This is a genomic window from Arachidicoccus rhizosphaerae, from assembly GCF_900107765.1.
GTDB lineage: Bacteria > Bacteroidota > Bacteroidia > Chitinophagales > Chitinophagaceae > Arachidicoccus > Arachidicoccus rhizosphaerae.
This window is the reverse complement of record NZ_FNQY01000010.1, coordinates 115,344-171,082: the sequence shown is the minus strand read 5'-3', so window position 1 is coordinate 171,082 and position 55,739 is coordinate 115,344. Positions and strand designations below refer to the sequence as shown.

Annotated in this window: 36 protein-coding genes, 1 tRNA gene and 2 pseudogenes; 14 read left to right on the top strand and 25 right to left on the bottom strand. The window is 43.3% G+C overall.

Annotated features, from left to right (window positions below):
* A partial coding sequence (locus BLU80_RS10465) for a transposase (RefSeq protein WP_211481810.1) occupies positions 1–322 on the top strand: 322 nt, incomplete at its 5' end.
* A gap of 59 nt (positions 323–381) precedes the next feature.
* On the opposite strand, the gene BLU80_RS10460 is transcribed toward BLU80_RS10465, so the two are convergent.
* Positions 382–1,008, bottom strand: coding sequence for a DUF488 domain-containing protein (locus BLU80_RS10460; protein ID WP_091397729.1), 627 nt, complete (start codon positions 1,006–1,008; stop codon positions 382–384).
* 332 nt (positions 1,009–1,340) lie between these two features.
* Between BLU80_RS10460 and BLU80_RS10455 the strand changes: the two genes are divergently transcribed.
* On the top strand, positions 1,341–3,596 hold the full coding sequence (locus BLU80_RS10455) for an alpha-L-arabinofuranosidase C-terminal domain-containing protein (protein ID WP_244518871.1): 2,256 nt from the start codon (positions 1,341–1,343) through the stop codon (positions 3,594–3,596).
* 102 nt (positions 3,597–3,698) lie between these two features.
* Here BLU80_RS10455 and BLU80_RS10450 read toward each other — a convergent pair whose 3' ends face one another.
* Positions 3,699–4,229 (bottom strand): GNAT family N-acetyltransferase, encoded by a 531-nt coding sequence (locus BLU80_RS10450; RefSeq protein WP_091397726.1) that lies wholly within the window; start codon positions 4,227–4,229, stop codon positions 3,699–3,701.
* Between the two features lie 187 nt (positions 4,230–4,416).
* Here BLU80_RS10450 and BLU80_RS10445 point away from each other — a divergent pair, with 187 nt between their 5' ends.
* From BLU80_RS10445 to tamL, 4 genes are all read left to right on the top strand, one after another.
* Complete coding sequence (locus BLU80_RS10445; protein WP_091397723.1) at positions 4,417–4,776, top strand: hypothetical protein; 360 nt, start codon at positions 4,417–4,419, stop codon at positions 4,774–4,776.
* Positions 4,777–5,028: 252 nt separating this feature from the next.
* Entirely contained in the window at positions 5,029–6,222 is a 1,194-nt protein-coding gene (locus BLU80_RS10440; RefSeq protein WP_091397713.1) for a glycoside hydrolase family 43 protein, read from the top strand.
* Between the two features lie 291 nt (positions 6,223–6,513).
* The gene (locus BLU80_RS10435; RefSeq protein WP_139188129.1) at positions 6,514–11,985 is read left to right on the top strand and encodes a translocation/assembly module TamB domain-containing protein; all 5,472 of its coding nucleotides are present in this window, start codon (positions 6,514–6,516) and stop codon (positions 11,983–11,985) included.
* Positions 11,986–12,043: 58 nt separating this feature from the next.
* Positions 12,044–14,476 (top strand): translocation and assembly module lipoprotein TamL, encoded by a 2,433-nt coding sequence (tamL, locus tag BLU80_RS10430; protein WP_091397709.1) that lies wholly within the window; start codon positions 12,044–12,046, stop codon positions 14,474–14,476.
* A 293-nt stretch (positions 14,477–14,769) separates the two neighbouring features.
* Here tamL and BLU80_RS10425 read toward each other — a convergent pair whose 3' ends face one another.
* The 12 genes from BLU80_RS10425 to argS form a co-directional block, all read right to left on the bottom strand.
* Complete coding sequence (locus BLU80_RS10425) at positions 14,770–16,629, bottom strand: RagB/SusD family nutrient uptake outer membrane protein (protein WP_091397704.1); 1,860 nt, start codon at positions 16,627–16,629, stop codon at positions 14,770–14,772.
* Positions 16,630–16,693: 64 nt separating this feature from the next.
* Positions 16,694–19,957 (bottom strand): SusC/RagA family TonB-linked outer membrane protein, encoded by a 3,264-nt coding sequence (locus BLU80_RS10420; protein ID WP_211481809.1) that lies wholly within the window; start codon positions 19,955–19,957, stop codon positions 16,694–16,696.
* Between the two features lie 1,122 nt (positions 19,958–21,079).
* Entirely contained in the window at positions 21,080–21,748 is a 669-nt protein-coding gene (locus tag BLU80_RS10415) for an alpha/beta fold hydrolase (RefSeq protein WP_091397701.1), read from the bottom strand.
* An 823-nt stretch (positions 21,749–22,571) separates the two neighbouring features.
* Complete coding sequence (locus tag BLU80_RS10405; RefSeq protein WP_091397694.1) at positions 22,572–23,393, bottom strand: queuosine precursor transporter; 822 nt, start codon at positions 23,391–23,393, stop codon at positions 22,572–22,574.
* Positions 23,386–23,667 carry a hypothetical protein gene (locus BLU80_RS10400; RefSeq protein ID WP_091397689.1) on the bottom strand — a complete coding sequence of 94 codons (282 nt, stop codon included), beginning with the start codon at positions 23,665–23,667 and terminating at the stop codon, positions 23,386–23,388. The genes BLU80_RS10405 and BLU80_RS10400 overlap by 8 nt, the downstream gene beginning before the upstream one ends.
* 186 nt (positions 23,668–23,853) lie before the next feature.
* Complete coding sequence (locus BLU80_RS10395; protein ID WP_170831205.1) at positions 23,854–26,301, bottom strand: sodium-translocating pyrophosphatase; 2,448 nt, start codon at positions 26,299–26,301, stop codon at positions 23,854–23,856.
* A gap of 348 nt (positions 26,302–26,649) precedes the next feature.
* On the bottom strand, positions 26,650–27,699 hold the full coding sequence (locus BLU80_RS10390) for a hypothetical protein (protein WP_091397686.1): 1,050 nt from the start codon (positions 27,697–27,699) through the stop codon (positions 26,650–26,652).
* 364 nt (positions 27,700–28,063) lie between these two features.
* The gene (gene def, locus BLU80_RS10385) at positions 28,064–28,642 is read right to left on the bottom strand and encodes a peptide deformylase (RefSeq protein ID WP_091397683.1); all 579 of its coding nucleotides are present in this window, start codon (positions 28,640–28,642) and stop codon (positions 28,064–28,066) included.
* Between the two features lie 137 nt (positions 28,643–28,779).
* Complete coding sequence (gene ruvX, locus BLU80_RS10380) at positions 28,780–29,193, bottom strand: Holliday junction resolvase RuvX (protein WP_091397679.1); 414 nt, start codon at positions 29,191–29,193, stop codon at positions 28,780–28,782.
* Positions 29,194–29,237: 44 nt separating this feature from the next.
* The gene (locus tag BLU80_RS10375; protein ID WP_170831204.1) at positions 29,238–30,116 is read right to left on the bottom strand and encodes a UbiA-like polyprenyltransferase; all 879 of its coding nucleotides are present in this window, start codon (positions 30,114–30,116) and stop codon (positions 29,238–29,240) included.
* A 403-nt stretch (positions 30,117–30,519) separates the two neighbouring features.
* On the bottom strand, positions 30,520–31,797 hold the full coding sequence (locus BLU80_RS10370; protein WP_091397675.1) for an aminotransferase class I/II-fold pyridoxal phosphate-dependent enzyme: 1,278 nt from the start codon (positions 31,795–31,797) through the stop codon (positions 30,520–30,522).
* Between the two features lie 654 nt (positions 31,798–32,451).
* Positions 32,452–34,239 (bottom strand): arginine--tRNA ligase, encoded by a 1,788-nt coding sequence (gene argS, locus BLU80_RS10365; protein WP_091397671.1) that lies wholly within the window; start codon positions 34,237–34,239, stop codon positions 32,452–32,454.
* 440 nt (positions 34,240–34,679) lie between these two features.
* Between argS and BLU80_RS10360 the strand changes: the two genes are divergently transcribed.
* Positions 34,680–35,219 carry a GtrA family protein gene (locus BLU80_RS10360; protein WP_091397667.1) on the top strand — a complete coding sequence of 180 codons (540 nt, stop codon included), beginning with the start codon at positions 34,680–34,682 and terminating at the stop codon, positions 35,217–35,219.
* Between the two features lie 113 nt (positions 35,220–35,332).
* Here BLU80_RS10360 and BLU80_RS19550 read toward each other — a convergent pair whose 3' ends face one another.
* The 8 genes and pseudogenes from BLU80_RS19550 to BLU80_RS20110 all read right to left on the bottom strand — a co-directional run.
* Positions 35,333–35,503, bottom strand: coding sequence for a DUF6728 family protein (locus BLU80_RS19550; RefSeq protein ID WP_170831203.1), 171 nt, complete (start codon positions 35,501–35,503; stop codon positions 35,333–35,335).
* 125 nt (positions 35,504–35,628) lie between these two features.
* The gene (locus BLU80_RS10355) at positions 35,629–36,084 is read right to left on the bottom strand and encodes an iron chaperone (protein WP_091397664.1); all 456 of its coding nucleotides are present in this window, start codon (positions 36,082–36,084) and stop codon (positions 35,629–35,631) included.
* Positions 36,085–36,465: 381 nt separating this feature from the next.
* The gene (locus BLU80_RS10350; RefSeq protein WP_091397661.1) at positions 36,466–36,705 is read right to left on the bottom strand and encodes a hypothetical protein; all 240 of its coding nucleotides are present in this window, start codon (positions 36,703–36,705) and stop codon (positions 36,466–36,468) included.
* Between the two features lie 86 nt (positions 36,706–36,791).
* Complete coding sequence (locus BLU80_RS10345; RefSeq protein ID WP_091397658.1) at positions 36,792–37,985, bottom strand: TlpA family protein disulfide reductase; 1,194 nt, start codon at positions 37,983–37,985, stop codon at positions 36,792–36,794.
* 242 nt (positions 37,986–38,227) lie between these two features.
* On the bottom strand, positions 38,228–38,743 hold the full coding sequence (locus BLU80_RS10340) for a hypothetical protein (RefSeq protein ID WP_091397655.1): 516 nt from the start codon (positions 38,741–38,743) through the stop codon (positions 38,228–38,230).
* A gap of 413 nt (positions 38,744–39,156) precedes the next feature.
* Positions 39,157–39,230: transfer RNA gene (locus tag BLU80_RS10335), tRNA-Ala, on the bottom strand.
* Positions 39,231–39,884: 654 nt separating this feature from the next.
* Positions 39,885–40,088, bottom strand: coding sequence for an SOS response-associated peptidase family protein (locus BLU80_RS10330; RefSeq protein WP_091397652.1), 204 nt, complete (start codon positions 40,086–40,088; stop codon positions 39,885–39,887).
* A 79-nt stretch (positions 40,089–40,167) separates the two neighbouring features.
* Positions 40,168–40,395 (bottom strand): annotated as a pseudogene (locus BLU80_RS20110) (hypothetical protein); the annotation flags it as partial.
* Between the two features lie 461 nt (positions 40,396–40,856).
* On the opposite strand from BLU80_RS20110, the gene BLU80_RS10315 reads away from it, so the two are divergent.
* From BLU80_RS10315 to BLU80_RS10295, 5 genes are all read left to right on the top strand, one after another.
* On the top strand, positions 40,857–41,930 hold the full coding sequence (locus tag BLU80_RS10315; protein WP_091397643.1) for a DNA polymerase Y family protein: 1,074 nt from the start codon (positions 40,857–40,859) through the stop codon (positions 41,928–41,930).
* 108 nt (positions 41,931–42,038) lie between these two features.
* A complete protein-coding gene (locus BLU80_RS10310) occupies positions 42,039–42,302 on the top strand; it encodes a hypothetical protein (protein WP_091397640.1) in 264 nt (87 codons plus the stop codon).
* Positions 42,303–42,412: 110 nt separating this feature from the next.
* Positions 42,413–43,804 carry an exonuclease domain-containing protein gene (locus BLU80_RS10305; protein WP_091397637.1) on the top strand — a complete coding sequence of 464 codons (1,392 nt, stop codon included), beginning with the start codon at positions 42,413–42,415 and terminating at the stop codon, positions 43,802–43,804.
* A 243-nt stretch (positions 43,805–44,047) separates the two neighbouring features.
* Positions 44,048–45,217: a glycoside hydrolase family 43 protein gene (locus BLU80_RS10300; RefSeq protein WP_211481808.1), complete on the top strand. Its 1,170-nt coding sequence runs from the start codon at positions 44,048–44,050 to the stop codon at positions 45,215–45,217.
* A gap of 93 nt (positions 45,218–45,310) precedes the next feature.
* Positions 45,311–47,335, top strand: a complete 2,025-nt coding sequence (locus tag BLU80_RS10295; RefSeq protein WP_244518870.1) for a glycoside hydrolase family 2 protein — start codon at positions 45,311–45,313, stop codon at positions 47,333–47,335.
* Positions 47,336–47,475: 140 nt separating this feature from the next.
* Here the strand turns inward: BLU80_RS10295 and BLU80_RS10290 are convergent, their stop codons facing one another.
* The 3 genes from BLU80_RS10290 to BLU80_RS10280 all read right to left on the bottom strand — a co-directional run bounded on the left by BLU80_RS10290 (position 47,476) and on the right by BLU80_RS10280 (position 51,070).
* Positions 47,476–48,672, bottom strand: coding sequence for a class I SAM-dependent methyltransferase (locus tag BLU80_RS10290; RefSeq protein WP_091397634.1), 1,197 nt, complete (start codon positions 48,670–48,672; stop codon positions 47,476–47,478).
* A gap of 418 nt (positions 48,673–49,090) precedes the next feature.
* Complete coding sequence (locus tag BLU80_RS10285; protein ID WP_091397632.1) at positions 49,091–49,525, bottom strand: cold shock domain-containing protein; 435 nt, start codon at positions 49,523–49,525, stop codon at positions 49,091–49,093.
* 54 nt (positions 49,526–49,579) lie between these two features.
* Entirely contained in the window at positions 49,580–51,070 is a 1,491-nt protein-coding gene (locus BLU80_RS10280) for a DEAD/DEAH box helicase (RefSeq protein ID WP_091397629.1), read from the bottom strand.
* A gap of 462 nt (positions 51,071–51,532) precedes the next feature.
* Here BLU80_RS10280 and BLU80_RS20105 point away from each other — a divergent pair.
* Together BLU80_RS20105 and BLU80_RS10265 are read left to right on the top strand one after the other, a co-directional pair.
* Positions 51,533–52,833, top strand: a pseudogene (locus tag BLU80_RS20105) (DUF6051 family protein).
* Between the two features lie 250 nt (positions 52,834–53,083).
* Positions 53,084–55,633 carry a GH92 family glycosyl hydrolase gene (locus BLU80_RS10265; RefSeq protein ID WP_244518868.1) on the top strand — a complete coding sequence of 850 codons (2,550 nt, stop codon included), beginning with the start codon at positions 53,084–53,086 and terminating at the stop codon, positions 55,631–55,633.
* Positions 55,634–55,739 lie beyond the last annotated feature (106 nt).

Below are 55,739 nucleotides of genomic sequence, written 5' to 3'. Positions count from 1 at the left end.
AAAACTTGTTGCGAAACCGCTAGGTCGTCCATCCGCAACGGCAGTGAAAAATCACATAAGACCGGGCGAAAGAAATCCAATAGAGGGAAAATTTGGCCAAGCAAAGACCAGATATGGCATGGACAATATAAAAGCCAAGCTGGCCAATACAAGTACTTCATGGATATCTACTATAGCCCTGGTGCTAAACCTGGTCCGGATGACCAGGCAGGCACCTGTATCCCTACTATTAAGGATACAAAATTGGCTAGCCTATCATGTAGTCAGGCTAGCCGGAAATTTCAGAATTAAAAATTATTATAATGTGTTAATGACCACCTAGCGGTGAGTTATTGAGCAGACTCTAATTATGAATAAGTAAACTTTATACCATGAAGACACTTATTGATAGCTGAGGTGGCCATTTACTATTTTTGCCACTGATGTATAAGGATGTAAAATCATTTTATTGGGCCCCATAATATGATAAACTATCCAGTCCTTTGACTTCAGAAAATCTGATACCAGTGCACGATGGCAACGCCACCAAAGGACTTCTGAACACATAATAACCGTTATTTGCTTTATTGCCAGTGCTTCTAACTCATGGATTGCTGCTAAAAATGGGGTGGTTTGCATATAATCTGCATAAGCCCGGAAAGATGGATGACGCCAGTTAATGTTTTTAGAATCCTTTGACAGCTTTCTTCTGCCTCCTAAGGCTTCCATGTGCATATATTGGATCCCGACCTTTTTTAACTCGTCTATGAGCTGTTTTTGAGAAAATTGTGGCCATTTTTTTGAACCCGCAAATCTTCTTATATCCACCAGCAGCTCTATGTGAAATTCGGAAAGTAAGGTCAAAAATTGATTGGCCGGATAATTTGAATGTCCAATTGTATAAATTTCACCGGGCGAACGCCGGTCGGCATCTGATTTTGTGGAGATTGCAGTTTGATTACTGCCAAGCTCCCCATGTTTGTGTGGACTTTCCCTGTGTAACTTTTCAAACGGCTCTTCTACTTTCATTTTTGTGCCATGATTTTATCTAAAATTTACCGCAAATTGTACACCAAATAAGGTTTTAAAAGTTAATACGTTCTGATTGCGGGCGGGCGGGTATACTCCACAGATGTTGCTGTCAAGATGCGATTAGACCATTTTAATATCTTTCATTATTAAAACAGCCTCAAAATGCCGTTTTCCAATTTTCAAGTGTTATATTTACAGTTGATAAGTCGGCATGATTAAGTCGGTTTTTTTGACGTCCCCTTAATTTTGCTCAAATTATTTTGAATACAAGTTTAAAACGATTTACCAGGACTAAAATAATAGTAAATAAAATATAAATCAGTGCATTTATGATGGAACAAAATACCGTAATAAGCCATTCATGTGACAAGAGGGCCCATTCAAATAAAGGAGCGGGGCTGCATTTTACTGAGCCTCTTGTTCTAAGGCTCAAAGGCCATAGGGTAAATGTAATGTCTGTCGCAGTTAATTGTATTGCTTTAATCGCATTTTTAGCATCTACCGGCTTTTTAAACAATAAAAATACGCTCAAGGCGCAATCTTCGGCACGGTCCGGCAATCATAAGCAAGTGCAGCCTGCCTCCATCTTAATAGACGGTGTCAAAGACCGGATTTCGGTTTCGCCCACCATGTGGGGGATATTTTTCGAGGATATTAATTTTGCGGCCGACGGAGGAATTTATGCAGAACTGATTAAAAACCGTTCTTTTGAATTTGATAACCCACTGATGGGCTGGCGTATCCTGGATGAAAAGAATAGTACACTAAAGCTGGATTTTGACGGTAAATTATTGATCACAAACAGGGGGCAATCAACACAACCGCATAAAGGTAATCACCGCTATGCACATATTGAATTAGGGCACTTCTTTGGGGTAGAAAATGAAGGATTCAGAGGGATGGGTTTTAAAGCAGGAGAACCTTATCGATTTACAGCCGATATTCGGGTAAAGAAAGGCAGCAAGGTAGAATTGCAATTAGTGGTGCTGGATTCGACCGGTCGTATCCAGTTCCGATCACCTTTTAAGGATTTACCAGAGATATCTGATAATTGGTCGACCGTGGAAACGGTTTTTTCTGCAGATAAAACCCTGGCAAATGGTAGATTGGTCGTATTGTTAAAAGGGGCAGGCTCTCTGGACATGGATATGCTTTCATTATTCCCTGTCCATACCTGGAAAGACAGACCTGGGGGCCTCAGAGCCGATCTGGTTCAGAAGCTCTATGACCTTCATCCGGGCTTTATACGGTTCCCAGGAGGTTGTATCGTGGAAGGGCGAACCTTGGTGAACCGATATCAGTGGAAAAATACAGTGGGCCCAGTGGCTGAAAGAACAACCATTACCAATAGATGGCAGACGGAGTTTAAAGCGCCCCGCAATGCGCCGGATTACTTTCAGAGTTATGGACTTGGTTTTTATGAGTATTTTCAATTGGCGGAAGATCTGCACGCAGAACCTCTTCCCATTTTGAACTGCGGTATGGCCTGCCAGTATAATTCTGGAGAAGTCGCCGCTGATCTGGAGCCTTATATTCAGGATGCCCTGGATTTAATAGAATTTGCCAACGGTGATAGTTCAACACCCTATGGCCACCTTCGGACACAGATGGGACATCCTGAGCCGTTTCATCTTAAATATCTAGGCGTAGGCAACGAACAATGGGAAAGCCAGTATTTTGACCGATATAAAATTTTTGAGAGCCGCCTCAAATTAGCACATCCGGAAATTCAGCTGGTTTCTGGTAGCGGCCCTTATAATAGTGGTAAATGGTTTGATGATGCCTGGAGTGTTCTGCGTACGCTACATCCGAGCCTGGTGGATGAACATTATTATGCCCCCCCTGAATGGTTTTTAAACAATGCCGGACGTTATGATCAATATGACAGACAAGGTCCAAAAGTCTTTGCCGGGGAATATGCAGCGCATGGCAAATCCACGACCGTACCCGAATCGGCCAATAGCTTTTACAGTGCGCTGACGGAAGCTGCTTTTATGACCGGGCTGGAGCGGAATGCGGACGTTGTTCGTATGGCTTCCTATGCGCCGTTATTAGCCAATATTAATGCCTGGCAATGGCGACCGGATCTTATTTGGTTTGACAACCTGCATTCCGTTGCAACACCTAATTATTATGTGCAGCAGCTCTTTTCATTGGCCAAAGGAACAGAAGTACTTCAGACAAGTGCTAATCATCAGCCTGTAAAAGGGCAGGATAGTTTATATGCCAGTACAACGATGGATGCCGCCGGCCATAAATTGTATATTAAATTGGTTAATGTATCGAGTGATAATAAGCCGGTAGATATCGTGTTGCAGGGATTAGGCCAAGGCCTCTCCAGGGCCATGAAAGGTCGTTGGACGATGCTAAAGGCTGACTCGGCTTACGCCTATAATAGTCTTAATCAGCCCGATCAGGTTCAGCCTAAGCACATGGATTTTGGAACTAGCCCTAATCCGAAGGGCGCAGTAAATGGGTATGAACTTCCCTTTATAAAAAATGAGCGGAAGGGCAGTGAGGGTATGAAAATCAAATTCACGGCTCCGTCCGGCTCCGTTAATTTATTGGAGTTAGACTTAAAATAGCGCAGGTGTTTGTTGAAAATTAAACCCGGCCCGCGATTGCTCAAGAGACAATCAAGGCCGGGTTTAATTATTTGTCAGGTTGCTGTATTTTTAAAAATGGGATTAATGATTCCATTTTTCTTTACGGATGAGATAAATAAAATTCAGTTTTGGAGCTTCTCCAAAATAGGTGACTTCTTGTTCATCTACTTTTTCTGCTCCAAGTCGGCCGACGGCGACCTGGCTTCTGAAATTAGTCGCCCCTACATGTAAATAAACTTTGTCTACATATTGAAAAATATAGTCCAGCATCATTGCTTTTACCGCCGGATTAAAACCCTGACCCCAACAATCAACGCTATAATAAGTGTAGCCAATCAGTATACTTTTGGTATCAGGGGAATAATCATAAAACCGGGTACTTCCGATTGTTCTGTTTGTGGACTTCTCTATAATTTTAAAGGCGCCACCACTCTCAAGTGCTCCCTTAAAAAAGTTTTGAAAAACTTCCTTTTTCCAGCGGTCCTTATTAGGGTGTTGGGCCCAAACTGCCGGATCTGAGGCCACCTGGTATAGGTCCTCAAAATCTTCAGTTTTTAGGGGGTAAAGGATGAGACTTTCGTTTTCTAATATTTGGGGAAGTTCAAAGGACATGATTTTCTGATGATTGGTGTATCGTTCACGAAGTTAGTGTTTTGTTATATGTATAAAAATTTATCTTTCCTTTCACCGGTTTTTAAGCAAGGAAGTAGGGATTTGCCATCTGCTCGTTTTACATCCTTTTAGGCTCTGAATCTTATTTTTACCTTATTTTGTTGCTGAATATTTAAATAATTAAAGGATGGAAGAAACATTTAGTTTAGCTATACCTTACCGGGGCAGGATAATAAATCAGGATTTTGTGTTTCGCAAACTTGGTTATACGTATAAGATCTTTACGACCATTGCGTCGCAGGCGGTCGTTTTCGAACCGGATGAAGAGGGAAGTTTTCGGGGTGCCCTGTATGAACCCTTTCATCCCGGCAATAATAATTCTGGTAATGATCTGCCCGTAATTCAGGTGCGTTCAGATCAAGACAGGTATAAATCCGGCGTTAAAGATGAAGCGCCTGAAGGTCAGGCGCCAAAAGGCAGCGTGAAACCATTGGACCTGGGGTTTATTCAGGCTATTATCGGTGTACTGACCAGTGAATTTAAGTAAGGCACCGCTCATACGCCCCACGTCCAAGTGTGCGCTTAGGGTGGCCCTTTTCCCAGCAGCGTCATCAAGGTGTTTATAGTCCTAAACCTTCCGTAGACCCATTTGAAGCGGAAGAATGTTAATGGTACTTGTTAATGATAAACGGGTACATTCTTATGCGCATTTGCTGAACTATATTTGAAGGCATGGATCTGGGACAAAAAAAGATAATTTGTAGCTTAAGTTATTTTATTTACTAAATCAGGTGGCCGTATGCGTGTTTTGAACTCATTTTTAAACAATATCAGCCGAAGGCAAAAGGTAAAATCGGTAGTTTTACTGGCTTTAACCCTTGTCTGTTCGGGCTGTTTACTTTTCAATGTAAAGGGGCAGCGTGTAAAGAGTCTTTCTGGTAATAGTACAACGCCCGTAACCCCTGATACTTTAAAAATTGCTGATCCCACCATCTTTTATGCAAATGGTAGCTATTTTCTAATCGGGACTTCAGGCGATAAAACAGTGACGGAAGGCTTTAAATTATACCATTCTACAGATCTGATAAACTGGCATAGAGTTGAAAAAGGCGCAAATACTGATTATCTGGCCCTGGACAGCAGTCATAGCTTTGGAAATAAGGGTTTTTGGGCCCCTCAGTTACTTTGCCTTGATACTCAGGGCAGAGATGAGCAAAAGAGCTCCGCGCAAATGCCGGCATTTCTTTTAGCGTATACGGCAAATGAGCAGATAGCCGTGGCTCATTCATCGGCAATAAGCGGACCCTTTATTCAAAAAGACGGTAATGATGGATTTCTACCTTTATTTAATGACGGATTTAAACATATTGATCCATTTATTTTTACGGATCCGGTTTCTAGAAAGACTTTTATTTATTATGTAAAACTGGACCATGGCAACAATATTTATGTAAGTGAATTGAAACTAAATCTTAAAAATTCTTTCGCTGGGCAGGCTAATGCACCTTTTAGTGTGGTACTGAACACCGAAAAGCCTTGCATAAAGGCTACGGAAGCCTGGGAGAATACCGCTCATGCCGAATGGCCAGTAACGGAAGGGCCAACGGTTATTTATCACAAAGGATTTTACTATCTTTTTTATAGTGCTAATGATTTTAGGAATCCGGACTATGCGGTGGGGTATGCAACTGCCAGTTCGCCGACCGGCCCCTGGGTTAAGGCTTCATCCGGACCGGTGATTTCCAAAAAGAATACCGGTCTTCCAGGATCCGGACATGGGGATATTTTCCAGGATAGAAGCGGCGCATATTATTATGTGTTTCATGCACATAGCGGCTCAGCAAAAGTGTCTCCTAGAAAAACTTATTTAATTCCCTTTAAATTCATGGATAAGGCTGTTTCTACAAAGTCCTCCTCGTCAGATCCCTTAACGCAACCAGCCAGGGTGCAAATGGATTATCAGCATGTCAGACCCCTTTTGCTGACGCATTAGTTAAGAGCAGAATAAGGGATAAACAAGGGATAAACGCTCCGTTCCTATGATTTTTATGAAATTGAATGGCTCTTTTGCCCTTATTTTATTATAGTGCCTGGTAAATTCGCGTTTATTTTGCCATCAGATACCAGTGTTGCATAAATCATTGTAGAGAAAATTGCCCGATTTGTCGGGAAAAATTGCCCAGTTATTCCTTTCCGGCGGCTAAGAGGCTTTTCTTCGCTTAATTGTCTTATAAATCCTTGCTAACCCGCGGCCTATAATTTACCTTTACCGGAAAATTAGGTATTGACAAAGACCCTTAAAATAGCACTCAAGGCCATATTGTGGGTACTGGGATCCATTATTGTAATCCTGGTACTTGTTATCTTGCTTTTGCAAGTGCCTTCCGTACAGAATTTTATTCGTAAAAAGGCCGTTAGTTACCTGGAAAACAAGCTGGGAACCAGGGTAGAAATTGCCTCCGTTTATTTAAAATTCCCGACTTCCCTGTCCGTTAAAGGGGTTTATTTGGAAGACCAGCATAAGGATACCCTTTTGTATAGCGAGGACCTGGAAGCCAGAATGAACCTCTGGAAACTTTTTGAAAAAAGACTGGTTATCGATCAGATTGACTGGCAGGGAGTGACTGCTCATATTTCAAAAAGCAAAGACAGCGTTTATAATTTTGATTATATTGTTCAGGCATTTGCGGATACGACTGCTACAACACCGGAAGCGGCGGATACCTCGAAGAGCAGTTTTGCCATTGATCTAGGTAAAATTAACCTGGACCGGATACAACTTCGTTATAATGATTCTGTGGATCAGAATTATATTCATGTATTTTTAGGGCATTTTGATACGAAAATCGGGGAATTTGACCTTAATAAAATGGCCTTTGCCGTCCCTGAAACCCACTTAAGTAATGTCAGGGCTAATATCGAACAGCTAGCCTTGTCTGAATCGGCTCCGGTTGCTGATACTGCTACAGAGCCCCTGAATATGACCTTAAGTATTGGCAGGGTGGATATGCAAAAAATACTGATGAACTACCGGTCCCTGGAAATGGACGCAGGTCTGGACCTGGGCAGGTTGTTAGTTCGTTTTGATAAGATAGACCTGCCCCGACAAAATATTGCCTTGGATGAGGTGTTATTGGATACGACCAGTGCTAAGGTGGTGATGCGTAGCCCTAAAACGGTAGGTAAGGTTGTCTCAGAAACGGTAAAACATATTGATACCTTAATCACCCCAACGACCGCCATGGCTACGGCGCTGCCCTGGCAGTTCAGTGTTAAAAAATTGACACTGACTGATAACCGGATAGCTTTTGATAATGAGGATATGCCTAAGGAACCTAAGGGACTGGATTATTATCACATGGATATGCAGGGCATTTACGCCCGGGTAGAGGACTTTTGGTTTGTGGCAGACAGTATGCAGGGTAAGCTCAGACAATTAAGTCTTAAGGACAAAAGTGGATTTGCGGTAGATAGTTTAAGCGGTTTGTTCTTTTACGGCCCTAAGGCCGCCTATCTTAAAAAATTCTATTTAGGTCTTCCGCATAGTAAACTGGGTGATGAAATCCAGATAAATTATCCTTCCCTGGACGCTGTGGCAGCTAATCCTGCCTTATTAGGCATTCAGGCTAATATCGATAACAGTGAAATCGGTATGCAGGACATCTTACTGGCGGCGCCATTTTTAAAAGCCTACCCGGCCATCACTAATTTTGCCGGGTCTGTCGTGAAACTTAAGGCTAAGCTGGAGGGTAAAGTGGGTGATTTGCATGTTCCGACACTTGTAGTAAGTGGATTAGGGAATACCAGCCTGAAAGCCTCCGGCCATCTGATGGGCTTGCCTGATCCTGATAAAACCTATATGGATCTGGTACTCGGAGATTTTGTATCCACCGGATCTGATATTATGAAAATGATGCCGCCGGGCGTAATGCCCGCCGGCTACGCACTGCCTGCAAGTTTAAGGGCATCCGGTAATTTTAAAGGAACAATCAGCCAGTTCAATACATCGCTGGCCTTACAATCCAGCGATGGAGACGCTTCCTTCAAAGGACGCCTCGATATGCGCCACCCGGATTTTGAGACCTATCAGGGAAGTCTCAGTACCCATAATCTCAATATTGGAAAATTGGCGGGCATGCAGGATATGGTAGGCAGGCTAAGTCTAACCACGGATTTAAAAGGAGAAAGTTTTAATCCCAAAAAAGCGAGCCTGGCATTGAATGGCGTGATCCGCCAAATGGAACTCAAAGGGTATAATTACAAGGATCTGACATTTGAGGCCGATGCAGATCGGGGAAAATATAAATTAGATGCAAAGCTAGCCGACCCCAACTTAAGTTTTAAACTGGTGGGTGATGCGGATATGACTGGTCCGTCACCGGCATTAAATATAGATCTTCAACTGGATAGTGCGGATTTCCAAGCCTTGCATCTGACTACCGACACGCTTAAGATGCATACGGATATGAGGGCCAGCTTTACCAGCGCGGATCCTGACTCTTTGAACGGGCAAGTCAATATTAATAATCTGGTTTTAATCAGTGGAAATAGAAGGTTACAATCAGATTCAATTCGTTTTATCTCCACTGCAACCGCGGATTCCAGTAGTCTGGTATTAGATGCAGCCAGTCTGGGAATGGTGGCCAGTATGCAGGGTAAATATCAGCTGACTAAATTAGCTCCGGCTCTCCAACAGATGTTCAACAGGTATCTGGCGGTTGACAGTCTGCCTGGCCTGCCTGCGGATAGCAGTCAGATTAACAAAGGCGCCACTATGGCTAAGGCCAGTTCAGCGCCTGGCATCCTGGATCAGGCCAGGGCCTTTTCCAATTCAGGTGCAGTGCTCAACGCAGATAGCCTTAAAGGGGCAGATACGGCTACAGGTCACCAAAGGGTAGATTTTCATGCCCGCATCTTCAGAACTCCGATGATTGCAGGTTTTGTACCGGATTTAAAAAGGCTGGATACTATACAGATTACCGGTCATTTTGATAACCTGACTCCTGCATTGGATCTGGACGCTTCTTTGCCCAATACGGTCTATGACACCGATACGTTGACTGAAGGACTGCTTAAGATTCACGGTGATCAAAAGGTGCTCAGTTATCAGGCGGGATTTAAACATGTGGCAATAGGTGACATGGTGCAGTTAGACGGACCTTCCTTAGCCGGGATGGCTAAAAATAATCAGTTGACCGCTGTATTGAATGTTCATGATCAGACTGGTAAGGATTATTATAAACTAGGGGCAGTGGCCTCCGTTAATGGCCCCCAACTACAGTTAAAACTGATGGCTGACAGCCTCTTGTTGGATTATATCCCGTGGCAGGTAGCCCAGGATAACATGATTCAGTATGACTCGCTTGGACTTATGATACATAATTTCAAGCTGATGAATCAAGGGCAGGAGTTGCAGGTGCAGTCAGTGCCCGAGCAGAGCGGAGCGCCGGTCAATATTGATTTTAAGAACTTTAAAATAGAGACCCTGACTAAGATTGTTAATCAGGATTCTATACAGGTGGGAGGGATGCTCAGCGGTACTGCGACCATTGATTCCATGATGACCAATCCGCTGGTGACAGCAAATGTCCGTATTCAGGATCTGAATTTTAAAACTGACACAATTGGTAATGTGGCGGTTAATATTGATAATAAAATACCAGGAGCTTATCAGACGAAGATTGACATTACAGGCCAGGGAAATCAGGTAAATCTTTCCGGGGCCTATTATACAGCTCCGGAAAGCAAAATGGACTTTTTGCTGGATTTGCAAAAGCTGAATCTAAAATCAATCGAAGGGCTGACCCTGGGCTATTTAAAAGATATGCAAGGTAGCCTGGATGGTAAGCTGAACATTCAGGGCAATATGGATCAACCAAAGATTAACGGAAGCCTGCATTTTAATCAGGCAGGGTTTAATGTAGCCATGCTCAATGCGCCTTTTACAATGCCTGATGAGAAAGTGCGATTTGATCAGGAGGGCATCCATTTAGATCAGGTGCATGTACTGGATCAGCAAAAGAGGAGACTGACGGTAGATGGTGTAATCAAAACACAGAATTATACGGATTATGGTTTTGGTTTGAAGGTTAATGCCCGTGATTTTCAGGTGATCAATAGTACTAAAGCGGATAACCCTCTTTATTATGGTAAACTTTATATGGATGCCCGTATGAATATTGCCGGTGATATGAATACGCCTATAGTGGATGGCACCATAGGTGTTAGGGATAAAACAGATCTGACCATCGTAATTCCTTCAGCCGACCCTTCCGTAGAGGAAAGAGACGGGGTTGTTGAATTTGTAAAGAAAAATCAAAAGCCGAACCTGGACTCTATTATGATAGAGCAACAGTTGGATTCTTTGCGTAATACAGGTGTTCAGGGTATGGACATCTCTGCTACAATTAATGTAGATAAAAATGCGCTCTTTTCTATTGTGCTCGATGAACGCAACGGAGATATGGTCAAACTAAAAGGGGAGGCACATTTAAACGGCGGTATTGATCCCAGTGGAAAGACCAGTCTGACCGGAACGTATGAAGTCAACGACGGTTCCTATAACCTGTCTTACGCCACCGTTAAACGGAATTTTAAATTTAAAAAAGGAAGTACCATCATCTGGACCGGAGATCCAACGAGTGCCAATGTGGACTTAACGGCCGTGTATACAGCCAATGTGCCGCCACTGGATCTTGTGGAAAATCAGTTGACGGGCAGTGAAAATACAACGCAGTTTAAACAAAAACTGCCATTTGAAGTCGCTCTGATGATGAAGGGTGAATTGCTGAAACCGGAACTTAGTTTTGATATCACCCTGCCAGATGATAACAGCAAGGTAAATGTGTCAAGTGAGGTTACCAATGCTGTCAGTACCAGGCTGGCACAGATCAGAACGGATCCGAATGAAATGAATAAACAAGTACTTGGGGTGCTTGTACTGGGTCATTTTATCGGAGATAACCCATTACAAAGTATGGTAGAAGGTCAGACAGTGGAAGGTGCACTGCGCAGCAGCGTCTCCAGCCTATTATCTGATCAGCTGAACAGATTAGCCGATAATCTGATTAGTGGGGTGGATCTTGACTTTGGCCTGACTTCTGGAGAGGATTATTCCAGCGGTACGGCCACCAACCGGACGGATCTGAATGTAGGGGTTTCAAAAAACTTCCTTAATGACCGTCTGACTGTCAGCGTAGGCAATAACTTTAACCTGGAAGGAGCTCAGGCGGGAGAGAAGGCCACCAGTATTGCAGGAAATGTCTCGGTGGGGTATAAGCTTAGCCGCGATGGCCGTTATTTATTACGTGCCTACCGTAATGATCACTTTATTGTAATTCAGGGACAGGTGATTGAAACGGGTGTGGGCTTCTCCATGACGCTTGATTACGATAAATTCAAAGAGATATTAAGGGGGCGTAGTCAGGAGCAAAAAGAATGGCTGCGACGATATAGAGAAAGACAGCGGGCAGAAAAAGACAGTGTCAGACAGCAGCAGGAGCAACAGGAAGAACAAATAAAGGACAGCAGTAAAACAGACAGTGCCGCAAATGGCACGGGTGCAACATCTTCAGTCAGGCCTGCTTCAAAAAACACCCTGAATGGCGCCACAACTGTCGCACCAGCGTCCGGCAATAAGAGCGCCGGTGAAAATACCGATACGGTAACATCCTTTGTTAATTCAGCTCCTCTAAAAAAAGCAAAAGGGGATAGCAGTGTGGAGGATGGTAATAAGGAGGCTGCCACTGCCCATTAGATGGGACTTTGGTAACAAACCGATATAAACAATTATTTGCGCAACGACTAAATAGAATATGCAAATTCATACAGGCAGACATATCATATTGAAAAAGAGTTCGGTTAAAAGATTACCGGAAGGGCATGGCAGCAGAGTTGGTAGCCGCCATGGTCGCGGTTTTTGTGCAGGCAGGACAGTTCATATATTGTCGGTATTGGCCCTACTTTACGTGATTGGGACTACGCTTAGCGGATGCAGCAATACAAAATATCTGGCAGAGGGGCAGAAACTTTATACAGGCAGTACACTGGATATCAGTAAGCAGGCGGTTGATTCTGCTGAAATTACCAGTGATGAGCGTAAGGATCTGGAAGAACAGATGGAGGAATTATTAAGGCCGGTTCCCAATAGTTCTTTTTTAGGACTTAGATTTAAGCTATGGGTATATAATAAAACAAAAACGCAGAAAACCAAGGGGATAAAACACTGGTTGAACCAGAAATTCGGGGAACCGCCGGTACTAGTCAGTGATGTGAATTTGGCTAAAAACAGTGAAGTCTTACAGGGGTATCTGCAAAACAATAGTTATTTTCAGGCTGCGGTTGATGGCAGTCTGGATACTACGGCAAAAAAAGGCCGCGCTGTCTATCAGATCCAGCCAGGGCCTTCCTATCATATTGCCAGCGTTAGTTTTCCCAAAGCAAAAGATTCCTTAAGTCAGGCCATCAAAAGGGCTACCGGCAGGTCTATTTTAAGGGAGGGTAGGAAATATAACCTGGATGATATTAAAGATGAAAGAGTTCGGATTGATAACCGATTGAAAAATAAAGGGTTTTACTTCTTTGCCCCTGAAGATTTATTGGTTAAAGTTGACAGTACGGTTGGCAATCATCAGGTAGATATGAATGTAGTCGTGAAGCCGGAAACTTCTGATAAAGCCAGGCGGATTTATAAAATTGACAGCATCTTTTTATACCCGGACTATTCCTTAAGGGATACGGCCCGTCACAAAAGTAAAATGAAGCAGTATGGATGGTATAATGTGGTAGATCCTCATCAAACCATTAAGCCCTATGCTTTTAAAAATACAGTGTTGATGCATCCGGGAGATATTTATAGCCGTAGTCTTCACAATAACAGTATCAATAGAATGATTAACCTTGGGCCGTATAAATTTGTCAAGAATAAATTTGTGCAGCACAAGGAAGACTCGGCAAAGCTGGATGTTTATTATTACCTGACTCCTTATCAGGGCAAATCCCTGCAGCTGGAACTGCAAGGCAGAACCACATCTGCTAATTTTATGGGTTCACAGATTAATATTAACTGGAAAAACAGAAATGCTTTCAAGGGAGCGGAGGCTTTTACCGTTAGTTTATTCGGAAGTACCGATTTACAGATGGGGGGTAGCAATAAAGGTAATAATGTTTATCAGGGGGGGATTAAAACAGGTATTACCTGGCCCAGATTTATCAGTCCTTTTGACTTTAAATCAGACAATGCATACATCCCGCATACCAACCTGAGTCTGGGCTATTCCATAAACCGCAGGGTGGGACTATATACATTGAATTCTTTTACGGGCTCATTTGGGTATGAGTGGCGCGAAAATGAAAAAAGATCACATAATCTCAATGTGATTAATATAAGCTATGTAAATCCGACAGGCGTTTCTCCAGCCTATGCAGACAGTGTGGCTCATAGTCAGAATCCAACCCTGGCGCATGTAATTGACAAGCAGTTTACCTTTGGTCCGAGTTATAGCTATACAGTTACCAATACGGCTCAGGCTTTTAAAAGAAATACTTATTATTATAACGCCGCCATCGACCTGTCAGCGAATCTATATGGGATTATCACGGGTGCAAATGCCCGGGAGGGGAAGATTAAAGAACTGTTTGGTCAGCCTTTTAATCAATACGTAAAAATAGAAAACGAGTTCAGGTATTTTAGAAGAATTTCCAGAAAAAGTAAACTGGCAGCCCGGCTTATGGCCGGCGTAGGTATTCCTTATGGTAATTCTACCATTTTACCCTATAGCAAACAATTTTTTATCGGAGGGTCCAATAGTCTAAGAGGGTTTAGGGCGAGATCCCTGGGGCCAGGTACATATAATGTGGCAGATGTGTATAATGGCAGCGACTTTTTTCCGGACCAGTCAGGAGATATTAAAATTGAAGGAACGGTAGAATACCGCCCGCATTTATTTGGTTTTATGGAAGGAGCGGTGTTTGCGGATTTCGGGAATATATGGCTTTTTAATTCCAATGCAGGCCAGCCGGGCGGTGTTTTTAACGGTCAGTTTATAAATCAGATGGCGGCTGATGCAGGGGTAGGGTTGCGTTTTGATCTGACCGTTCTGATATTAAGACTGGATGTGGGGATGCCGATTCGTAAACCCTGGTTGGAAAAAGGCGACCGGTGGGTATTTGACCAGATTGATTTTGGCAGTAATAGCTGGAGAAAAGATAATCTGATTTTTAATATCGCCATCGGATATCCTTTCTAGGATTTTCAACGATCATACATTTTGACCGGACAAGCATTTATAAAATAACAGTGCCCTGTATACATCAGCGTAGTGATGTATACAGGGCACTGTTTTAGCTTAGTCATTTAATCTGGCCGTATTTGAATGCTGTATTGAAAGCTTTGATAAATGAGGGAGTCTCTACGCTCATTGAAATAATCAATGAACGGAGCGACTCCCTTTTTGATCCACATACACTCACTCAAACCTACCTCCAAAATGTATTGCTGTTTTCAATACCTAAGCAATGGCAACAGCTGTATTCATTTTGATTAATCTTCTGGTATGCTCTTTAGTGCTGCTACATTCTTTTCAGCACCTGAATACCCCGCGTTCTGATTAATCTGTGCGCCCGTATTGGCATCGATAGCACTCTGAGGGACAGGCCAGAGGACCTGATATGGGCTGATTTTATACATATCCCCATGCGGTGTAACGGTATTGTTTTTATAAAAGTTATTGCATTCCAGTACCCGGTCATACCAGAAATTACTAGTCGTGAAATTAGCGGTGCTATAAGTATGGCCTTTATAGCTCTTACCTGACTGCGCAAATAAATAAGCAATTCTGGTTAGTTCTACTTTTCTTTCTTCCTCATAATAAAGCTCACGTGCTCTTTCGTCAAGGATGGTCGCTATGCTAACATCCGAAGCTCTAATGGGCGTTGCTTTAGCCCTTTCCCGGACTTTGTTGATATCCGTTGCTGCACTGGCCAGGTCTCCCTTCCAAAAATAAGCCTCAGCCCGGACCAGATAGGTCTCTGCCAGTCTGAAAACATACCAGTCGCCATTACCTCCTCTGGGAGGCGTATTGATGTCATCCGGGATATATAATTTATAAAACGGGAATTCGAACCAGTCCCTTAATGTATCTGAACACAGCAGGGTGTTGCCATCATATAATTGCAGGTGTTTACCATAATAAGGGTCCTTTCCTTTCAGGGTAGGTTCATTGTATACAAAATCCTCCATTTTAACCCAGTTTCCCGGCGCATGTCTGAGATCATTTCCTGCATCTGCCCAAATGGCTTTCTCTGTATACCAGCTGGGACGGCAGCGGCCAAGTCCTCGCCCCATAGTGGCTGTATAAGAGTATTCAATATCTACCTTATCACTAACACCGTTATTACCCATCGGTGTTTTAATCTTTCCACCTGCCAGATAAGGCATCGTTTGTCGCATGATCTGCGTGCCTCCTGAAAATTTACCATCCATATCCGGCTTGTCGATGACCAACATAAGCGCTTCTTTGTTAGCCGAGATGTCTTTATTGCTGTTCAGATGCAGATCCCAGACCACATTTTTAGTAGCGTTATTGGCATCCTGGCCAAACCGATCAGTCATTAAATGATAATTCCCACCATCTATTAAATCCGTGGACGCCTGGATGGCGCCGTCAAAGTCACCAAGGGCAAGGTCGATTTTAGCTAGCAGATGCTGACAGGCTCCTTTGGTTACCTCTCCTTTGGCTTTACCCTCATCGGTTACCCATTTTACTGCAAATTGCATATCCGACTGAATCTGCTTTAAAATGACCGTTCTGTCCACGGTCTGGAAATCCAGTTTGGGCTCATTATAAAGCCTGCCTACCCAGGGTACATCGCCAAACTCGTTGGTCAGTTCATAATACCGGAATGCACGGTGAAAATAGGCCTGGCCCAGCAGATCATTTCTGGTGGCCAGTTGCGCCTGATCCGTGGTATCCCATTTCGGTTCATCAATGTAGGTGATAACAGTATTCGCATACTTGATGTCAGCATATCCCTGATGCCAGAAATAGAAAATCCGGTTATGGTCAGCGTTGTCGTTAGTGCTGTTTATCGCATCAGGGGTGATCTGCAGATCCATGTTTTGGGCAGGCCCCGACTTGTCATCCGTTCCGTCCACCGCGATATCGGAGAAAATGAGCTGTGTGATCTCCGGAGCACCGTCACCGGACCAATTATAACGCAGATTGCGCTCACAGGCAACCAGTGCGCCTTTAAGACCTGCGGCCGTGTTGTAGGTAGTGGCAGGGGTGTAAAAAGAAAGGGGTTTAGAGTCCAGATAGTCCTTTTTACAACTACTGGCGGTGATAATTCCTGCAAGACTTATAGCCAGCAAGGCTTTATATTTAAATTGTATTGTCAACATAACTTTATTTTTTCTTGATTTTTAATAGAATATCCTTCCTTAGGGATAAGCGTCTCAGCTAACACTATAGTGTTACGTTAAGCCCCAGTGTATAATTTCTTGGGGAAGGTCCTGGGGTATCCATTTCCGGGTCCCAGTAATCCCAGTTGGGTGCATATAACGCCGCATTGCGCACTGTAAAATAAACCCGGAGATCCTTAATCTGTGCTTTTTTGATGAGCTCCTTAGGGAAGGTATAAGCTAAAGAGATCGTGGATAGCCGGACAAAGGACGTACTGCGCCAGACATTATAACTGGCACCTCCGTCACTGGAGAAAAGCCTGGCATAGTTATTAATCTGATTGTCTACGGTCCAGTAGGGTAAATCATAATAACTACTGCGGTCGATAAAACCACTATTGTTTTTGGCATTATTGAAAGTAGTCATGGCGCCCAGTTTGGCATAGAGCACAAAAGAAAAATCAAAGTTTTTAAGGAAAGTAAAGTCGTTGCGTAAAGAGAGATTATACCTTGGATTTTTATAACCCAGAAACTGTTTGTCATCATTGGTATATTTACCGTCTCCATTGACGTCTTCTATTTTAAAGTCACCGGGTTGTTGCCCGTATTTACTAGCCAGGTCTTTCTCTGCTTCTGTGTAAACCCCCAATACTTTATAATCCCAAATGGCATCCAGCGGATGACCGATAAACCAGCCGTTGGTAATGTCATCTGGCTCTTTCTGACCGGTGACATTGCCGTTTGCATCCACGATATTTTGTTTGTCTCCATAAAGACTTATGATTTTGTTGCGGTTCAGCGAGAAATTAAAGCTGCTGGACCAGGTAAAATTAGGGCGGTTGATATTTTGGCTTGTCAATTGGAATTCCAGCCCCTGATTATTAATCTGTCCGAGATTAGTCCAGATATAATCAAAACCGATAATATCTTCCAGAGAGCGTTTTACCAATAAATTGGTGGTCTTACTCTTATAGGCATCAATGCTTCCTGAGAGGATTCCATGTAATAACCTAAAATCCAATCCGACATTGTAGGCGGCTGTTCTTTCCCATTGTAGGTTCGGATTGGCCATATTCGCTACAAAGAGCTCGCTCACGGATTCTACGGAACCATCATCTCCCACGTGAAAATATTTACCTGTGGTGATATTTGACAGCGCTACATAGCGGCCGATGTCCCGGTTCCCGTTTACCCCATAAGAAAGACGCAGTTTACCGTAATCCAGCCAACTGGGTTTAAACCAGGGTTCTTTGGTGAACTCCCAGCCCAGTGCGACAGCCGGAAAGGTGCCCCATTTAAACTTGTCGCCGAAGGCAGAATAGCCGTCTCTTCTCACGGAGGCCGTCAACATATAACGTTGTTTGTAAGCATAAATCAATCTGCCCATAAATGCCTGCCCGGTTCCGTACTGATCATCACTGGAAGGAACCGCGTTGGTTCCGGCACCGATGTTATGATAGCTCAGGTCGTCATTGGGTACAAAACCGTTGTTGTCTACAAGATCACTCCAATATTGATACTTTTCCGCATTCTGCAGCAACGTTACTTCAAAATGGTGATCGCCGAAATCATGGTTCCAGGTAAGTAAATTATCGATGTTCCATTGATAGGTCACCGCATGTTCTCTATGGGCCAGGCCCCCCTGTACTTCCCAGTTGGAGCCTACAAAACCGGAAGAGTTTGCATTATAGTACTGATACCACTGATATTGAGGCGTAAAGTTTACCTGATACTGGATACCGAATGGCAATTTTACCTTACCATAGAAATTGGCATTTAAAGTATAGTACTTTTTCAAACGGTCCGTATAAGTGGGTGCGCCCAGTACATTTTCAGTCTGTCCAAGACCTTGCTGGTCATTAGGGCTGTAGCGAAGGGTGGAAGAATCATCCGTATAGATAGAACCAAGAGGAGAGTTGGTGATGGCCTTATTCCAGTCCGCGGCAACGCCGCTTTCATCTCTGACCGCAAAGCCTACATTCATCCCCATGGAAAAGAAATCCGTTACCTTGGCATCCAGGTTCAGACGGCTTCTGGCTATACTATACCGGTCTCCATAGACAATACCGTCATTATCCTGATAACCGGCGGACCAGTAATAGGAAACCCTGTCTGATTTGCCCGAGAGACTGGCCGTATAATTTTGTTGGTTACCACTATTGATAATCATATCGTACCAGTCGACACTGCGTCCGGCCAGGTAATTATTGACTTCCACGCTTTTCATGCCCAGTCTTTCCAGCCAGATACTTACCGGATCTCCTTTGGAGCCGTCATAGGCCAGCCACTGATCGACCGTGATGTCACTGGGTAGATTGCGGGGATCGCTGTATTGATAGGGTTTAGCCGTAGTCGCATGCTGGCTGAGGGCTACATTTTCCCTGAACTTTACATAGCCGTTCACATCATAAGGACGCTGGTTAATTTCTGGTGTAGCTCTGCCAAAATTGGCGTTGACCGCTACTGTTGGTTTGCCCGTCCGACCTTTTTTAGTGGTAATGGCAATGACGCCTTCGGCTGCTTTGGCTCCATAAACGGCCACTGAGCTGGCATCCTTTAAAACATCCACAGAGGCGATGTCATCCGGATTAATGTCATTAATAGAACCATAATAAATAACCCCATCCAGGACAATTAGCGGTGTCGCTCCCGCATTTAACGTGTTTTTACCCCGGATCTGAAAATCCCCGGAAGGTTTGGCGGATGTGCTGTACGGAACGCTTAGCCCTGGTACATTGGAGCGCATAATATCCTGCAGGGAAGCGGGGTTTTCATTTTTAAGCTGTTCTGTGTTAACCGTAGATATAGCTCCGGTAAGATCCCTTTTTTTCTGTGTACCATAACCGATCATAACGACATCATCTAAGGTAGAGGTTTCCGGAACAAGACGTACATCCAGATGATTGCCGGTAACCTTTATTTCCTGTTGTTCATAGCCGACATATTTAAACATCAGCGTTTGGCCGGAACTAGCCTTGATGGTATAATTGCCATCCTGATCAGTAATAGCCCCTTCCTTAGTTCCGATTATAAGTACCGAGGCGCCAGTTATTGGTGCGCCTGCCGTGTCGGTTACCTTGCCGGCTACGATTTGCTGGTAATAATCGCCTGCTTCGAATTTAAAATCTTTTGTAAAGTCGGGTGAAAAATTAAGATGTGCCTCAGCGGATAGGCAGGGATAGCCTATCAGCCCCATTGTGCAAAGCGTGCCGATGGCAGCTTTTACCAGCCTTTTGCTATAATTCGGCTGGCTTTTAGAAGTCACAGATTGTAGCGGTTTGTTTCGTGCTGCCAAAAAGGACCTCCATTTTTTTTGTGTTTTTGTCATGGAAATTTTTTTAGAGTGATGTGTGTTTTTTGAATCTGTTTTGAGTGTGAGGTAATAAATGTTGAAAGGTTTCGTGATAAATATTGATTCATTTATGAAGAATGAGAGAAGGATTTCTATTTAAGACTGCCTTGATTATCTTATAATGCCTTGATTAAAACGGTGGCGGCGCATCAAGATCTTTATTGTGAGGAGAATAGATAAAGATTATGGTGCTAAAAAAGATGTACAGGCGCAGCGATATATTGGATGCGTCAAGGTCTCATTGCTGCTGTTGGATGAGGTACAATGTAGGCCTTCGGCGCATAATTGTATTAAAAAAAGCGCATAGTGTTTTTCCCTGCATTATTTATTTCATCAGGTCTGATCAGACATAATGGCTTTTTTTATTAGGTGATCCAAGTTTTTAATTAATAGAAATGGAGGCGGCGCTTTAGGTTTTTTAGCCATTTTTAAAGAGGTTAGCTGTCAACTTAACCATTGAATAAGTGAAAAGGTTTTCATATTAGACGTTGCAAAATCCCTAAAACCGGCATTCCTGTTATGATAACCCTTCAAAATGCCCCCCAAAACCGTAAGACCGTGATCGTAAAGTATCATTCGAAGTGTTTTTAAGTGTTAAAAAAAAGAATAAGCTAAATTAACTTTAAGTCTTGATTAAATAAATAATTATTTACGGAATCGTTTCCGTACAGGTGTTTGTTAGCTAAATAATTCTTATAAATATATTTATAATTAAATAAATAAACATTATAATAATAATTAATAAATAATTGAATACACTGTAAAATGCAATATTTGCACTTTCTCAAATGTTAATGTTGCTTAAGAAATTAAGAAAAATTATGTTATAAATGTTAAAGCAATCATTGTCTAATGACGTGATTATTAGCCCTTTGGCTGTAAATACCCGTAATTTGGGGAGGCTTATTTTATTTGCTTAAAGGATTAAATTTATTTTAAATTCCAGCATAATGGCGTCTGAAAAGAGGTAGTTAAGATTCATTCCCGCTGCTTTTTATAGCAAAAAGCGCATTTTAGGAAAACGAGTACATGTTTGGCGTTTATTTATTATATAGGGCAAAAAGAAAATTCAAGTCCTGTTAGAGGCATGCCATGGTGTTAACGAGAATAGGGGCCTGCTGTATTCGCTAGTATTGCTGCTAATAGCTTATTTACTGCCGCCGCGCGGTTGAATACCATAAAATGGGTTCCATCCTGAACGGGCAAGGTTCTTTTATTAGGTCTGTAAGGAAGGATAACGTCTTTTGTTCCATGGATGTGCTTGAGCTTTTCAGGAATAAAATGGTTATCCCAACTAAGGATTCTTGGAATGGCCCATTTTACAAAGACAGGATCAGCTTCCAGCATGACCTTACTTAAGAGGGCCTTATCTTCTTTGGACTGTGCCCCCAGCAGCCAGGCCGTTATAAAATTTCTATGGTGATAAAAATAATCAGGAACGATTTTATAAATCCCCGTTATGCTGGCGAGTTTAAACCAGAAGGGAAGGGCTCTTTTGTTAGTGACGCTGGAGATCAGAATGGTATAGGTGGGTTTTAAAAAATGGTTCATCTCTATGGCCATCATACCTCCTAAAGAAAGGCCGACTAATATAAATGGGGTGGACTGGTCTATGCCTGCTGCCAATCTTCTGGCATACGAAGCAAAATCCTCTGTCCTTTCTGGTCGAAGCCAGGGTAGGTGACAGATGGTGTAACCGGCCGGCAGTTGTGTTCTGCAGAACATTTGCTGATCAGCCCCGAGCCCACTGATAAAATATGCATGCATGACAATAGAGACTGCTTAGATATGAATTTGAATAGATTGTTTTTGTAGATTAAATATAGGATAATTAACCGGATTATGGTTAATCTCATCATAAACTGAGCAGGAAAGGGATTTAACAGACTCCGATGTCTGTCAACAAACGTATCACGGATGGTCTTTAAAGAAAACCATGGGAGAACTCATGCAGCGATATTGATGATTCAATTAATTAGTCGCCAGGGCTGCCTGGCAGCACAATCTTTTTAAGGAACAACAAAACCGACCGTGGAAAGATTTCCCGCGTTTGAAACAACATAAAGCGGGGCTGGAATATATCCATTCAAGAATTTAAACGAAAGGTATTTAGTAGGAGGATTGGATGACTGAGGTTTTGTAGACCTCAGATAGGGTTTTTAGGTTTGCTGGCAAGGAGCAATACGAAGGCGATCCATGTAAACCTACGTTTGGGCGTCAGTTGTTCGCTATGTTGGAAAATCGGACAATTTAGGCCCATAAAATTTCTGAATTTTATTTTTGTGTGCCGGGTCAGAAAGAAGGCTTTATCTGAGCTAGCACATTTTTTTGTTAACCTGGATATCGTTTTTTGTGCGACTGGCATATAAGCCTCCTGCTTTTTGATGTCGATGTAAGCAAAGACTCAGGCCCCCGGCTACCGATGCATTTTGAATGGGCATAACCGTCTTCATTTGCCAAATGTTGTCCAACCGCAACCCAAAAATAAAACAGCAGATATTTTTCCGGATAGAAATAAAAGAAATATTGTTCCTCTCAGGAACAATATTTCTTTTGTTACTGCATAAATCTGTTTTTTAAAACTGCATTTTTATCCGGCAGTGGGAATATTCTCAAATCCATCGTCCTGTAAATCAATTTCCTGTCCCATAGCGCTGAGCCGCATCTTATGCGCAGTTTCTTTTCCTACATAACGCTCAATCCATTTTTCAACATAAATAATCACCGGTGTCATAATAATGGCTACCACAAACTTATAAATATAATTCATGACACCAATGGCCAGCACGAGTGACCAGGCCCAGTTATTACCAATTTTAAAGGCAATAATCAGCACAATATAACTGTCTACTAGCTGGGATACCAGTGTAGACCCGGTGGCTCTAAGCCAGATCATTTTATCGCCCGTTCTTTTTTTTATTTTTTGAAAAACATAGACATCTACCAGCTGTGAAAATAAAAAGGCCACCAAGGAGCCCAGTATAATCCACATACCTTGTCCGAAAATGCCATTAAAGGCATTTTGCATATTATCGATGCCTTTTTGTTTGCCGGAGCCCACCCAGAAATCCGCTGCCGGAATATGAATGGACAGGTAGAACATTAAAAACGCATAGGCTATTAAGATGATGGCAGTATAGCTGATTCTTCTAACGGCTTTGGGGCCAAAGAACTCATTGACAATATCGGTAATGACAAATTCCAGTGGCCATAGCAGCACCCCGCAGGTAAGCGTGAAAGACAGTCCGCTCTCCCCGAACAGTGTCAGGTTGGCCGGTGCAAATCCGAAGACTTTTTCCAATGAAAAAATTTTACCGCCAATGCATTCTGCTATAAGCGCATTGGCTACAAAAAAGGCGGTGAAGCCAATAAAGAGTTTGGAAGGACGATCTTTTAGAAAACGATTAATCATATACTAAAAATAATACGGTTTGGAAGATTAAACAGCAAAGACAAAACACCCAAATCCATTTTTCAACCGGTAGCGGTTCGTTTTTCTTTTTTAACAGCAGTAAGGAAAAAAGCAGGGCCAGATTAAAAACAGGGGCCAGCAGCCAGCCACCCAATAACCCAATTGGGCCTTGAGAGAGGTTATTGGCAACTATTTTAAAACGTAATAAAAGATCTATAAAATAGATAATATTAAAGATAAAGGCGATTTTAGATAACCAGGCGACTTTGCGCATTTGCTTATTTATTTATAGTTCAGCAAAGCTCAAAATTAAGCATTCTGTCTAAAAAATAAGCAGCAGCCATTATTAGTTTCCTAAACCGGCTGCTGCTTGTTTTTATTTCTGCCCAGGTTAACTGACCGAAAATTCTTCAAAAGGAAGGATTGGCGCTCAATTAATCCTGCTAAAACTATATTTATTTTAAATGGCGCCCCTGTTTGCTGGTAGCCGTAGCGCGGCGGTGTCAGTTGCATTCACCGCCTTATTAAACGTAATTAATGCCGCTGTGTCGGCAACCATTGCGTTAGACTGATGACAAGCTGGCAACTTTTGTTCCTCCCTAAAGTTAGCCGTATTGCCTGTTGTAAACAGGAGGCCTGGCATAAGGTGATGGATGCGTGTACTTTCATTATCCACATCAACTGGGCCGTCTTGCTGATTATTTGTTTTTTGATTCAGGAGCTGTTCTACACTTTGTTGCTTTTGAAGTAGATGCTGATGAATATCACCTGAATGTATTTTGGTAATAGTTGGTGCGATGACCAGTGAAACAATGCTCATCAGTTTAATCAGGATATTCATGGAAGGTCCAGAGGTATCTTTAAAAGGATCACCTACGGTATCACCCGTAACTGAGGCTTTATGGGGATCTGATTTCTTATAATGCATCTCTCCGTTAATCTCCACGCCTTTTTCAAAGGATTTCTTGGCATTGTCCCAGGCACCTCCGGCGTTGTTCTGGAACATACCCATAAGGACACCTGACACCGTGGCGCCGGCTAGAAAACCACCCAGCACCTCCGGTCCGAAGATAAAACCGATCACTAGCGGGCTAATCAGGGCGATACCGCCTGGCAACAGCATTTTCCTTAAAGACGCATTGGTAGAGATAGCGACGCATTTATCATATTCCGGTGTGCCTTTGCCTTCCATAATACCAGGTATTGTTCTAAACTGTCTGCGAACTTCTTCAACCATAGCCATCGCTGCCTCACCTACCGCTCTGATGGCAAATGAGGAGAAGATAAAGGGAATCATGGCGCCTATAAATAATCCAGCGAGCACATCGGCCCGGTAGATATCGATACCATCAATTTTGGCGATACCGACAAAGGCAGCAAATAAGGCTAGGGAAGTTAAGGCCGCAGATGCAATGGCAAACCCTTTGCCCGTAGCGGCGGTCGTATTGCCTACTGCATCCAGTATATCAGTTTTCTCACGGACTTCTCCAGGGAGCTCGCTCATCTCTGCGATCCCCCCGGCATTGTCAGCAATGGGGCCAAAGGCGTCAATCGCAAGCTGCATGGCCGTTGTGGCCATCATACCGGCTGAAGCGATGGCCACACCATAAAGGCCGGCACACAGAAAGGAACCATAAATCCCTGCTGCCAGCACTATGATCGGCAACATCGTACTTTCCATGCCCACGGCCAGACCACCAATAATATTAGTGGCGTGTCCTGTGGCTGACTGGCGAATGATGCTTTTTACGGGTCTTTTGCCCATGGCGGTAAAATACTCAGTGATCACACTCATCAGCGTTCCTACACCCAGGCCAACCAGTACGGCACCATAAACACCATTACTGGTAAAGCTGGTACCTCGAAGTACCATGGTAGTATCCCTTGGCAAAAGCCAGTTTACGATAAAATAAGTGGCAATAGCCGTTAAAATAATGGCGCCCCAGTTACCCTTATTCAGGGCCGCCTGGACCTTACTGGTACTCAGCCCGGCGTTCTCACTGATTTTGACAAAGAAGGTCCCGATAATGGAAAAAATAATACCGGTACCTGCAATCAGCATAGGCAGTAAAATGGGAGAGAAGCCGCTATAGCCATCTGCCAGTGCACTACCATTGGTGCCTAGCACTTCGTGGCCGAGCACCATAGTGGCCAGGATAGTGGCCACATAGCTACCGAAAAGATCTGCTCCCATACCGGCCACGTCTCCTACGTTGTCACCTACGTTGTCGGCAATGGTAGCCGGATTGCGGGGATCGTCTTCCGGGATGCCGGCTTCGACCTTACCTACCAAGTCAGCACCTACGTCCGCTGCTTTGGTATAAATACCGCCGCCCACGCGGGCGAATAAAGCGATGCTTTCTGCCCCCAGACTAAAACCGGTTAATACCTCTATGGCTCTGGCGACTTCCTGCGTGTCACTGAGGGCACCGGGAGCAAAGGTCATCAGCAGGATAATAAATAAGCCTCCCAGGCCCAGAACTGCCAGTCCTGTTACGCCCATTCCCATGACAGATCCTCCGGTAAATGAAACGGCCAGTGCTTTTCTAAGTGATGTTCTTGCTGCATTGGCAGTTCTCACATTGGCTTTGGTGGCAATCCGCATACCGATAAAGCCGGCCAGGGCACTTAAGAAGGCACCTGCCACAAAGGACAGGGCGATAGACCAGTGTGAACTACTATTACTATATCCCATAATTCCTAAAAGGATACCTGCAATTACAACAAAATATAACATAACCTTGTACTCGCTTTTGAGGAAAGCCATCGCTCCGTCAGCGATATAGTTAGAAATTTCTTTCATGCGATCCAACCCCGGATCCTGCGCCGCCACCCACTTGCTTTTTATGATCGTAAAAATAAGACCTATGAGGCCCAGGACAGGTACCACATAAAACAAATTGTTCATAGACGACATGTTTAATTGATTAAAAAATATATAGAAACAAATATAAGGATTAAAAGATTAAATTTAACATTGTGTTCAAAAACTAATTTTTGTTTATGCACCAGTGGGTAATTAATTGTTAATTACTTGATTTTGAATGGATATAAAAGGGCCGCGTGTTCCAAAAATAACAGCGTACTTGTTAAGTATTTGATAGGAGAAAAGAAAATGGCCTGGCAAGTGAGATCAGGAATTTTTAAGCAGCGGGATTTATTTAAAAGCAATCGTCAAAGAATTCGTCTTGGCAACTTATTAGAAGTTATCTGCTAAATTTTAGGGATATCCACACAATTCATGCAGATTACAGTGTTAATTAAAATCCGTAAAGCTCGCTGAGAAACTAGATCTTTCCCGGCCCTTGAGTACAACGCTCCAGTTACCTTTGTAGTAAAGCTGGATGGGGACCAGCTGACCGTTTCGCATATCTAAACGCACCTGCATCTTGACATCAAAATCATAAATACCCGCCTTATAGCTCAACGAGTAGGATCGGTACAGGACATTTAACGTCTCCGCATCAAAGATCGTACGCATATAGTCAATCACGATGCCATGGGCACCCGGTTTAGGCGTAATGGTAAATTCATAACCGTGATGATTGCCATAAGTAACGGTGTCCAGTCTGTAATTGTATTTTTTCAGAGCATCCTGATCATAAAGATCAAGTTTGTCCCCGATAAAGGGGATGCCCGGGATCTTTCTGCCCGGATTAAAAAACAACATCTTCAATTGTTCCTTTTTCTTATTAATGCCGGAGAGTCCACTGGTTTCAAAGTTCATATTGCCTTTGACAATATTGGTTTCTCCACAGACCTGCCCCTTGGCAAAAAATAATCCGGCAAACATGTCGCCAATGGTATAATTATAATCTCCCTTGCGGTCAAAAAAATCTCCGGTCGTCTCCTGGTGTAAGATTTTAGTGGTGCGGCAGTTGTTATGGCGCAATTGTTCGGCTTCGCTTTTATAGCTGGCCTTGACCTTACCTTTTTTGTTATAGATCTCAATATGATTGTTGGAGTGATAGCTGACTACGTGCAAGGTCTTAAAAGCTTTATAGAAGGTGGTGTCATTTTTAATTCTTCTAAGCAGCTGCCCGCTGTTAACAGAATTAATAATCACCACCGGCAGACTCAGATTCTGGTTTTCCAGAATCGTATCACCGGGCCGCAGCCCCTGATATAGATTAAAACCGGGCCTCAGGCTGTCAGCAGAGTTTATTACCTGGGACATTAAAGCATTAGAAGGGAGGATAAAGCAGACCAATAAACAGATAAAGGACAACGGGCCAGATAAAGCAAAGCGGGCTTTGGACTGGTTGTTAAGATATTGCGGTGTCGGTATGAGTCGCTTTTTGCGCATCGGAAATAATTAATTCAATTGCCTGACTTTTATATAAATGACTGCGCTTGAATGGGCAGTATCTAATAAGGACCGAGTTTCCCACATTTGGATAGACGTCCTTGCTGCTTACTGCTGCTCCGTCTTTGGTGTGGTATGACTACTTAATTCCTTCATGCAATTATACTGCCTAATCCCGATATCTGAACTTTATTGTGGATTTTATTGCAGGATTGTATTGAAAATTTACGCTCAGGGGGTATTGTTGCGGCTTTGTGAAACCTGAAAAAAAAGTGAGTAAAGACGGATTAAATTCATATTATAAATTTTTAATCTGTCTTTACTCACTTGCAAATTAACAATGCAGCCGTTTGTGCCGCCTGTTTTATTTTTTGGGGAAGAGCATTTTATAGCCAACCTGCACTTTACCTTTTGAAATGTCCGTCAGCTTACGCTGCAGCATTTTCTTTTTCAGCGGTTTCAGGTAATCAATAAATAACTTGCCTTCAATATGGTCATATTCATGCTGAATGATACGGGCCGTCATGCCGATAAATGTCTCCGTATGGGGTTTAAAGTCTTCGTCCAGGTATTCCAGGGTAACCGATTCAGGACGGATGACATCTTCATTGATTTTAGGGATGCTCAGACAGCCTTCATTGTAGGGCCATGGTTCTCCTTCCAGCTTGGTGATTTTGGCGTTGATAAAGACCCTTTTTATACCTGGGGCATCCGGATAGGGCTCATCTTCCGGCTCCTGGTTTTTGAAGATAACCTCACTGTCAACTAAAAATAAACGGATATCCCTGTTGATCTGCGGGGCAGCCAGGCCGACTCCATTACTGTTATACAGGGTCTCCCACATATCTTCGATCAGTTTTTTCAGATCTGGATAATTTTGGTCAATATTACTGGCCACTTTTCGTAAGATGGGTGCACCGTAGGCGATAATGGGTAATTGCATATATTATATTAATTGCTTATTTGTTTTGCGATTACAATTATTAAAATACTGATTTTTAAATTATTATAGCTTTTGTTTCTGAATTAATTTCGTAAATTATTAATTGTATTTTAAAGGGCAAAGTTAGGCTAATTTTTTTAAATCTGATGTCCCAGGTATTCCTGTAACATAATCGTAGCCGCTATTTGGTCCGTATTACCTTTTTTCTGCCGTTCTTTTTTCTTCATCCCCATGGCGACCATGGCCTGACTGGCCATCTTTGAGCTATAGCGCTCGTCTACGGTCTCTATGGGAAGATCCGGGAAGTTCTTTTTTAGCTTGGTGATGGCTCTTTTTACCATATTAGTAGCATCTGTATCTGATTCATCCCAGTTCAGAGGCATTCCGATGAGTATTTTCTCTACTGCCTCGGTCTGCATATAGCTTTTCAGGTAATTCATCAATTCCGGTGTGGGGATCGTCGTCAGTGCACTGGCAATAATCTGCATAGGATCCGTGACCGCGAGCCCGGTTCTTTTCCCACCATAATCTATACAAAGGATTCTTGCCATAAAATGTTTTCTAAATGGTACGCTGAATTTGCTTCTCTTTTACATTATAATAGTACGATATCTGCTATAACTAATATACCAAATACCACGCTTGCGATTCCGTTGGCAGTCATAAAGGCGATATTGACTTTGCTTAAATCATTGGGTTTTACCAGTAAGTGCTGATAAATCAGCATGCCGATAAATACGGCTATGCCTATCCAATAAAGCCAGGAAAAATGTCCGTAGAAACCGGCAAAGACCACAAAAGCGCAACTAAATAAGTGTAACAGCTCGGAAACTCTTAAGGCGCTTGCACCGCCAAGGGCTGTCGGAATAGAGTGCAGGCTTTGACTTTTATCAAAATCTATATCCTGCATCGCATAAATAATGTCAAATCCGCTGACCCAGGTAATAACTGCCAGAGAAAATAATATGGGTAATAAGTCAAAGAAACCGGTGAGCGCAAGATAGGCACCAATGGGGGCTAGCGAAAGGCCCAGACCAAGGACTAAATGACAAAGGGGCGTGAAGCGCTTGGTGTAACTATAAAATAAAATTACAAACAAGGCGACAGGAGACAGAGTCAGACATATGGGGTTGATTAGGGCAGTGGCTATCATAAAGATGATACAATTGATCATGGTAAACCTGAGTGCGCTGCCGGCCGAGATGATTCCTTTAGGGATTTCTCTAATAGCCGTTCTAGGGTTTTTTGCATCAAAGTGCCGGTCTAAATAACGGTTAAAGGCCATGGCGGCACTCCTGGCTGTCACCATGCAAAGCAGCACCAAAAGTAATTTTACCAGGATGTCTTTTCCACTCAGACTGCCATTCGTATATACTACGTCGGCACCCAGTGTAAATCCGATCATCGCAAAGGGGAGGGCAAAGATGGTATGGGCAAATTTTACCAGGGAAAAATAATGTTTGATGGTACTCATAGTGCTTGCTGAATTCTATCGTCCTTGGATTAAGCCAGTAAGGTGCTTAATCTAATTTCTTGTTTAATCAATTACATAACTTCTTTTTACTGGACAAGGTCAATATGAAAGGGATGTTCTCTGCTCAGTAATGTAAGATGTTATAGCCAGGCTTTGAAGGCGTTCAAAAAAACAGGAGGTTTAAGCTCTTGCGCCTTTCTATTTTATAACTATTGTCTGATGGCTTGAAGCAAGAAACAATAGTACAAAATACCTGAGTCTAGCAAAACTACTTTAAACCTCCTGTCAGGTAATCTATTTTCAGGCAACAGTTGACAAAAGATTTCGTCCTTATCAACTATTAAACTTTAATTTTAATTACCGCTTATAACTTATTTATTAAGATATACTTAAAAATTGTATTTTAACAATCTGATGCTTTTACATTGCGCCAGTCATCCGGAATCTCAGCTACTTTATACGCACCGGCATCCAATTTTTTCTTGGTTTCGCTGAATGCTATTAAAGTCTGTTGGATATCTTCATCCGTATGTGCTGCTGAAGGTATCAGTCTGTAGATGATATGACCCTTAGGGATGACAGGATAAACGACAATGGAAGCAAAGATGCTGTAGTTTTCTCTGAGGTCCATAACCATGGCCGTAGCCTCTTCCACACCACCTTTCATATATACCGGTGTGACAGGAGTATTTGTATTACCGATATCGAATCCTTTTTCTTTAAGACCATTTTGCAGTTTTAAGGCATTGCTCCATAGCTTTTCCTTAAGTTCCGGCATGGTCTGCAGCATATCCAGGCGCTTTAAGTTACCAATGACAAAAGGCATCGGCAGACTCTTTGCGAAAATCTGGGAGCGGATATTATAGCGGATATAGTCCATAATTTCTTTATCACCGGCAATAAATCCGCCAATGGAAGCCATGGATTTTGCAAAAGTTGAAAAATACAGGTCAATCTGGTCCTGGCAGTCCTGGGCTTCCCCAACGCCGGCGCCTTTTTCACCCAGCGTTCCGAAGCCATGTGCGTCATCCACCAATATTCTGAATTCGAATTTATCTTTGAGTGCAACGATTTCTTTGATTTTACCCTGGTCGCCGGCCATACCGAAGACTCCTTCGGAGATGACAAGGATACCTCCCTGACCTTGTTTGGCAATCAGTGCGGTGGCACGCTCCATTTGTTTTTCAAAATCAGCAATGTCATTATGTTTGAATACAAACTTATGACCTAGCTGCATGCGCATACCATCCATAATACAGGCGTGGCATTCAGCGTCATAAACGATAACATCATGACGGCCACAGACAGCGTCAATGACGCTCATAATACCCTGGTACCCGTAATTTAGTAAAATGGCGTCTTCTTTTTGCTCAAAGGAAGCCAGTCGTGCTTCCAGCTCTTCGTGCTTAGCGGTATTACCGCTCATCATTCTGGCACCCATGGGGTAGGCCAGTCCATATGCAGCGGAGGCCTCCGTATCCGCCTTGCGGATTTCAGGGTGATTGGCAAGTCCCAGGTAGTTATTCAGGCTCCAGACGATCACGTCCTTGCCCCGGAATTTCATGCGGCTTCCCAGTTCTCCTTCCAGTTTGGGGAAGGCAAAATAACCATGTGCTCTCTCACGGTGCTGACCAATCGGACCTCCAGCATCTTTAAGCAGTCTTGCAAAAATATCTGCCATAATATCTAAAAGTTTTTATTTTAAAGGACAATAATACTGATTTTTTTGTGTGGCAAAGGTACAGGTTATTCTAAATATTTAAAACGCTTTATCTAAGGACATTGCAAAATTTGACGCAAATCGCCCTTTTCCAGGATTCGATTGTAAGCTTCGAGAAAAGCCGGCGTCATCATTCAGTGTTGGTAACAGGTAGAAGATGACAGGTTAGGTGTTTTATTTTCAATATATTATAAGTTTGTACATTATGTAATACAAAATAACCAGGCTGGGGGGAGGGATTAAAAGGGGGAAAGAGGCGCAGGCCCGTTTAAGTTTTCCACCGGAGTGTATATCCTGTAATTTTTAAATTACCTGGTACTTCGATCATTAATAAGTGTAGGTAATCTATCATTGGCTTAAGGATACATTTTTCAGGGATTTTAAGAAATCGATGACCTGAATATAGTAGTGCATGTACTGAAAGTATTTACCAAAAAGGAGTCTTAAAATAGCTAAGCATATAAGTCTGCCAAAAAGGAGCACATCCTGCAAGGGCAATAAGTATTAAAGTAAAAAGTTAATTAATAATTATAACAAACTATAAACCAGCGACTATTGAACATTTAATTTAAATAAGTCGCTGGTTTATAGAAGAGAATATCGGGCGATATTTATCTACATACGTTCGGGCACGCTGATACCCAGAAGGGCCATGGCTCGTTTAATGCTAGTTCCTGTAAGGGCAGCGATATGTGCTCTGAGTACTTTTTTCTCTTCTGACTCTGCATTCAAAATGGAATGCCCGGCATATAACGCATTAAAAAGTTTAGCCAGGTTAAAGACATAAATAGCAATTTTAGACGGGTCGTGTTCGGTAGCAGCTTCCTGAATGAGTCCCGGGAATTGCTCCAAAGTCACCAACACTTCTTTTTCTGCCGGCAGCAAGTTTTTAGCGACTGCAGGTGTTGATGGGGCTGCTCCGGCCGCCTCCAGTTTTCTTAAGATACTTTGAATCCGGGCATGCGTATACTGCACAAATGGCCCGGTAAAACCATGGAAATCAATGCTTTCTTCCGGATTAAAGAGCATCTTCTTTTTAGGGTCAACGCGTAACAGAAAAAATTTAAGGGCACCCAGACCAATCATATTATAAAGTTCAGCCAGCTCTTTTTCACTGAAGTCGCTGACCTTGCCCAGCTCTTCGGTTTTTTGACGGGCGATATCAATCATGGACGCAATGAGATCATCCGCGTCTACTACGGTCCCTTCTCTGCTTTTCATTTTGCCGGAGGGCAATTCCACCATGCCGTAGCTTAGATGATAGATGCCGTCAGCTGAAGGCAATCCTAATTTCTGGCAAATGAGTTTTAAAACTTTAAAATGATAATTCTGTTCATCGCCTACTACGTAGATGCTTTCCTGAATATCATATTCTTTTTGTTTTTCTTCTGCCAGCCCGATATCTTGGGTAATATAAACGGAAGTGCCGTCGCGGCGACGAACGAGTTTTTCATCCAATCCGTCCCGGGTCAGATCAATCCAGACACTGCCATCTTCTTTCTGATAGAAGACCTGTTTTTTAAGTCCTTCTACGACCAGGTCTTTACCTAATAAATAAGTATTGCTCTCATAATAAACTTTATCGAAATGAGTACCTATCATTTTGTAGGTAGCATCAAAACCTTTGTACACCCAGCTGTTCATTTTATTCCAGAGTTCGATGACTTCTGGCTTGCCGGCTTCCCAGTCCAGCAGCATTTGCTGCGTGGCTTCCATAATGGGAGCCTGCTTTTCTGCCAGTTCCGCTTCCATGCCGCTGTCAACAAGGGCTTGTACCTGAGTTTTGTACTCGTCATTGAACTTCACGTAATACTGGCCTACAAAATGATCACCCTTGGTGCCGGTAGATTCAGGCGTTGCTCCATTTGCAAACATCTGCCAGGCAATCATGGATTTACAGATATGAATCCCCCTGTCGTTGACCACACAGGAGCTAAAGGTATGATGACCGGCCGCTTTTAAAATCTCCGTAATACTGAACCCCAGGAAGTTATTTCTTAAATGTCCCAGATGCAGGGGCTTATTGGTGTTGGGAGAGGAGTACTCAACCATGACTCTTTTACCAGTAGCAGGCAACTGACCGAAGGCCTTGCTATGCTGATTTTCTAATAGAAAATTCAGCCAGTAGCTATCCGCCACGCTCAGGTTTAAAAATCCCTTGATAACATTATAGGCGGTAAACAGATCCGGCCAGTTTTTAATCATTTGTTCACCAATCTCCTGACCCAGCACTTCGGGGGATTTTCTTAGCTGTTTTACAAAGGAAAACAGTACGACGGTATAATCTCCCTCAAACTCGGGTTTGGTCTGATTGATCAGTACCTGTTCCGGGCTCAGGTGTACCCCGTAGAGCGATTCAATGGTGGCGGCTGCGGCCGTTTTTAACTGTATAATGATATTCATGTGCTTGTATTGGCTAAATATTTATTAAGTATCTGGGAATCAGCACTCACTTTTATTTGCCTATAGGAGGCACCTTTAGCGGAGTCATGCAATTCCTGCGGCAAAAATAAATTGTTTAGTAAGGAATAACAAATAGAGTTTTAAAGGTATTTATCGCCTCTTAAAACTGGCATAATTTAGGAGATAAGCTGTTTTCAGTGAGCTGGAATCAGGGGCATTTATTAGTCGGTTCACACCCGCTGGCTCTTTTACAAAAACCTTTTTAAGGGAAGGCATCTTTAAATGATTGGAAAGCTCTAATTGTCGGGGGGTAAATTAGGATGCTTTTATATGTAAAACTGATATACATTTGCCACTGCTTAATTATAATGATTAGGTGTGTAGCTGACAAGAAGTTTATTGTTGATTTTTAATATTTATTAAGGTTTATTAATATATATATGCTGAAGCTCCATTATAAATTAAAAAATGCTATTTTAAGTGCAATAGATTATTTCTACCCGTACTTTGAGCGTTTTTTACCTGCACATACATTCAGATATGCTGTTTGTGGTGGCGGCAATCAGGCTTTTAATATATTATTATTCACCTTTTGCTATCATTTTGTCTATCAAAAGGATTTAGCCTATTTGCCCTTCGGGTTGGTTTTAACCCCTTATGTGGCTTCCTTTATTACCGCTTTTTGCATCACCTTTCCCATTGGCTTTTACCTGAACCTGTTTGTGGTATTCCCCGGATCGCATTTACGAAGACGGGTACAACTGTTTCGGTATTTTACAATTCTTATCCTAAATATCTTTTTAAACTATAGTATTCTTAAGTTATTCGTGGAGGTATTTCATTGGTATCCAACACCTTCCTATATATTAATGACGGTAATTGTCGTGTCATTCACCTATTTTTCTCAGCGGTATTTTTCATTCAGGCAGAAATCCGCAAAGAGGGTAGTGGAGGAACAAACAGATAAACCGACCAAATAAAATCAGGGGACAGCCAAAAGTATAATGATGAGCCTCGCTTGTATTTCCCTGAATGCAGGGCTATTCAATGGTAAACTGTCCTTAAATGAAGCACTTATTAGGCACAAAGTTTCTTATTTAAAAATCAGCCTATAGAGTAAAAGCAGCATGGCCAGCAGGAACATAACAATTGAAATCCGGTTCATGCCATGCATCATTCTAAGGTAGGTACTGGGCTTTGGCTTATTTTTATCCTTATCTTTTTTTATATAGAGATATTCTGCTATTTGTTTTAAAATACCCATGATGTATTGTTCTTTATGCTGAGCGCAATGATTAAAAGCCATGCAAAGGTACTGCGTTCTAGGCAAACCTAGGTGGAGGATTTGCTAAATCAGCTTTACCAGAGCCAATATAATGCTTGTTGTTGTCAGGCTTTTGCCTTAGGGACGCGTTTTGACCTAGTAGCCGCTCTGGCGGGAGAAGAAGTTTTGCCGGCAGCAGTATCCTGCTTTGAAGACTTTGCGTTTTCTTTTAATCGCTGCATTTTAAACTTTACGATCCTTGTAATTAAAGGCAGGGGAAGCGGCTTCGCAAAGGGAAACTTAACGGACCCTTTTCCCTGTTTGTAATCTGAAAGTTCCATCTGAAATTCCTGTTGGGCTTCCGGAGTGGCAAAAATGCCAATATGTTTTTTAAATCCTCCAAAATATAGTACCGGTTCTCCATTATAATGATAGGCAGGTACGCCATAACTTATACTTTCAGTAGCGCCGGGGGCCGCTTTTCTGACAGTACTGCGTACATCATCGAGCAGCATCTGAATATCCGGCGGGAAACTGGCTATATAGGCCGCTACATTTGAAAAACGCTTTTCCGTTTGCATAAGTCTGTATTTTAAGGGTTAAAGATTTAAATAAAATTCCTGCTTGCTGCAACTGAAAATAAAAACTTCCATTCTGCTACGGTTGCGGGCTATCCGGTGTGTCCTGATTATGCTCAGGACTTATCAAGCACTTATGCTGCTTTTGCTTATCTAAGTTACAACTTTTCATCGGCTCTGATCGAGCGGAAAATAGACATTTACAATAATTTAATGGCGTAGCCGCAGATCGTACATCCAGATGATCGGGGTTTGCCATTGATTGGGTGACAGTTGGAACGGTTAGGGTGGCCTTAAACATCATTTTGCAATAAGATGACTAACCAACTGCGTATCCGGTAAATACCAAATTGAATAAAGAGAGGATGATTATTTGAGTATCGTTCAGATTTCCCGGAGTTTTACGTTACAATAAGTGTAAATGACAATAGTACTATACAATATTATACCAATCACCGCTCCCATCAGCATGCCTTTAGGTAATGAATTATATTTTCTGGCCATGTAATAGCCCGGTAATGCGGTTGCGAGGAAGCTGGCCGGAAAAGCCGCACTGCTCATTTTTTCAGGCTGTAACCGGGCACCGCAGTGCCGGCAGGTGACAACAGTATTATTGGATAGCAAGAAGCACTTTTTAACGGGTATGGCTTGTTGGCAGCGGGGGCAATGCATGTTTTCAGGATTTTTTTATGTTGTTAGCCTCATTGCAGTTAGTCGTCTATTGTAAAGCCTGTTAATTGTTTGATTTTGCTTTTTATGCTACCTGTGCCGTAACCGGTCCAGGCAGACTGGATGGTGCCTTCCGGTGTAATCAGCACATAATGCGGGATGCCTTGAACGCCGTACTTCGCATAAATTCCACGGTCTTCTTTGCCGTCGCTGAAGTTATTGCCCGTCATTTTAAAGTAATCAGTTGCTTTTTTCCAGACACTTTTAGTGTCGCTGGAAAGACTGACCACCGTCAGTTTGTCTTTAAGTTTCTGCTCAATCTCTTTGAGTTCGGGAACGGATGCATGACAAGGACCGCATCCAAAGCTCCAGAAGTCAATTAAAATATATTTACCTTTAAAATCTGCGAGATGATGGGGGCGGCCTGCTATATCCGTCAGATCCGTGTCGTACATGGGGTCGCCTTCCTTTACGGTCTGCGGCGGGAATAAAGCAAGTGCAATTTTTTCTCCGTAAATGCTGTTTTTAAGCGCCGGGGTGAGATTGTTGAATATCTTTGTGACAGGAGCTGTGAACGAGTCAGCATGGTTCCATTTAATCTGGTTTGCCACGCTGTTTAATACCTCCAGTTTTGTAGGGGTCATTGTCGCCTTTTCAAGTAAGGCCAGATTGTTCTTCTGAATTTTATATTCAATGGAGTCAGATTCTTTATCCAAAGAAGCAACTGCTGATTTTGCGGCGTTCTTTTTTTCTGGTTCAGCTTGATCATCCATAAGTGTTTCAATTAATCCTTTTCTTTGTATCGTCAATTGCTGGAACTGATCCCAGTCTGCTTTGTTTGCCTGTATAAAATAAGACCACTCTTGTTGTTCCTGTAGATCACTTTTGACCTGCCAGGTATAGACCAGATTGTTATTTCCTTGGATTTGTATAGGATGGCCGGCTTTAGCCCATATCTTCAACGACATTGAAGGGAAGTCGTCATCAAAAGACATGACAGAATAGTACTCGATCAAGGTATCCTCCGGGGTATATTCTAACCGGAAATGTCCTTGCTTTATGCTGTCTATGGTTACCTGGCGGCCTACAGATCCTTCTTCTTTCATAAGCGATATGTGAGCGCCCTCTCTTACCCCTGTAAGGGAACCGTCAATAATAATCTTTTGCTGAGATAGGGCCCGGTTTGCTGTTATAAGAAACAGCATGCTTAAAATAGCGATAAGGTAGTTTCTCATGATCTAGGCTGGTTTTTATTGATTTTGGATAGTGAAGATACGGGTTTTTGAGGGATTTATTATCAGAAGTGCGAGCATTACCCCGGAATTTGTGGTTGTGTACTTCGGGTTAAATATCCATATAAAAAAAGCATTAAGCTGTTATACTTAATGCTTGAATGAAAGTGTTTCCAACGGGCAGCCTTCAGTCGCTTTATTTTGAACCATGGCAATTGACCGCAAGGAAAACAGGAAGACTGTTGTCAGTATTTTAATGCAATAGCCCTTTTGGTTGTTTGATTTGAACCAAGCCCTGTACCAAACCGGGAATCTTTATCTGCGGTAATAAATACAAACTCACATCCCAGCTTTGCCGCTTTTTTCTTTAGATCTAAAGTCGCTTTCGTGTCTGTTCCGTTTGCAGATCTCATATTGAAAAAGGCCGATTTCCCTTTGATGTCATCTACTTTGGTAAGACCGGTAATTTGGCTTTTGTCTTCAAGAATTACAACGTTGCGCCAGCCCTCTTCTCCGGAAATATCAACTTTGTCGCTAACTTTTTCTTTTCTGCCGCTGGAGCCATAAGTGATATCTTCTACCGCATACTTGCTTAGGGTTTGTTCCGCCGTTTCGTTCTGGAATGTGTATTCAATTACATATTCAGAGACCTTAATGACTTTGCCGTCAATTGTAGTCCCGTTGTGTAAAATAATTTTGTCTTGTGAAAAGCCATAAGATGTGATTACTGCCCCAATAAGTAGCATAAAGATTCTTTTCATTTTTAGTTTTAATTTTTTGTTAGTAGAATGAATATAGTTTTAGTTCTTGATGTGATGAATATTTGCAGCTACTAATGTAGTTGTTTAATTGTTAAATTCCGCCTAACGCACATTAAGGAGGAAATGTTTTAGAAAAAAAAGCACGGTTATAATAATGTTATTGACACGAAAATACAAATATATTGGAAATTTGAAAATGAATATTTTATAAGTTATCAGGTAGGTGAGAATTTATTATACCTGCGCCCTTAATTTTTCAGGTATCTTTTTTAAGTCCCGTAAAAAAGATGAAATACCGGCTGATCGAATGCTAAAATAGAATAGACAGGTTAGAAGTAAAGCATTAGAATGGCTTGAACTTGTAGGGTTAAAAGTTGGAAAGTGACTGAAAATCAATATGATCGGGTGGAAAGTGGAGAGTACCGGATTCGAACCGGTGACCTCTTGCCTGCCAGGCAAGCGCTCTAGCCAACTGAGCTAACCCCCCTTTGAATATATAATGGCTTCCCATTAATGAGTCGCAAATGTAGCGCTGAATTTTTAAATAACAAAAATTAGCGTGAATATTTTTTTAAGAGTTTTAGGGTACCTGATAGGCAGAGAGCTTGTACCAAACAAAACGACGACTAAAGTGAGTGTCGATATTTCAATTTTACCGTTCCTTTTTATACAATCCCTTTAGAGGTGTACTTGCGGCCAGCTCGTGTGGAGTAGCGTTGTTGCGCCCTTTTACTCCCTGCTTTAACCGTTTTATGTATATTTAAGAAAATAACAAAGCCGTCATTTTTTATCCATAAATTATTTACGGGCTAAACTGTCCAGCTTTTTCCAGATTGGACTATTCCAGAATCCAATGTCATTTAAATTGTATTCATGATTATCCACCTTATTTTTCTTATTGAACTGTTCGAAGCGGTCTTGTCTGAGACGGGTTGAGAGTTGACCAAGATCATGAGCATTGGTAAACATTGAACCGAAAAAGTGATAAAACGCGGATGAAAGTATTGTCGGTAATAAAATTTTCTTTGCCGTATTTTTGCTCTGATTGCTTATATCGATACTAAAACTATTTTATCGAACGCTATGGGTACCCTGCTCATATTAACCGGAGCTTTTCTATTGATTCGGTGTTCAGCTATTTCTACTCCACAGCAGCCAGGCCCGGATATGCCACCCGCTCAATTAAGGTGGGATCCAGCGGATTTGCCCGGTAAAGCGATTTTACCGGATAATATTCCAGGGCAGAACCAGGTAGTTCATAACTCAGCATAGACTGCAGTTCCTGATCTGTAAGGGTCGGGGCCAGCCACTTTCTTTCCAGTTGCTGAGAAAGCATCAGCGGCATCCGGTAGGGATGATCTCCTTGTTATGAATAGAGCGCATCACGCTGTTCGCTGCTCTTATAATTAACGTAAAAGTGCCCATCAGTTCTCCGTCCGCGGTGGGGACACGAGCATAATTATATAGTCCCGGTAAAAAAACAGGGTCCTGTCTTTTAAATGAAAATAACAAGGAATTTTGTTTTTAAACCCCGGAACTTCTCTGTATTCAAAAAAAACATTTACAGACACCAGCAGTCTGTTATGTTTTTTCGGATACCAGACACTTCTGGTATCGCCTAATATTCTTTCGGCCCTGGCATTAAGCAACTTAAATCTTTGTTTGTCCGGTAGTTTTTATCAGGGCCGGTCATGGAGCCTTTCATGTAATCCATCATCATGCCCATTCAAAGAGCTGCAGTTTCAGTTTTCCGGTGTCTTTATCCTCCAGCACTACCGGGCGGCTGGGTAGGGTAAAGCCTGAATTGATATAACATACATCAAAATCAAAATTTAAGTGCTTATCTGTGAGCTCAGGGGAATGCCTTATAGATAGCTTCTTTTTTCTGGTGGGAAGAGACTTGATAACACATAGATGGAGACTGCGTTTAGGCGTATTCAGCAATGGTTTTAATAATATGGATCTATAAAAACTAACGATAAATTTATTAGTATGGAAAAATAAATATATTGGTCAACTGATTTTAAATCAATTCTTTAAATCTTATGACTAAAAATATTGGTTTATATAACTAAATTAAAGGGTATAATTGCACTATAAAGATAACCCAAATATGGACAACCCAAGACATATTATTCATATGGATTTAGATTCTTTTTTTGTGTTTGTTGAACGACTTAAAAACAGTAAGTTGATGGGTATACCCGTGATTGTGGGCGGAGCAGACAGAGGAGTCGTTGCTGCCTGTAGTTATGAGGCCCGTCAGTTCGGAGTTCGCTCGGCAATGCCGATGCGCCAGGCTCGGTTTCTTTGTCCGGATGCCACCATCATTTCAGGGAATCATGAGCAGGCAGATATATTGCGTCGTCATATGTCGGGTAAGGCCCGGGGAACGGAGAAAATGGAGCTGTTAAAACAGAAGTTTTTTAATAACTGTAAGCAAAGAGGCTACGCAGCGCATATTACTGCTGAAATCTGGCGACAAATGGAGAGCTTCTCGGGATATTCCTTTTGTAAGGCACGCAGTGCCAGTTTTTCGGTGGAGAGTTATCAGAGTCTTTATCTGAAAACGTATTTCCCCATTGAATTTATGGTTGCCGTGATTAATAATTTTGGAGGCTTTTACTCCAGGGAACTATATTTTCAGCAACTGAGAATGGAGGGTGCTGAGGTTCGCCGCCCTTGTGTCCAGTATAGTGAATATCTGCCCTCGATTAAAGACGGCATTGTCTATGTAGGATTTATCCATATTCAGTCTCTGGAAGAGAAAACAGCCTCACTACTGATTGAAAACAGGGAACGAAACGGGGCCTACTTAAGTCTCGCTGATTTTATCACCAGAACCGGTATGGCGATGGAGCAGCTAAACCTGCTGATTAAAGTGGGTGGCTTCCGGTTTACAGGTAGCAGCACAAAAGCACTGCTCTGGGAAGCGAACTTTCTGAGAAAGGCACCTGGCAGTAGGAAGGCTGCTGCCAGGGTATATAGAAAGGGGATGGGGGGACGCGCAACAGGCCTGCTGCCGCGGTACTTGCCTATACAGATAATAATGCCATTGAGACTGCAGCGCAGGGTACTATGCAAACGCTTTTTGAAGAGCCGCCTGTGGCATTTAGCTTGCCGGACCTTTCTTCCAGCCCGCTGGAAGAACTGCATCAGCAGATGGAACTGCTGCATTTTACGCTAGGAAATGTATTTAACCATGAACGGAGGTGGAGCCGCTGATAATAGCGGGTCTGGATACATATAACGGCGCACAGCGCCGTTATATGTATCCAGAGATTTAACGGCTTTTTTGAATAAGACAGTGACATGTCTGGGATATTTAGTATGTATCAAGCATACGGCAACAAAAAAAGATCAGCGCCGGCTGCATTTTGGGAATTTTTTGGATCCCGAGGGGGCCTGGCTGGATACGGTACATTTTCCGGACAGTGCCGCGAACTTCCCTTTCAGGGGGCGAGGTTTCTATGCTTTTACGGGAATTGTGATGGAAGATTTTGGTGTACTTACCGTCAGTGTTACCTTTATGGAGAAAGTGGGCATTAAAACGGGCTAGGAACTATAGACGGGGAGGTAGGGAAGCAGCGAAATCTGGGTAAAATAGAACGGATCAGATAATGGATAATAACTTAACAGATAAATAAATAAGCAGCGTAGTTTTTTGTAATGGAATATGCAATTGTAGATATTGAAACGACAGGCGGCCATGCTTCGGGTAGTGGGATAACGGAGGTGGCTATCGTGCTGCATAACGGGCAGCAGATAACCGGTCGTTATGAAACCCTGGTAAACCCGGGGGTGCCCATTCCGCTCTATATTACAGCGCTGACCGGTATCAGCAATAGTATGATTGCTACCAGTCCTTCTTTTGACCAGGTAGCTGAAAATATTTTCAACCTGTTGCAGGGCAGAATCTTTGTGGCACATAATGTCAATTTTGATTATTCATTTATTAAGCATCATCTGGCACAATCCGGATTTTATTATAATGCGCCCAAGCTCTGTACGGTCAGGTTGAGCAGGAAAATTAAGCCTGGTTTGTCTTCCTATAGCCTGGGCAGGCTTTGCGCTGCCCTGGATATCCCGCTGGTGGATCGTCACCGTGCTGGTGGCGATGCAGATGCGACGGCTATTTTGTTTACCAGGTTGTTGGAGTGGGATGCCAAAGGTATCGTAGCGGGTATGCTGAAAAAAGGTGCCGGGGATCAGAATTTGCCGGCTCATCTGCCCAAGGCAGATTTTGAGGCCTTACCACATGGTCCGGGCGTTTATTATTTTAGAGATGAGAAAGACAAGGTGATTTACGTGGGTAAAGCCAAAGATATCCGCAAAAGGGTAGCCCAGCATTTTACGGGACATAATCCTAATCCGCAAAGACAGCATTTTTTACGCAGCATTCATCATATCCGCTTTGAGCCCTGCGGGACAGAGCTCATGGCTTTTATTTTGGAGGCTCTGGAAATTAAAAGATTATGGCCTAAGTACAACCGCGCCATGAAAAAGTATGAGCCTAAGTTTGGTTTATTTGTCTATGAGGCCCTGGACGGGTTTTTAAGGATGGCGATTGGGAAATTTAATAAGAACCAGCAGGCGGAGCTGGTCTTTACACATTTAATTGAAGCGTCCAATACCTTACATGAAATGGTACATGCCTATGACCTCTGCCCGGAACTTTGCCGTCTGGGCAGCTGCACGACCGAAGGTGGCTGTGAGGGCAGAGGGGGGATGTGCCCCAGAAAGACAGATACCGGTTATTATAATGAGCTGGTCAGAGAGGCGCTACAGGAATACAGAAATCAGTTGCCGACTTTTGTTATATTAGATAAAGGCAGAACCGAAGCGGAGCAGAGTTGTATCTATGTGGAAAAAGGACATTTTACCGCGATGGGGTATCTTGGAAAAGAGGTGGATCTGACCAGAATTGAGGATGCTAAATCCATGCTTCCGCTCTATCAGGGGAACCATTATATTATGCAACTGATCTATAGTTATGCGAAGGCATTTCCTCAGAAGGTGCTGATGAAAGAATATGAGATGTGGGAGAATATGGATTTGTAGACAGGCGTTGTAAAGCGGCGACAGTACTACCTATTTTTTAAAACCATGGGCGTCCTGGGCGCTTTAAACCGATTCTTACCCCCATTTTGACCGATTTGCCCCCTTAATACATCTGTTTTTTCTGCTTATTTTGTAGACTAAAGAATTGATTTTGATAATAATGGCTATTTTTAAATGCCGGGGTACATGGATGATTCCGGTTAATCAGTAAATTTAGCGAAGGTTATTTTATAGAAACAAAAGATGAAGCAAACAAACTTAACAGGCAGTTTTTCTTTGGTTGGAGTAGCGTGTTCGAGTCACTTCTATTCTCTAAACCGTACAGCGGAGGCGTCTGAGTACAGGCCGCGACCTGGTGTGCTTGGCTTATGGGCAATGCTGCTCATAGGGTTGCTGTTGATCTGCGGCATGCTGCGTGCACAACCACTGCATCATACGCCCTATAACCGGTTTACAGTAGGACAGACCTGGCTGGATACAAAAGGCGATACGATCAATGCCCACGGCGGCAATATTATTGAAAACAAGGGCACTTATTACTGGTTTGGAGAAAAAAGAGACCGGCATCATTCACTGGGCGTAAGTGTTTACAGCTCTAAGGATCTGTATAACTGGAAGCCCGAAGGTCTGGCGCTGGCCCATAGTAAGGATACCACCAGTGATATCGCTTTTGGTGGCATTATGGAAAGGCCCAAGGTTGTTTATAATTCCAAAACCAAAAAATTTGTGATGTGGTTCCATGTAGAGGTCAGAGGTAAAGGCTATGGTGCTGCCAAGGTGGGTGTGGCCGTCAGTAAAAAAATTACCGGACCTTACAAGTTTGTCAGAAGCTTCAGGCCGAATGGCAATATGAGCCGGGATATGACCGTTTTTGTAGACGAGGACGGCTCCGCTTATGAGATCTACTCCTCTAAAGAGAACTATGACCTAAGAATAGTTCAGCTAACGCCTGATTTTCTGAATGTTACCACTAAAGACTCGTTACTCTTTAGCAATCACAGAGAAGCGCCTGCTGTTTTTAAATATCAGGGAAAATATTATCTGATTACCAGTGGCTGTACCGGCTGGGCGCCCAATCAGGCTTCAGTTCGGGTAGCGGATAACCTATATGGCCCCTGGCTGTTAAAGGGCAACCCGCTCAAAGGAAAAGACAGCCATATCTCTTTTTATGGTCAGCCTGCCTTTATTCTGCCCGTTAAAACAAATGTCCGGTCAGGGTCTGGAAATACCCGGTTTATCTATATGGCTGATCGCTGGAATCCCAAAAATCTGAAGGACAGTCGTTATCAGTTTTTACCGGTCAGTCTGCCTGGGGCGGTAACCGGTGACGGGCAACAGGCTGCCACGGATAATAAGAACGCCGCTGCGTCCACACCCATTGAAATTGTGTGGCAGGATGACTGGCAGCTGTAAGGGCGGCTCATGGATTTTACTGTTGATAAAAATGGGTAGACCGAACTTTATTTTTGCCCGGGTCTTCTTATTTATTTTTTAATAACGATAATCATGCATCAATTTATTTCTACGTTTTACGCTGTAAGGGCCATCGCAAAAGTTGATTCAGGCCGCAAGCGCACTAAAAGCCGCGCCGCACTGGGCGTTTTAAGCCTTTTGGCTCTAGTGTCGACGGCTAAAGCCCAGCAGAAGGCGTCTGCGGCCTCCACTAGTGCAATGATCCAGTCTCAGCCTACCCTGGCGACTCCCTTAATTACCGATATTGCCGGAAGGACAGAAAATAGCGTTAGTCTGAACGGCCGCTGGCATTATATCGTTGATCCTTATGAAACCGGTTTTTTTGATTACCGCTATAAGGAACTGAAAGAAGACAATCCGGCTGCCTATTGGAATGATCCTGCGCCTAAAAGCAAAACGGATCTGGTGGAGTTTGGCTGGAGTGATAAGTATAGTCTTATGGTACCCGGAGACTGGAATCATCAAAAGGATCAGTTTGCCTTTTTCGAAGCAACGCTCTGGTATCAGAAATCATTTGATTTTACCCGCAAACTAAAAAAGGGAGCAAGTAAACTGTTTTTGTATTTTGGCGCGGTCAACTATAGGGCAGATGTCTATTTAAACGGACATAAGCTCGGTTTTCACGAAGGCGGGTTTACCCCCTTTAATTTTGAAGTACCCGACAGCGTTATTAAAGCGCATGATAATAATCTTGTCGTACGGGTAAACAATACCCGTCATAAAGATGACGTCCCGACCTTAAACACCGACTGGTGGAATTATGGTGGCATTACCAGGTCCGTGGACCTGGTGGAACTTCCTGCTACTTTTATTCAGGATTATAGTCTGCAGCTAACGGCACCCGTGACAAAAGACGCAGTCATTACCGGGTACGTGCAGTTAAATCAATTCAGCAGTCAAAGTAGTGCGGGCGCAGCTCAAACACCTAAGAACCTTAAGGTCCAGATACCGGAACTGGGCTTCTCCAAAGTGTTTCCTGTAACCGGTGAGCGGACGGCCATTTCTTTTACCTTGCCCAGGTTGGAACTTTGGAGTCCGGATCATCCTAAACTTTATACGGTTACCTTGTCGACAGATAAAGATAAGCTATCTGACAAAATAGGGTTCAGGACTGTTAAGGCCAGCGGTAAACAGGTACTACTGAATGGTAAGCCCATCTTTATGCGGGGTATCGCCATTCATGAGGAGATTCCCAGTGAAGTTCGCAGGGCCTGGAGCAAGGCGGATGCCTTGCAACTGCTTGGCCAGGCAAAAGAACTGGGCTGTAATATGGTACGCCTGGCGCACTATCCGCATGATGAATCCATGACCAGAGCGGCAGACTCTCTGGGCTTTTTAGTCTGGTCAGAAATACCGGTCTACTGGACGATAGACTTTACCAGCAAGCAGGTCTATGCGAAGGCTGCCCGCCAGCTCCGCGAAATGATTACCCGTGATCATAACCGGGCTAGTATCATTGTCTGGTCGGTAGGCAATGAAACACCGGTTAGCCCGGCAAGAACAGATTTTATGCATCAGCTGATTGATCAGGCACACCAGCTCGACCGTACACGTATGGTCTCAGCGGCCCTGGAGGTGAATTATAATTCCGGAAAGAACGTCAATGAAATTGATGATCCGCTGGGGGCGTATGTGGACTTAGTTGCCTTTAATGAATATTTAGGCTGGTATGGAGGAACTCCTGATAAATGCAGGACGACCAACTGGGCCACTCCTTATAATAAGCCTTTATTTATCAGCGAGACGGGCGGAGGTGCCAAATACGGCTTTCATGCAGACTCCCTGACCCGCTTTAGCGAAGCGTATCAGGTATGGTACTATAAAGAACTGGTCAGTATGCTGGGCAGGATGCCGGATAACTGGGTCGGTATGTCTCCCTGGGTACTGGCGGATTTCAGGAGCCCTAAAAGAAATAATCCTGTTTACCAGGAAGGCTGGAACCGAAAAGGGCTTTACAGTGATAAAGGAGAAAAGAAAGCCGCTTTTTATATTTTGCAGGGGTATTATAACAAAATTAAAAATGAAGGTCATGGCTGGCCTGCTAAAACCAGCCATTAACTTCCCCTACTTTTTATACTTTGGTTTAAGACAAAATTCACAAAAGATAGTAGGGGTGGTCTGTACTTTTTTTAGGCCCTGTCAGCGTTTGCGGCAGCGTGCTTTTAAAAGAAGAAGCAGGCCGCTTTTTTTTATCTTTTTTAGGTGCTGGCCACTAAAAATAGTTCTCCTTTATTTGGAATCAGATCATCGGTTCTTGCGTTAAAATATAGGTTGATTAAATCCTGTGTATTAAAAATGCGCGCCTGTTTTAACCCTGCCTCGGCAGCTAAGGCTGCTACTTCACTTTCTTTAAAAAAACTGACCATGGGCGTTCCCGAGGCAGCGGCACCTGCTATAGAGATCTCCAGCAGTTTACGGTCCTGACCCTCCAGTGCTTCAGCAGGTTCATAAAAGCTGATAATTGCCAGGCTGTTCGCAGCAAAACTATTGGCAATAAGGTGCAGCATATCTTTTATGGCTGTAAGACTTAGATATAGCGTTACACCGGTGCAGCTGATGATGGCAGGTTTTTGCAAGTCAAAAGGCAGAGCGGCCGATTGCTGCCGGGAAGGCAGGACGGCAGGAGGCTGCTGAGCCATGCCGCTCTGGTCTTCGGGGTGGGCGGAGCTGTGTGCTGCACCGGACCTATCCTGCGTCTTTTGCTTTACGGTATGCTTTAAATGCGGTTTTAAAGGGAAATGTAACGAATGGGAATGAATGGAGGCCTCGGGTCCATTATTAATACCATTTGTGTCCGGGGAATCAGTGCCGGTTCCGGAGGTGCCTGTTGAAGCCGTCAGTGCTTCCAGCCAGTTCTTCGGAGCCTTCCTGGGCGTAGATAGGCCGGCAGTCTTTTTTCCCGGATCCCTGTTAGGCTCCTTTCTGTTTTGATTTTCTTTGAGTGCCTCAGCTGATCGCATGGCTGCCTCAAAATCCATAGGGATCAGGTGCAGATGGGCGGGGATGTCCCGGATCTGTTCTTTAATGCAGGCGGCTTTCCATTGCAGGGTGCCCGGCTGGTCTATTTCATAAATTTGCAGGAGGGATGTCTGCTTTTCAGGTTGATATCTAAGTGCAAAACTGTCCAGGCCCGCACCTAAAATGACATACTGATTAATCGCTTGCTCGCCTTCATGGGCTTTTATCACCTGATCTTCTACAAATCTGGCGCGACCGACAATACTGGCCCGGATGGGTTTGGTGAATTTCATGTCCGGACGCTGCTGCCAGCCCGGCGCGGGGCGGGTTAGTTTTAATGCCCACAGGTCCTTTACAATGAGTGGCGGATGATCAATTTCCAGATGCAGCGCCCGCCAAAGTGCTGTTCTTTCGGCTGTGGTATCTAATTTTTTCATGGATTGCTCTTGCTATAAGTTTGTTTACCTGCTAAAGAATCGCCTTAAGGCGTACTGCTTCAAAGAAATGGTCATTGCCATTACTGCTATGGGGAGCCTGCGGTTCCCTTTAGCTTTAAATCCGTGTTGTAATTTACAAATTTGTTCGGGTAATGGCAGAATTTTATAGTAGAACAGGGTGACCTATACAGGGGAGAATCCCGGTAGTGCCCCGTAGTATCAATGCTAAAATATAGCTTATTGTGATAAACGAAAGGTGCCGCTGACAGCGGTATACATAGCCTCCGCTGATTATAGGCAGAGAAATGCAGGTATATGGCAATCCTGCTATTAAAAAAACGGCTGTCTTCCTTTATGTACGCCGATTTTCCTGGCAAGTAACCGAAGCTGTTAAGGGATTTGAATAGGCCCGCACCGGTCAGATTTTTTTGACGAAGCAGGCATTTACCCCTTTAGGCGTTTTTTCCAGTTCAAAGGTTACGGTATCTCCTTTTTTGATAATCTCCGTAAAGTTATTCTGATGGACAAAATAACTTTGCTTGGTATTTAAATCGGTAATAAATCCATAGCCTTTGTCTTCTATAAAAGTAGTAAGGATGCCTTTTTTGGTGGAATCTTCTTTTTTAGGATGAAATCCGGTCAGATCAATCTGAGACGGGTCGATTTCCTGTTTATTTTTTGGATCGGGTGGCGTGGGAGAGAGGTTGCCGTTTTCGTCTACGTACATCATCATCTCTTCCAAGGATTTGCCTTTTTTAGCGTTTTCCTTGCGTTCCCGCATTTTTTCTGCTTTTTCCTGCTTTGCTTTTGCTCTTTTCTTCTCTTTTTCTTTCTTTGCTGGTGTAATGCCCATATATATATTTATCTTTTAATTGATTGGTTGATCGCCTGACAACACTGCAATGTTTTACTGATATAAATTGCTTTGTTGCTTATAGCCGTTTTGCGGCTGATGGCTATTTGCGCTCTGGCCCTGGCGGCGCTTTTTGTAATAATTGTTATTGTTTTTATTGCGCTGCTCTTCCGTGCCTTTGTTAACACTTTTGCCGGGTGCACCGAAATTTTCTTCTGGAGCTGCATAGGCCTTTGTATTTCGCTGTGCCCGCTCTTTTGAATTTTGCTGACCGTAGGGTGCATTGTTTTTCTGTCTGGCCCCCTGGCCTTGCTGCCTGTTTTTATGGCTGTTTTGTTGTGATCGCCCTTTGGCGTGGCCGGGCGCCTGATGTATGGGCTGGTAAGTAACCTCCTGCTCCAGCGCATAAGGATGTTCTTCAACCGTTACCTGAAAACCAATTAGCTTTTGGATGTCTTTCAGATAAGGCGCTTCTTCCCTATCACAAAAAGAGAGTGCCAGACCCGGACTCCCGGCTCTGCCGGTGCGGCCGATACGGTGGACATAGGTCTCTGCGATATTGGGTAGCTCATAATTGATTACCTGTGGAAGCTGCTCGATATCAATGCCTCTGGCGGCTATATCGGTAGCGACCAGTACTTTAATTTCTCCGGCTTTAAAATGGCCGAGTGCCCGCTGACGCGCCTGCTGGCTTTTATTGCCATGGATGGCTGCCGCTGTAATACCGCTTTTTACCAGGATCCTGACCAGTTTATCCGCACCGTGTTTGGTTCTGGTAAATACCAGGGTTTTATCCGCGGAAGTCTCCTTTAATAACTGGGCCAGTAACAGCTTTTTTTGTTCTTTGCCGACCATATAAACGGATTGCTGTACCGTCTCGGCGGTTGAAGATACGGGGTTTACCTGAACTGTTTTAGGCTGATGTAGCAGGCTTGCCGCCAGCTGCATGATGGAAGCAGGCATAGTGGCTGAAAACAGGAGGGTCTGTCTTTGCTGTGGAATCAGCCTTACGACTTTTTTGACATCATTGACAAATCCCATATCGAGCATTCTGTCGGCCTCGTCCAGCACAAAATATTTGATTTTTGAAATATCCAGAAGTCCCTGACCGATTAAATCCAGCAGTCGGCCGGGCGTTGCCACCAGGACGGCGGGACGGGCTTTCAGGTCGTTTAATTGTTTATGCTGGGAGACCCCGCCAAAAATTACCGCATGACGAATTGGCAAATTCCTGCTATAGGCGTGGAAACTCTCGTCTATTTGCAGGGCGAGCTCTCTGGTAGGCGCTAAAATCAGCGCTTCTATCGGTTGGTTTCTTGAATGGCCGAGGTTTTTGTCTGAGGCAGCTTCCCGGGCCATCAACTGTAACAAAGGAATCGCAAAAGCGGCGGTCTTTCCGGTGCCGGTTTGTGCGCAGGCCAGTAAATCATGGCGGTCAAGTATAATTGGGATGGAGTTTTCTTGAATAGGTGTCGGGTTTTCATAACCTTCAGCCTTCAGGGCTGATAAAATGGTTGGAATAATGTTTAAGTCCTTAAATGTCATCTAAATTGTTTTAATTGAATCACTGCCAGCTGCCGGGATATTGGAAGGTGTTCCTATTTTATTTAACAAAAATTGCTATGAATATAAAATAGTCCATGCCCGTGCTGGAAATCTCACTTGTAATCCAATCTTTTACTGCCAGCTTTTATCTTGTTAAACACCATAACGTTAAGCGTCTCTGGACGTAATTAAAGGCAATGCGACTGGGGACAATTCAGAAGTAGCGTTAATTATTGCAGACCTGCTATGAAAGATTTGAATTAAACTGATGCAAAGGTACTTAAAAATCGTTAGTTTTTAAAATCTTATTTAACGAGTCGAAAGGGAAAAGCTAAGCGGTTTCCCCTTAGTTTTGGGAGGATAACACAAAAAACAGCGTAGATTAAGATGTAGCGGATTCAATAACATCTGCTTTAGGTCAGAAATTTCAGTTAAACGCTATCACGTTTTAGGATATAACCGATGGAGTATCAGACATTATATTATCAGATTAAGGATTTAATGAAGCAGGGGGGAGGCGTAGACCCGGTCCTAGGTATCCGGTTGGAAAAGCATGATTTTACTTCAGCCGGGGCTATGATTTTACCTGGTAAGTCCAAGTATTACTGTGCATCTCATAAAACAATCTTTACTGAAAATACAGAGGCGCAACCTCCCAAAGGAAAAGATACCGTGTCAGATAAGGATGGGGTAGATGCCGTCGGTCCACCTTCCAGCCAGCCGGCTGCAACTGAGAATGGATCTGAATTTAAACTCCATCCATTAAAGATGGAAGATAGTGACATTGCAGAAAACAGACATTTCTCGTATTATATCATGCATCCTGTACGAAGCGGACGCTCTAAGGGTGTGATTTTGCTGTTTCACGGTTTAAATGAAAAGAGCTGGGAAAAGTATTTACCCTGGGCCGTTTCCATGGTCAGGCTGACCGGCAAATCAGTCATTTTATTGCCCATAGCCTTTCATATGGACCGGGCACCTAAAAACTGGTCGGATACCCGTGCCATGCAAAAAATTGCAGAAGCTAGAAAAGTAAAATATCCGGCATACTCCCATATAAGCGCAGTGAATACAGCGATAAGCATCAGACTGGGCAATCACCCGGACAGACTCTTCTGGTCCGGATTGCAGACATATCAGGATGTATATATGCTGATTAAAAAGATTAAAAAGGGAAGCGTCTCAGGCATTGCAGGGGATTGTACCATTGATTTTTTCGCTTATTCTATCGGTGCGTTTTATCGCTTATTTTACTGATGGCAAATCCTTGCGGCTATTTCAGTCAGACGCGGCTGTTTTCTTTTTGCGGCGGAACGACGCTGGACAGGTCTTTCCCTATTTCTAAATATATCCTTGATTCCAACGGTGGCCATCGTTTAAACAGTTACTTTAGTGAGCAGCTGCATAACCGGTTTATGGCCAGCGAGCGACTGGCCCATTACATGGATCAGCATCCGGGAGAGGATTGTTTTAAGTATATGCTGCATTATAATCTTTATAAAGAACAAAGGGAAGCCAAAATGGCGGCTATTGCCCACAGGATTCTTGCCGTCCCCCTGAAAAAAGATACCGTAATACCACCCGTGGAAGTTATCTCCACGCTGAAAGGAGATTACCGGGATATTGCAACCAGGGTAGAGCCGGTGGATTTTGATTTTCCCTATGATCATGTACATCCATTTTCTTTAATGGATAAATACCGGCATACAACGACCAGGGCCTACCAGCAACTGATGCAAAAAGCCGCTGACTTTTTAAGCTAATGGGATTGGGGGCATGCAACCGGTGTCCTGCCAGGAAAGATGTTTTGTTATCCGGCATCCGGGATTTACGGTTTTCCCTTAATTAAAGTGCTTTTTAAAAAAATGAATGTTTTTTAAAACTGCTTGTACAAACAAAAACGAAGTGTTATTTTTACAGGGTCTGCAAAAGTCCGGCCTTTGCATTTATTTTGAGACGAGGTGCAGCTATTATAAATCAAAAGTCTTTTGACTGTTTATCTGTTTCATAATTATGGCAACGAATAAAGTGTATCCCTTTAACGGTTTTATGGTAAGCGTGATTCAGGACGTCTTTGCTATTCAGCGCGCCCGGCCTTTGAAACGGGTAGCAGCTATATGGGCAGCTACTGTCAGTTTTTTTCTGTTGGCTCCCGGTGGTTATGGCCAGCAGAGGCAGCAAGTACATCCTGAGCAGGTAAAACTAATGCGGTTAGGGCCGGTACAATACGTAGAACCGCTCTCAGGAACGGCACCTTCCACTTCCGCTGCTGCACTGGCTCATAGTGAGGCCGGTAGTGAACGTAGCGGCAATACCATCCCTGCCGTGGGCTTACCCTTTGGGATGACTCAGTTTACGGCTCAAACCAACTGGTCGGAAAATAAATGTATACCGCCTTATTTGTATAAGTCAGCTGTTTTTCGTGGATTCAGAGCCAGTCACTGGCTTAGCGGTTCCTGTACGCAGGATTATGGCAGTATGGCCATACTGCCTGTTGTGGGGGCTATCAGGGACTCTTCTGATCTAAGACTGGATCATGGGCTGGAAACAGCTACTCCCTATGAATATGCTATTTCTTTTCCGGGGAAATATCGGGCAAGGATAACCGCCAGCCTACGTTCGGCCATTTTGGAGATTACCATGCTAACCACGGATACCCTACAATTAATTTGTAAGACCAATAGTGATTTTAATCAGGGGCATCTTAAAGTGGCTGCGGATAAGCTTTCCGTATCCGGCTTTAACCCGGTTCATCGGATTTATCAGGGCTGGGGGCAGTATGCGGGATTTGATGGTCATTTTTATCTGGAGTTCAGTAAGGCACCCGTCAGTGTGCAGGCGGAAGCGGAGCCCCTACAGAATGATGATAAGCAAAAAGGACTTGTAATTTTGAAATATGCCCTTAAAAAAGGGGAGCGCCTTTGTGTTAAACTAGGAACTTCCTTTACCAGCACGCAGGCTGCTGAAGAGAACCTGAAAGCAGAAATACCAGGTTGGGATTATTCCGGTGTCCGCAGCTCGGCCATTGATTGTTGGAATCAACACTTAAGCAAAATTCAGGTGACCGGCAATCCTGCAGATAGCCAGGCCAACAGGAACCTGCGTATATTTTATACCTCTTTATATCACGCCTACCAGCAACCCCGTTTATTCAACGATGTAAGTGGTACTTATCCTGCCTTTGATGGGAATTCATCTGCAGGGCAGCCCGGCACTCCTTACAAAAATCTTAAATCGCCGGTCCGACAGCTTAAGGAAGGTAATTATTATGATGATTTCTCCATGTGGGATATTTACAGAGCACAGCTACCGCTGATGATGCTCCTTGAGCCGCAGACGGTGAAGGATTTTGTTCGTTCTATACTGCTTAAAAGTGAGGCCGGTGGCTGGACGCCTATTTTCCCTTGCTGGAATAGTTATACAGCGGCCATGATCGGAGATCACAGCACAGCCTTTGTGGCGGCTGCCTACCAAATGGGGATTCGTGACTTTGATGTAAAAAAACTCTATGGTTATCTAAGAAAGAACGCCTTTGACACGACGGATCATAAAGCCTATCTGGAGGGCAAAGGCAGGAGAGCTTTAAAATCTTATCTGAAATATGGTTATATACCCCTGGAAGATGCAGTAGAGGATGCTTTTCATAAAAATGAACAGGTGAGCAGAACCCTTGAGTATAGTTATGATGATTATGCTTTAAGTACGCTGGCAAAAGCCCTGGCAAATAAACCAGGGGACAGTGGCACCGGGGATGGGGAAAAATTTAATTATGCCCAGGATTATCAGCTACTCCAAAAAAGAGCAAAAAATTATACGCATGTTCTGGACCCTTCGGTAGGCATGGTCAGAGGGCGTTACCTGGATGGCAGTTGGGTGAAAGAGTTTACGCCCTATAGCCGCGTCCCTTATATCACGGAAGGAACCCCGGCTCAGTATAGCTTTTATGTTCCGCAGGATATTGAAGGCTTAACCAGACTTATGGGTGGGCGCCGGCAGTTAGAAAATCATTTGGATAGTCTGTTCATGAAAGGAGGCTACTGGCACGGTAATGAGCCCGGACACCAGATTCCATTTATGTATAATTTTACGGATGCTCCTTATAAAACACAGCTCCGGGTACGGACAATCTTGGCTGAGGCTTATGGTGATGGGCCTGGTGGCGTTGATGGCAATGATGACGCAGGGCAGATGAGTGCCTGGTATGTATTTGCCGCCATGGGCTTTTATCCGGTAGATCCTGTCAGCGGACGCTTTGAGTTAACCAGTCCTTTGTTTGACAGGGTGGTTATGCAATTGAAGCCCATAGAAAATGCGCCTACAGGAAAAAAAACGGGGCGTAAATCTGTGAGGCAACTGGTGATTCAGGTGCACCGTCAACAGCCTGAACAGACCGTCCATAACAACGGAGCTAATACTCAACAAAACCCCAAGCCTTGCATATATATAAAACGGATGACTTTAAACGGTCAGCCCTTTGAGCATCTGTACCTGGATAAGGAGTTGTTTAAAACAGGAGGAAAACTGGATATCTGGCTGTCTGACAGCTGGAAAGATCCAAAATAGGGGATATGCATAGATATACAAACGCTTGACCGGACAGGGCCTTTGTATAAATTCAGGTTGTCATGCCCAGATTTTAATTTTAACCTACTTCCTCAGAAAAACGTCT

Coding starts and splice junctions, on each gene's coding strand:
- BLU80_RS10400 (WP_091397689.1), bottom strand. CDS start 23,667: ATGCGCAAAGTCGCCTGGTTATCTAAAATCGCCTTTATCTTTAATATT.
- tamL (WP_091397709.1), top strand. CDS start 12,044: ATGCAAATTCATACAGGCAGACATATCATATTGAAAAAGAGTTCGGTT.
- BLU80_RS10405 (WP_091397694.1), bottom strand. CDS start 23,393: ATGATTAATCGTTTTCTAAAAGATCGTCCTTCCAAACTCTTTATTGGC.
- BLU80_RS10375 (WP_170831204.1), bottom strand. CDS start 30,116: ATGAGTACCATCAAACATTATTTTTCCCTGGTAAAATTTGCCCATACC.
- BLU80_RS10450 (WP_091397726.1), bottom strand. CDS start 4,229: ATGTCCTTTGAACTTCCCCAAATATTAGAAAACGAAAGTCTCATCCTT.
- BLU80_RS10280 (WP_091397629.1), bottom strand. CDS start 51,070: ATGACATTTAAGGACTTAAACATTATTCCAACCATTTTATCAGCCCTG.
- BLU80_RS10390 (WP_091397686.1), bottom strand. CDS start 27,699: ATGCGCAAAAAGCGACTCATACCGACACCGCAATATCTTAACAACCAG.
- BLU80_RS10360 (WP_091397667.1), top strand. CDS start 34,680: ATGCTGAAGCTCCATTATAAATTAAAAAATGCTATTTTAAGTGCAATA.
- BLU80_RS10355 (WP_091397664.1), bottom strand. CDS start 36,084: ATGCAAACGGAAAAGCGTTTTTCAAATGTAGCGGCCTATATAGCCAGT.
- BLU80_RS10315 (WP_091397643.1), top strand. CDS start 40,857: ATGGACAACCCAAGACATATTATTCATATGGATTTAGATTCTTTTTTT.
- BLU80_RS10330 (WP_091397652.1), bottom strand. CDS start 40,088: ATGCCGCTGATGCTTTCTCAGCAACTGGAAAGAAAGTGGCTGGCCCCG.
- BLU80_RS10285 (WP_091397632.1), bottom strand. CDS start 49,525: ATGGGCATTACACCAGCAAAGAAAGAAAAAGAGAAGAAAAGAGCAAAA.
- BLU80_RS10460 (WP_091397729.1), bottom strand. CDS start 1,008: ATGAAAGTAGAAGAGCCGTTTGAAAAGTTACACAGGGAAAGTCCACAC.
- BLU80_RS10415 (WP_091397701.1), bottom strand. CDS start 21,748: ATGCATGCATATTTTATCAGTGGGCTCGGGGCTGATCAGCAAATGTTC.
- BLU80_RS10445 (WP_091397723.1), top strand. CDS start 4,417: ATGGAAGAAACATTTAGTTTAGCTATACCTTACCGGGGCAGGATAATA.
- BLU80_RS10455 (WP_244518871.1), top strand. CDS start 1,341: ATGATGGAACAAAATACCGTAATAAGCCATTCATGTGACAAGAGGGCC.
- BLU80_RS10295 (WP_244518870.1), top strand. CDS start 45,311: ATGCATCAATTTATTTCTACGTTTTACGCTGTAAGGGCCATCGCAAAA.
- BLU80_RS10305 (WP_091397637.1), top strand. CDS start 42,413: ATGGAATATGCAATTGTAGATATTGAAACGACAGGCGGCCATGCTTCG.
- BLU80_RS10265 (WP_244518868.1), top strand. CDS start 53,084: ATGGCAACGAATAAAGTGTATCCCTTTAACGGTTTTATGGTAAGCGTG.
- BLU80_RS10395 (WP_170831205.1), bottom strand. CDS start 26,301: ATGAACAATTTGTTTTATGTGGTACCTGTCCTGGGCCTCATAGGTCTT.
- BLU80_RS10340 (WP_091397655.1), bottom strand. CDS start 38,743: ATGAAAAGAATCTTTATGCTACTTATTGGGGCAGTAATCACATCTTAT.
- ruvX (WP_091397679.1), bottom strand. CDS start 29,193: ATGGCAAGAATCCTTTGTATAGATTATGGTGGGAAAAGAACCGGGCTC.
- BLU80_RS10290 (WP_091397634.1), bottom strand. CDS start 48,672: ATGAAAAAATTAGATACCACAGCCGAAAGAACAGCACTTTGGCGGGCG.
- BLU80_RS10345 (WP_091397658.1), bottom strand. CDS start 37,985: ATGAGAAACTACCTTATCGCTATTTTAAGCATGCTGTTTCTTATAACA.
- BLU80_RS10420 (WP_211481809.1), bottom strand. CDS start 19,957: ATGACAAAAACACAAAAAAAATGGAGGTCCTTTTTGGCAGCACGAAAC.
- BLU80_RS10300 (WP_211481808.1), top strand. CDS start 44,048: ATGAAGCAAACAAACTTAACAGGCAGTTTTTCTTTGGTTGGAGTAGCG.
- BLU80_RS10425 (WP_091397704.1), bottom strand. CDS start 16,629: ATGTTGACAATACAATTTAAATATAAAGCCTTGCTGGCTATAAGTCTT.
- def (WP_091397683.1), bottom strand. CDS start 28,642: ATGCAATTACCCATTATCGCCTACGGTGCACCCATCTTACGAAAAGTG.
- BLU80_RS19550 (WP_170831203.1), bottom strand. CDS start 35,503: ATGGGTATTTTAAAACAAATAGCAGAATATCTCTATATAAAAAAAGAT.
- BLU80_RS10370 (WP_091397675.1), bottom strand. CDS start 31,797: ATGGCAGATATTTTTGCAAGACTGCTTAAAGATGCTGGAGGTCCGATT.
- BLU80_RS10440 (WP_091397713.1), top strand. CDS start 5,029: ATGCGTGTTTTGAACTCATTTTTAAACAATATCAGCCGAAGGCAAAAG.
- argS (WP_091397671.1), bottom strand. CDS start 34,239: ATGAATATCATTATACAGTTAAAAACGGCCGCAGCCGCCACCATTGAA.